Below are 57,114 nucleotides of genomic sequence, written 5' to 3'. Positions count from 1 at the left end.
GGCCAGCGTGCTGAACGTCGACTGGCCCTCCAAATCCGGCCTTCCGGTCGCAACGCAGAAGGCGGAGCTGCGCGCGCTCCTGGACCTGGCGGTGAAGCGCCGGCTCAATACGGTGCTGTTGCAGGTGCGCCCGACGGCCGACAGGATGTGGGCCTCGACCCTGGGCGAGCCGTGGTCGAAGTACCTCACCGGCACCCAGGGCAAGGACCCCGGATACGACCCGCTGGCCTATGCGGTGGCGGAAGCGCACAAGCGGGCGTTGAGCCTGCATGCCTGGATCAACCCGTACCGGGTCTCCATGGGCACTTCCCTGAACTCGCTGGTCGCGACACACCCGGCGCGGAAGAATCCGTCGTGGACCTTTGCCTACGGCGGCAAGCGCTACTACAACCCGGGGATCCCGGCCGTCCGCAACTACATCATCTCGGTCATCAAGGACCTGGTGAAGCGCTACGACGTGGACGGCATCCATTTCGACGACTACTTCTACCCCTACCCGGCGTCGGGGACGAGCATCCCGGATGCCGCTACCTACAAGACATACAAGGGGTCGTTCACCTCGGTGGCCGCCTGGCGGCGCAACAACGTCAACGTGTTCGTCCGGGACGTGCACAAGGCCATCCATGCGACCAAGCCCCGCGTCGTCTTCGGGATCTCGCCCTTTGGCATCTGGCGCAACAAGTCCTCCAGCTCCCTGGGCTCGGCAACCTCGGGGTTCGAGGCCTACACGTCGCTGTATGCGGATTCGCGGGCCTGGGTGAAGAACAACTGGGTCGACTACATGCTGCCCCAGCTTTACTGGAACCAGGGATTCGCGATCGCGGACTACAACGTCCTGGTGGATTGGTGGGCCAAGCAGGTTGCCGGGACCCCGGTGAAGCTCATGATCGGGGAAGCCAGCTACCGGGTTGGCGCCGGCGGAGCCTGGAACGACAAGAACGAACTGAGCGACCACCTGACCAAGACCCGGTCGGTGCCGGCGGTGCGCGGCCAGGCGTTCTACAACGCCACTTCGGTGCGCGCGAACTCCCTGAACGCCATGGGCACCCTCGCCGCAGCCCATTACGCCCGCCCGGCCTTGCCGTTGGCCTTGCCGAACCTGCAGGCAACGCGCCCGAAGACCCCGACGATCACCACCGCGGTCCGCACGGCATCCGGGGTGAAGCTCAGCTGGAAATCCTCGGGCTCGGGGGAGAGGATCCGCTACATCGCCATCTGGAGGTGGGAATCCACAGCCTCGACGTTGCCCAACATCCAGGCCACCGGCAGAAACCTGCGCAAGGTGGTTGCCCGCACGGCAACGGCCCAGAGCTGGACTGATACCGGGGTGGTGCGCGGCAAACTCTATTGTTATGTGATCCAAGCCATCAGCCAGACGGGGATGGATTCCGCCAAAGCCAGCGCCATCTTCGTCAAGGCCTGACCGGGCGACCTTGGGTAACCTGTAAGGGTCATCTTCCGTTGCCTGTGCAACCACTGCCCACAGAATCCAGAAGGACCCGTTCTTGGCCAAGCCGACGATGACCCGCGCGCAGCGCAAGGAAAGCGCCGAACTCCGCGAGGCACGGCGCTCCGCCGAACGGCTGCGCCGGCAGAAGGCTTCCCGCAGGAAGCGGGTCCGGCGGACCATGGGCGGCCGCATTGTTCTGCGGGTGCATTCCTGGTCTCGCGGCGCTCGCCGGGGGATCGTTGCTGCCTTTGTCGTGCTGGCAGCGGCAACGACCTGGTGGGCCGCCGATGACTCGGCCACCCACACGGCCTCGGAAACCCTGCTCGTGCGGACGATCCCGGCGCGCGAAGTACAGGTGGTCAAGCGCGGTTCCGACTGGTTCGCTCCCAAGAATGGTCCATGGGTCGACGTCGACATTGACGGGACGCCCGTTCGACTGAAACACGGGATGTTCAACGCCCGCGACCTTACGGTGGGAAACAACGTCACGGTTGTCGTGGATCCAAAGGACCGAAACCATGCTGTTGCCGTGGGTGAGCCCGGAGACTGGGACGACGCCACGAGCGACTGGATTGGTACGGCGGTCGCCGCCGGAGTGGCAGCGGCATTTTTCTCCTCGATGATCGCGGCGTTTTTCCTCGGACCCGAGATCGAAGCATGGGAAGAAAAGCGTCGCACGGCGCAGTGCAAAAAAACTGCTGCCGTATCGCAAGAAGCTTGCCGTCAATGACTGGATCCGACTCCGTGGCATCAAGCCACCACGACAAGGGCGGGTGCTGAAGATCGGTAGACACAGCGGAGAAGCGTTCCGTCCCGACAACAACAGCTCTGGCCCTTTTGGACGTGCACTTCTGGCGTTCCTGGCTTGGTGGTACGAACACCCGTTCGAACCGCTCGGGGATTTCTTTTCAGGTGCCGCAGACAGGATGGGGGGGATCAGGCGTTCGCGGCGCTGGCTCATCTGCGGGGCGTTGGGAGTCCTCACCCTCGTCGTCAGCGGCCTGGTTGTCGCAGCGACGGCGGGAGGCAACAAACGGGATTTCGCCATCGTCACCACCCAAGTCACCGACGAAGGCGTTCTCGTCGATGAAGACTATGCGGCCTGCCGGATGGAGATCGACCTGCACGGGCAGCGCGTGGGCGCGGAAACCTCGTGCAAGACCAGCTCTTCATTCCCGGCGGGAACGATGGTCTCCGTGGTCCGGGACCCGGAATACCCCGAACGATTACTGGTGGTTTCTCCCGGTCAGGACTGGCATGAGGCAACCTCGGAGGACATCTGGGTCGGTGCCATAGTCGGCGTGGTGATTTCGCTTCTGGTTTTTTGGCTGGGCCACCACATATTGCTGCATCCCGACAGGCCCGAGTCACCGCTGGACCAAAAGCCCGAAAGCAGGGCGGCAGGCCCGTGGGATGGCCACTCGACCCACGGAGTGTCCGCGGCGCTGGATCGCTTCGGGGAATCCTGGGAATCCAGGAAGGAGGCAGCGGGCAAGGGCCGGATCAACTTCGTCGACATGGACATACGCATCCGCGGAACGGTTCTCGGCGCGCTGGTCATCGCCGTGACAGGGGTGGTCATCGTCCTGGGAACCGGTTGGAATGAGGAACTGGCATACGACCGGGTGCTGGTCAGGACCCAACCCGTCGTGGACACTACGTTGCTCGATTTAGGCGGCAAGGGCATGAACCCGGTGGTTCGCTTCGGTACGGAGGCCGTTGAACTGGACCACGGGTTGCGCTGGGAACTGTTCCGCAACATTGGGGAGACAATCCCCGTGGTCGAAGACCCGGACTGGCCCGATCGGCTGATCCCCGTCGAGTTCGCCGATTCCCGGGGCTTCTGGGCAATCCTGTGGGACAACGCGCCGATGATCATGGGTTGGATTGCCGTTGTCGGATTCCTCGGGTGGATGTTCATTCCCCGGGAGCTTGCCGCTGCGGGGGAGGCGTTCGACGATTTATTGCGCAGGGGACGGCCCAGACCCCGCCACTGATGGCGACCTGCTGTTCCGTACGGGCACGTCATAAACCGCTTTCGGACACGCCGGTGTGTCGGTGGGAAACGTTGTGTTCGCCACACCTGCACCAAAGGGAATGTCGCCAACCCCGGAACCGTTCTAGGATGTAATCAATCCCCGCACCGGCGTGAAAGGTCCACCGTGACTGAGTTCAACCCCTTTGCCTTTGAAGGCCTCACCTACGACGATGTCTTGCTGCTTCCTGGCCCGACGGATGTGATTCCTTCCGAGGCGGATACGACCACGCGCCTGACCAAGCGAATCAACATCAACATTCCGTTGATTTCCGCGGCAATGGACACCGTCACCGAAGCCCCGATGGCCATCGCACTGGCCCGCCAGGGCGGCATCGGCATCATCCACCGCAACCTGTCCATCGAGGACCAGGTCAAGCACGTGGACCAGGTCAAGCGCAGCGAGTCGGGCATGATCACCGACCCGGTCACCGTGAACCCGGGTGCAACCCTCGCCGAGTGGGACGACCTGTGCGCCCACTACCGCGTTTCCGGCCTGCCGGTTGTCGATGAGAACCGCAAGCTGCTGGGCATCATCACCAACCGCGACACCCGCTTCGTGCCGCGCGAAAGCTACATGACCACCAAGGTCTACGAAGTGATGACCGCCATGCCGTTGATCACCGCCAATGTGGGCGTCAGCCGCGAGGAAGTCATCGCGCTGCTGGGCAAGCACCGCATCGAGAAGCTTCCGCTTGTCGACGGCAACGACGTGCTGCAGGGCCTGATCACGGTCAAGGACTTCGACAAGGCCGAGCAGTACCCGCTGGCCACCAAGGACGAAGACGGCCGCCTGCGCGTCGGCGCGGCCGTCGGCTTCTTCGGCGAGGGCTACGACCGCGCCATGGCACTGATCGATGCCGGCGTCGACGTGCTGGTCGTCGACACCGCCAACGGACACTCCCAGGGCGTGCTGGACATGATCGCCCGCCTGAAGAAGGACCCGGCGGCTGCACACGTTGACGTCATCGGCGGCCAGGCCGCAACCCGCGAGGGTGCACAGGCATTGATCGACGCAGGCGCCGACGCCATCAAGGTAGGCGTGGGCCCGGGCTCCATCTGCACCACCCGCATCGTCGCCGGCGTTGGCGTACCACAGGTCACCGCGATCTACGAGGCAGCCAAGGCAGCCATCCCGGCCGGCGTGCCGGTCATCGCCGACGGCGGCCTGCAGCACTCGGGCGACATCGGAAAGGCCCTGGTTGCGGGCGCCAACTCCGTCATGCTCGGCTCGCTGCTCGCCGGCACCGCCGAATCCCCGGGCGACCTGGTCTTCATGAACGGCAAGCAGTTCAAGGCCTACCGCGGCATGGGTTCGCTGGGCGCCATGGAAACCCGCGGCAAGAACACCTCCTACTCCAAGGACCGCTATTTCCAGTCGGACGTTCCGTCCAACGAGAAGCTCATCCCCGAGGGCATCGAAGGCCAGGTCCCGTACCGCGGCCCGCTGTCCGCAGTGGCACACCAGCTGGTCGGCGGCCTGCGCCAGACCATGTTCTACGTGGGTGGCCACAACATCGAAGAGCTGAAGAACCGCGGCAAGTTCGTTCGCATCACGGCCGCAGGCCTGAAGGAATCGCACCCGCACGACATCATGATGACCGTCGAGGCCCCGAACTACCGTTCGCGCTAAGACTCAGCCGTCAACAAAGGCCCCGTTTCTTCCCTTTCCGGGGGAGAAACGGGGCCTTTGGCCGTTTCCGGGCCGTGGGGAGGCCCCTTGCACGTCGGCCTGGATGCGGCCGCCCTGCCCGTCTCGGTGGTTTGGGTCAGCGCGACCGGTGACTGCATGCATGCCAAGGCCTATCATGGGGTCAACTGACGGGTTGACGTCGCCGTGCTTCCACGGGAACCGGGCCCGCCTGTCCAAGGAGTTGGCGATGAGCGACACCGAACAATCCATCAGTCGTTACACCACCGGGGACCTGCGCGAACGGCTCCACGCCGCGCTGAGGAGTTCCGGGATGGAACCGGCGGTACTGCAGCCGGCCGATCTGGGGGAAGCGGACCACTTCCACAGCGGAGGCAAGGCCGCCACCCTGGATGTCGCCCAGGCCGTGGGCATCGGGCTTGGCACCCGGGTGCTGGACGTGGGCAGCGGAATCGGCGGTCCCGCCAGGGCCTTCGCGACGCTCGGCGCCGTGGTGACGGGGGTCGATGTCACCAACGAGTTCGTGGTCCTGGCCCGGGAGCTGAACGCTGCGTGCGGCATGGCCGGCTCCATCACCATGGTCCAGGCGCCCGCACAGGACACGGGGCTTCCCAGCGGCAGCTTCGACGCGGCGACCATGATCCATGTCGGCATGAACATCGCCGACAAGGGCGCGGTGTTCGCCGAGGTACACCGGCTGCTGCGGCCCGGGGGAGTGTTCGGTATCTACGACCTCATGGGAACCAACAACCTCGATTACCCGATGCCCTGGGCCGACGCCGCGCAAAGTTCGTACGTGGAATCGGACGATGTCTACCGAAACCAGCTGCGCACGGCGGGGTTCATCGTCACGGAGGACAACGACCGCAGCGCACTGGCGCTGAAACTCATGGCCGAACAGGGCGCCGCCCAAGGCGGGAACCCGATGCCGCTCGGTGCCCCGATCCTGCTGGGCAGCGATCCCGCGGGCCGGATCGGCAACGCGGTCAAGGCCATGAAGTCCGGGGCGATTGCGCCCCGGCTGCTTGTCGCCGTGCGGCCGGTCTAGGGCCCGTCGCCCTGGCCGAGCCCCGCCCAACCCCGCCCAACCGCGGCCGGCAGCGCTGGCGCACGGCACCCCTGCCTGGTAGCGGGCCCGGGCGGAAACCTGCGGACAAGCATGATTTGAGGCGCCCACGTAGAATGTTTCAGTGGCGCTGCCCCCTGGCGTGCGGGAAAAACCCGCGCCCCGCGCACGCAAGAAGGACAACACCATGGCTCAGCCAAAAAACCTGAAGAAGCTCACCCGCGACCGCATGGACCGCACGGGTGAAAGCTACACCACAGCCCGCAAGCACATCCTCTCCGCCAAGCCCGGACGCATGGTCAACGCTGTCGAGGCCGCCGAGGCGGCCGCCGCGGCCGAGGAAGCCGAGCTTCCCGAGTACCCGGCCCCGGAAAACGTCACCCAGTACGACGCGGCCCTCTGGCACCGCGTGCTCACCCAGGCGGGGGTCACCCACCCGCTGACCAAAGAGCCGCTCTCCGAGGCGCTGCTGGCCGGCCTGGCCGGCGGCATCGGCTTCATGGCCTTCACCTTCCAATACGAGACGGTGACCACGGCAACGGTCGTCACCCGCGCCCACCCGGAGCCGTACACCGCAAACCTGCTGGCCCGCTGCGGAGTCAAGGCCAACGAGCGCACCACCGGCAGCGCCCGCCTGGCCGCCGACTACCTGGATGCCGGGCTGGACGCCGGACGCGCCGTCGTGGTGCGCGCCTCAGTCGCGGCGCTGCCCTGGATCGACGGCGACGCAGTCGAGGAATCGGACTCGATCGACCTGGTCGTCGTCGGCGAACACGGCGACGACCTGCTGGTCGATGACGGATCCGGCTCGCTGACCCCGATTTCGCCCGAGGACCTGGCCATCGCCCGCGCCAAGCGCAAGAAGGACAAACACTGGCAGGCCTGGATCCCCACCAGCGCCGGCCCGTCCGCCGAGCTGCTCGCCGCCAACGTGCGCGAGGCCATCGCACAGACCACCGGGCGCCTGCTGGGCACCCGCGAGCTGGAGGGAATCCCCGCGCACTTCTCCAAGAACTTCGGCGTCGCCGGCATGAACAACTGGGCCGACCGCCTGCGCGACACCGACACCAAGAAGGGCTGGACGCGGATCTTCGAGGACCCCGAGCGCCTCGAATCCGGCCTGAACCAGGTTCTCGGCTTCCTCACCGACACCCGCTTCGGCGGCGTGGGCGGCCTGCGCGGCCAGTACGCGGATTTCCTCACCGAGGCATCCACCCTGCCGGGCCTCGAGGCACTTGCCGCCCACGCGCCCGACTACGCGCACCTTGCCCAGGACTGGATCGTCTTCACCGACCTGATCGACCCGGACATCGACCCGGAGAAGCGTTCGGAGCACTTCGCCACGTTGGCCGACCAGCTCGAGGTCATCGCCCAGGCCGAGGAGACCGCCGCCACCGCGCTGGCGCAGACCCTGGCGGAGCTGGCATAGCGGGCTGTTGATGTGGGCTGCGGCGGGGGAGCCGTGTCATGACGAGAACCCGGAACCCCCGCCGCCCACCCGTACTGGTAGGCTGGTTCGGTGACTTATGAGATTGAAATCGGCCGCTCCAAGCGCGCAGCCCAGGCTTACTCCCTTGACGATGTGGCGATTGTTCCCAACCGTCGCACCCGTGACCCGCACGATGTCTCGGTGAAGTGGCAGATCGACGCCTACGCGTTCGAGACCCCCATCATCGGCGCACCCATGGACTCGGTCATGTCCCCGGCCACCGCCATTGCCCTGGGCAAGCTCGGCGGCCTCGGCGTGCTGAACCTCGAGGGCCTCTGGACCCGCTACGAGGATCCGACCAAGGTGCTCGAGGAAATCGCCGCGCTGGAATCGGCCGGCACCCACGGCCACTTCGACCCGGCCATCACCCGCCGCCTGCAGGAACTGTACTCGGCACCGATCCTGCCCGAGCTGATCACCGCACGCCTCGCGGAAATCCGCGACGCCGGTGTGACGGTTGCCGGATCGCTGACCCCGCAGCGCACCCAGGAACACTACAAGACCGTCGTCGCCGCCGGCGTTGACATCTTCGTTATCCGCGGCACCACGGTCTCGGCCGAGCACGTGTCCAAGAACCACGAGCCGCTGAACCTCAAGCAGTTCATCTACGAGCTCGACGTCCCGGTCATCGTGGGCGGCGCGGCCGGCTACACCCCGGCCCTGCACCTGATGCGCACCGGCGCTGCCGGTGTGCTGGTCGGCTTCGGCGGCGGCGCTTCCGGCACCACCCGCCGCGCGCTGGGCATCCACGCGCCGATGGCCACCGCGATCTCCAACGTCGCCGCGGCCCGCCGCGACTACCTGGACGAGTCCGGCGGACGCTACGTGCACGTGATCGCCGACGGCGGCCTGGGCACCAGCGGCGACATCGTCAAGGCCATCGCCATGGGCGCCGACGCCGTGATGCTGGGCACCGCCCTGGCCCGCGCCGAGGAAGCACCGGGCGCCGGCTGGCACTGGGGCATGGAGGCCACCCACGAGAACAACCCCCGCGGGGACCGGGTCAACGTCGGCACCGTCGCGCCGCTGGAGCAGTTGCTCTTCGGCCCGTCGCACCACACCAACGGAACCTCCAACCTGGTCGGCGCGCTGCGCCGCTCGATGGCCACCACCGGCTACTCGGACCTGAAGGAATTCCAGCGCGTCGACGTCGTCGTTTCACCCTACGAAGCCGACTAACGCAGGACCCTGCAACACCGGCAGGAAACACCGCCGATCAACATCGTCGAAGGCGACCGTGCAACATGTTCCCGCACCGCGGGCACGTGAAGCCGGTCGCCTTTGCGTTTCCCGCACGACGAAACGATGACGACACGACGACGACACCAGGTAGACACGCCTGCGGCCGCACCGGCGAAAAACCGGTGTCGCGACGCCCCGCCTCGTGTACGCTTCGACACATGTGCGGGCCGCGTCCGGCGCCCGAAAGGTCCCGCCTGCCGCACCCGTCCCCGCCCGCTTCCCCCTGAATCGATGCCCATGCCAACACCCCAGTCGCAGCACCCGGCGCCCGAGGCGCAGCCCGTCACCACCGCGGACCTGGTGGTCCTGGAACTGGATGCGCCCAGCCGCGAGGCAGCCGTGGCCGCCCTCGGCGCCCGGCTGTTCGAGGCCGGGCGCATCGCCGACCTCGACGGGTTCCTGGCCGAGGTCGATCGGCGCGAACACCAGCTGGCCACGGGCCTGCCCGGCGGGATCGGCATTGCGCACGCCCGCTCCGCCCACGCCGCCGACACCAGCATCGCCGTGGGCGTGGTGGCCTACGGCAAGGGGATCGACTTCGGTGCGCTGGACGGCGCCGCCCACGTGGTGCTGCTGCTTGCCACCCCCGCCTCGAGCTACTCGGCACACCTGAACATGCTCGCGGCGCTGGCCCGCTCGCTGTCCAAGGACTCCTTCCGCACCTCGCTGCGCCGGGCCAACGACGCCGAGGTCATCGCCGAACTGGTCAACTCCACGATCGACTTCTCAACGGTCTGACGGCCCGCGTGCCCGCGTCCGGGTTCGGTACCCGGCTGCTCTTCTTGCCCGTCGCTGGCGGGCGCACGGCAACCCCGTGCATGTGGCGCATCTCGCGCGAACGAACGGGCCGGGGGATTGGTTCCATTCGCGCTGGCACGCCCAACCGAAGTACGGTTGTATGGTGCTGAAAACTGCCTTCAAACCCCGCTGGATACTGTCCCTGGTCGGCGCCCTCCTGGTTGCCACGGGCTTTGTCCTGCTTAGCCAGTGGCAGTTCAACCGTTCCGCCACCGAGGCGCCGCCTCCGGTGACCACCACGGAGAAGCCGGTCCCGCTGACCTCCCACCTCAAGCCGACCGAGGTGCTGATGGCCTACCAGGCCGACCAGATGGTCACCGCCACCGGCCGCTTCCTGGACGGCAAGCAGATCCTGGTGGGCAACCGGCTGGAGGACGGCAAGCTGGGCTACTGGGTCGTCGCGGCCTTCAAGGTCGTCGGCGCGCCGGACGGCAACACCGTCCCCGTGGTCCGCGGCTGGCAGCCCGACGAAACGACCCCCGCCCCGGCGCCGTCCGGCGAGCTCTCGCTGACCGGGCGCCTGCTGCCCACCGAGGCGCCCGTCTCCCGCGACCAGCGGAAGGCCAGCTTCGATTCGCTCTCGGTGGCCGAGCTGATCAACGTGTGGGACGTGCCGTCCTACAGCGGCTTCCTGGTCGCCGGGCCCGTCACCGGTGCCGACGGCGCCGACCAGTCCGCAGCGGCCTCCGGCCTGGCCCAGGTCACCGTCGGACCGCAGCCGCAGGAGCGCCAGATCAACTGGCTGAACGTGTTCTACGGCATCGAATGGGTGGTCTTCGCCGGCTTCGCCGTCTTCCTCTGGTACCGGCTGGTGGCCGACGACTACCGCCGCGAGCAGGAGGACATCGCCGACGCCGCGGCCATCGCCGCCGGCCTTGACCCGGCCGCCGTCTACCGCGACGAAGTCAGGCTCAGCGCCTTGGCCGCCGAGTCGGACCACTCCGGCCACCCAGGCTCCTCCCGCGAGGCCCCCCGCGCAACGACCGAAATTCCGACCCACACCCAGAACCAGAACGAGGACCAGAAGTGACCGAGCAAACCTCCACCCCCAAAGTGCGCCGCTTTGCCGGCACCCCGGCCCAGATCCGCAGCGCCTCGAACTTCTACAAGGTGCTGGCCTACTCCACCGGCGTGATGTTGCTGCTGCTCTGCGCCGAGATGATCCTCAAGATGGCGTTCAAGGTCGAGCTCTTCGTCGGCGGCACCCTGCTCGACGGCAGCTCCAACGCCGTCGGCCTGGTCAACCGCGCCGACATCACCGACGGGATCAACATCTCCCTGGCGATCCTGATCGTCCACGGCTGGATGTACGTCGTGTACCTGCTGGCCGACTTCCGCCTCTGGTCGCTGATGCGCTGGCCGTTCAGCCGTTTCATCACGATCGCACTGGGCGGCGTCGTCCCGCTGCTGTCCTTCTACATGGAGAAGAAGGTCCACGGCGAGGTCGAGCGCGAACTCGCCTCGCACCCGCAGGCGGCCAAGCGCTACTGAACCCCTTCTCGGAACCCGTTGCGGCGGCCCCGGCCTGAATTCACCTCGGTGAGCGCAGGCCGGGGCCGCCGTTTGCTTATCCACTTCTCCCCACATTCGGTGTTTTTCGCTGCACGACGGGCCGCCGGGGGAGCACACTCTAGGTCATGAGCGCACAGCCCGTGGCCCGAACCTCGGGGCACACCAGCATCGAGGCCGTCAGCCGGCAACTCGCCGCCGCGGTGCTCTCGCTGCGCGCCGCCGCGGGTGAACTTGCCGGCCTCAACCTGGATGCGGCGGCCAGCGCCACCGTGCTCGGCTTGCTGGAACAGGCCCACCGAGCCATCGCCTTCGGCCAGCTCCACGCAACCTTCCAGGCCGATGCCTCGCAGGTCCACCGGCTCGATCCTGACACGGCCCTGCGGATCGACATGCTGGCCGCGCACCCCGAGGGGCTCGCCGACGGCACAGCGCACGTCCCCGCGGAGGTCCTGCGCCAGGGCATGGCCCCGCAGCGGAACACCCAGGCCTACCTCCAAGCACACCTGCACATCTCCAATGCCGAGGCCCGGAACCGGCTCGCCGGAGCGAGGCTGCTCATCGCCCCCGCGCCGCCCGACCCCGACGATCCCACGTCCCTTTCCGACGGCACCGCCGAGCCCAGCTACCCGATCCTGGCCGAAGCCGCGGCCGACGGCAGCGCCGATGTCGCAACACTGGCCCAACTCGCCGGCAGGCTCGACTCCATGACGCCGCGCATCACCCCGCGTCCCGACGCCCGGCAGGTGACCACGGCCATCGAGGAGTCGCTGGCCAACGAGGCCCGCACCGGCGATCCCAAGGCCTGCCACAAGGCGCTGCAAGACTGGAAGGAGTACCTTTCCGACCACGGATCGGCCATCACGGATGAGGAAATCCTGGCCCGGCGCGGCCTTTTCTACCGCGGCTTCCGCGACGGCTGCGACGAATTCCTGCTGCGCTGCGACCCCATCGACTCGGAGGTGATCCGCAGCTTCGGCGAGGCGTGGAGCAACCCCCGCTCCCAAAAATCCCCGCCCCGCTCGGCCTCCACGAAACGTCCATCGATGCCGGCACCGTCCATTTCGGGCGCCACCAAACCGCCCGCATCAGCCGAGCCCGGCACGATCTCGATTCCAGGTTCCACGGGCGTGCCGCTGGGAACCCCGATCCCCGAATGGGCCATCGCCCCGGGAACCCCGGCAGGGCTGATCCCGGTGAGCCAGCTCGAATGCGGTGCCCCGCCCCCGGCTTTTGCCACCAACCCGGCAGGCGATCTTCCCGACGCGGCCGAATCGCCGGCCGAATTCCCGGTCGACGGTCGCACCACCCCGCAATTGCTGCTCGACGCGTTGGTCGGCGCATGCGCCGGGGTGCTGGAGGGCAAGGGCCTCAGCCAATCCGGTGGCCTGCGCATACGCGTCGGGGTCACCATCGACTACCGCACGTTGCTCGGACAGCTCGAGGAAGCAGGCCTGACCGACCACGGCCGACCCGTATCTTCGCTCAGGATCCGCGCCATGGCCTGCAGCGGCGGCCTGCTGCCGGTGGTCCTGGGATCCGAGGGCGAGGTCCTGGACATGGGGCGCGAGGTGCGCGGCTTCACCACGGCCCAGCACAAGGCGCTCGCGATCCGCGACCGCGGCTGCGTCGTCCCGGGCTGCCAGCGCCCGGCGTCGACCGGCGAGGCCCACCACGTCCGGTCCTGGCTCGACGGGGGACCGACGGACGTCGGAAACGGCTGCATCATCTGCCAGTACCACCACCTCGCGGTCCACGCCGGGCTCATCACCCTGCGCATGATCGACGGCATCCCGTACGTCATCGCCCGCGCCGGCAAACCCCGCGGCGAGCCGGAGCGAAACCTGTTCTGGCATCCGGAACTCCGCACAGCCGGCTACACCGCCCCGCTGTTCACCTGAGGGCCCGCCGGCAAACGCATGTGGCTAGGCTTGATGTCATGAACATCGAATTGAGCCGCTTCCGGGTCCGCCCCGGCCAGATGCCCCTCGTCGAAGAATGGCTGGACTTCCTGAACCGGAACATGGACGCCGTCCTCCAGACCCTCGACGGGGAGAACATGCTGGTGGAAACCATCTTCAGCGAACACCGCGACGGGGCCGACTACCTCTACTGGTTCAGCATCCAGGGCGACAACGGGCTCGATGTGCGCGAATCCAGGCACTGGGTGGACCGGAAACATCTCGAGTACTGGCGGGCCTGCATCGACGACACCTACACGCACGTCGACCTCGCGCCAAGGGTCACAATGATCCCCGCACGCGTCATGGACACCTTCGCAGGCTGCGGGCAGCCGTCCGCCTGAGTAGCGTGCGTCACGCTTGGCCCGTTCGAGGTGCGAGTGGGCGCGTCGGGCGGCTAAGCTGGTGCACGTGACTAACACTCCCAGCACCCCAGAGCAAAAGCCGGTTCTGGTCGTCGATTACGGGGCCCAGTACGCACAGCTGATTGCTCGGCGTGTACGCGAAGCCAACGTGTATTCGGAGATCGTCCCGCATACCTTCACCACCGAACAGATTCTCGCCAAGAACCCGGCGGCAATCATCCTCTCCGGTGGCCCCTCGAGCGTTTACGCCGAAGGTGCCCCGAGTGTCGGTGCCGACCTTTTTGAAGCAGGTATCCCGGTACTGGGCATCTGCTATGGCTTCCAGGCCATGGCCAACGCCCTGGGCGGCGTTGTCTCCGAGACCGGCCTGCGCGAATACGGCGCAACCGATGCCACCGCCACCGGAGCCGCACGCTCCATCCTGGCCGGCATCCCGGAAAGCCAGAACGTATGGATGAGCCACGGCGACTCCGTCTCCGTCGCCCCCGAGGGCTTCGACGTGCTGGCCACCACCGCAGGCGCACCCGTTGCGGCATTCGCCAACGAGGCCAAGCGCCTCTACGGCGTGCAGTGGCACCCCGAGGTCAAGCACTCCACCCACGGCCAGGACGTTCTGAAGAACTTCCTGTACAACGGTGCGGGCCTGACCCCGACCTGGACCGCGTCGAACATCCTGGACGAGCAGGTCGACAAGATCCGCACCCAGGTCGGCAACGGCCGTGCCATCTGTGGCCTGTCCGGCGGCGTGGACTCCGCCGTGGCTGCCGCACTCGTGCAGCGCGCCATCGGCGACCAGCTCACCTGCGTCTTCGTCAACCACGGTCTGCTGCGCGAAGGCGAAGCCGAGCAGGTTGAAAAGGACTTCGTCGCCGCAACCGGGGCCAAGCTCTACGTTGCCGACGAGCGCGAGCGCTTCCTGACCGCCCTTGACGGCGTGACGGATCCGGAAACCAAGCGCAAGATCATCGGCCGCGAATTCATTCGCGCGTTCGAGGCAGCCGAGACCGCGATCCTCGCCGAGGCAGCCGATTCCGGCCAGCCGGTGAAGTTCCTGGTCCAGGGCACCCTGTACCCGGACGTCGTCGAATCCGGCGGCGGCGAAGGTGCTGCAAACATCAAGAGCCACCACAACGTGGGCGGCCTTCCCGAGGACCTGGACTTCGAACTGGTGGAGCCGCTGCGCGAGCTCTTCAAGGACGAGGTCCGCGCCGTGGGCAAGGAGCTTGGCCTGCCGGCCGAGATCGTCATGCGCCAGCCTTTCCCGGGCCCCGGCCTGGGCATCCGCATCATCGGTGCCGTCAACGAGGAACGCCTGACCCTGCTGCGCAAGGCCGACGCGATTGCCCGCGCCGAGCTCACCGCCGCAGGCCTGGACCAGGAAGTCTGGCAGATGCCGGTCGTCCTGCTCGCGGACGTTCGCTCCGTGGGTGTGCAGGGTGACGGCCGTACCTACGGCCACCCGATTGTGCTGCGCCCGGTGTCCTCCGAGGACGCCATGACCGCAGACTGGTCGCGCCTGCCTTACGACCTGCTCGCACGCATCTCCAACCGAATCACCAACGAGGTCGACGGAGTCAACCGCGTGGTCCTGGACGTCACGTCCAAGCCACCGGGAACCATCGAATGGGAGTAAGCGGCCGCCGTTCCGGCACGCCGTAAATAGTTCGGGGGGAAGTCGCGCATGCGGCTTCCCCCCGAACTATTTTTATGCCCGAGGTCCCATGCCCGATGCCGGCCGTTTCGACGCCCCCGGAGACGACGCGCGAAGTGCCCCCGTCCGATCCGCTGCGGGGCGCCGGCACGGCCCGCGCGGCAGGGAAACCCCGGTGTGCCCGACGCAATCAAACAAGCGGAACCGCAACGTGTTTTGGTTCGGCATCGGACGCCGCTTTTGCACTACGTTAGTAAGGGCTGAATGTACTCCTGTGGCAACGCCCGGTTCGGGTACGGCCGCATTCAGTTTGAGGGAAGGGACGGTAGCTTCGGTGGCAGAACACCAGCAGTATACGGATGAAATGGTCTCGACGTGGGTTGACTCCCTGGGACCCGGAGTCGGAACCGACACGCTGCTGCGGTATGCCCCCTCGGCGTCGAACAGCATCGACATCACCCACGCCCACCCCTCGGGCCTGGCCCAGTTCCTGGCCGGCCGGCGCACCCGGCTCTCCACGCTGCTGCGCGACTCGGACCAGTACGTTTCGGCCCGCCGCACCGCCGAGGCGCTGCGCGGGAAGATCCGCGAACTCTGGGACGAACGCGGCATCGACGTCGGCTACCTCTCCGCGGGCCTTGCCAACTGGCGCGCCGTGCACGAGGGCCGCAGCGAACAGTTCAACGCCCCGATCATGCTCGGGCGCATCGTGCTCACGGTCCGCGAGGACCAGGAGGACTACGAGATCCAGCTCATGGGCCGCGCCGAATTTTCCCCGGCCCTGCTGCGCTACTTCAAGCGCCAGTACCACCTGGACATCGACGTCCCGGCGATCAACGCCGCAGCCTACTCGATCGCCCGCTTCGACCCGACCCGCGGCATGGACGCGTTGCGCCTGCAGGTCGCGGACACCGGCGGCATCGTGATCGCCCACCAGCTGTTGATCTCCACCTTCGCCGACCTGGCCGATCCGGCCGACCCCGGCACCCTTGACCTGCAGCACCCGGTGCTTGCCACGCTGCTGGCCGCCGAGGAGGGCCGTGCCTCCGGCTCCGCAACGCCCCGGAAGCTACCCTCCCCGGAGGTCGCCGCCCGCACAAGTGACGACAGGGATCCCGCCGACGAGCTCCTGCTGCTCGACGCCGACGAATCCCAGCAGCGCGCGCTGGACCTCATCGAGGCCGGCGCCTCGGTGGCCATCAGCGCCCCGGCCGGCAGCGGCCAGACCCAGACGGCGATCAACGCGGCCGGCGTTCTCGCCGCCGCGGGCAAGCGTGTGCTGGTGGTGGCCGAGCGCCGTTCCAGCGCCGAGGAATTCGTGGCCCGCTTCGCCGAACTCGACCTGGCCGGCACTGCCCTGCTGCTTTCCCCGGAGGACGATCCGGCGGCCCTGCGTGAGCTGCTGACCCGGGCGATCCTGCGCAACGAGCGCGCCGCCGAACCGCAGCTGGGCAAGCTGCACGAAAAGCTGCGTGAGCACCGCCACGCCCTGCTTGACCACGTGCGATCGCTGCACAGCACCCGCGCCCGCTGGGGCTGCTCGCCGTACCGCGCCATGCAGGAACTGGCCCGCCTCTCCTCGCTGGACCCGGCCCCGGCCACCACGGTGCGGCTGAAGCGCTCGGTGCTGGATTCGATCACCGACCGCGCCGCGACCACCGTCCAGCTGGCGCGCGCCGCCCAGCTCGGCTCCTTCGTCAGCGCATCGGCCACCAGCCCCTGGTATGGGGCGCGCCTGCGTAACAAGCGCGACACCGACACGGCCCTGGAGCTGGTCACCGGGTTGCAGCGCGACCTGCCGATCCTGCGCGACCACATGCTCAAGGTTGCCGAGCACTCCGAAATCCGGCTGGCCGATTCCTACAACAAGTGGGGCGAACAGCTCGAGCTGCTGCTGGCGGTGCGCGGCTCGCTGGACAAGTTCGAATCCGACATCTTCGACCGCCCCGTCGAGGACCTGATCTCCGCCACCGCATCCTCCGCCTGGCGCCGGGAACGCGGCATCGAGATGAGCTCGATGACCCGTTCGCGGCTGCGCAAGGTCGCGAAGGACTATGTTCGCCCCGGCATGCACGTCGCGGACCTGCAGTCCGCGCTCGAGGCCGTCCAGGTCCAGCACCTGGCCTGGCGCCACCACGCGACCAGCCAGCGCCACCCGATGGTGCCGGCCGGCCTGCTCGACGTCAACGCCGGCTACCAGGACGCCGGCTCGCGCATCGACAAGCTTGCCTCGCTGCTGCCGGCGGCCGCCGGGGACAAGCTGCGCGACGAGCCGGTCGAGCGGCTGCTGGCCCGCATGGACTCGCTGCTGGCGAACAAGGGCGAGCTGGACCAGCTGCCGGAGCGCACGCTGATCATGGAGCAGCTCGCCGAGCAGGGCCTGGGCGAGCTCATGGCCGACTTCCGCGAGCGCAACCTCGGCGCCGACGCCGTCGGTTCCGAACTCGACCTGGCCTGGTGGCAGTCCGCGCTGGAGGCGATGATCTCCGGCGACGACTTCCTGGCGATGAACGACGGGGCCAAGATGCGCCGGCTCGAGGCCGAGTACCGCATCACCGACTGCGCCCACGTCGCCTCCGGCACCTCGCGCCTGCGCTGGTCCCTGGCCAAGGCGTGGAAGGCCGCGCTGGCCGACCACCGCGCCGCGTCGCGGGAGCTGCGCGCCATGCTCAAGGAGGAAGAGCCGAGCATCGCCGCGCTCTGCGCCCTGGGCGACGATCTGGTCAACTCGCTGTGCCCGGTCTGGGTCGGCTCGCCGCTGCTGGTCCCGGCGACGGTCCCTGCGTCGATGAAGTTCGACGCCGTCATCCTGCTCGAGGCCGACTCGCTGTCGCTGCGCTCGGTGCTCGGCTCGATCTCCCGGTCCACGCAGATCATCGCGTTCGGCGACACCATGATGGGCGCCCCGAACCCGTTCGAGGTCTCCGTCGACCCCACCGCGCACACCCGCGCCGAACGCACCCCCATCTCCGCGATGGAATCGCTGGAACGGATCCTGCCGCTGTGCCGGCTGGGCACCGTCTACCGCGGCATCGACGAGGGCCTCACCGAATCGCTCTCGCACGCGTTCTACGCGGATTCGCTCTCCAGGCTTCCCGCCGCACGCTCCCTGGGCTCCGGCTCCCCGGCACTGCGCGCCGAGTACGTCGTGGACGCCACGGGCTCCCTGAGCAATAACGGGGAATCGGTGGAAACCACGGTGGCCGAGGTGCAGCGCGTCGTCGACCTGGTCTTCGCGCACCTTGCGCAGCGCCCCGCGGAGACCCTCGCGGTGATCGCCGGAAACCGCAGCCATGCCGCGGCCATCGCGGAGGGCATCCGGGTCCAGCTGCCCAACCACCCGTGGGCCACCAAGCACTTCCGCGCTTCCAAGGAACGCTTCCTGGTCACGAGCCTGGACCGGCTGGCCGGCCTGCAGCGCGATGCGATCATCCTCGCACTGGGCTACGGGCGCACCACCCACGGCAAGACGGTGCACGACTTCGGCGCCCTCTCGCTGCCCGGCGGCGACGAGCTGTTCGTCAATGCCGTCACCCGCGCCCGCACCAGCATGACGCTGGTCTCCGCACTGCGCCCGCAGGACGTCGACCTCTCCCGCATGCGCTTCGGCGCCCGCCGCTTCCTGGAGCTGGTCGGCCGGGTGCTCGGCGGGGACTCGGGCATGATCGCCACCGCCGCGCCGCTGCAGGACGCACTGGTCACCGACCTGATGGGCCGCCTGGAGGAGCACGGTTCGCTGGTCACCCAGCACTACCGCGGGGTGCTCGACATCGCCGCGCACGCGGTGGACGTCACGGGAGCCGGCAGCACCGCCCCGTTGGCCGTCGTGTACGACGGCACGCAAAACTACCGCAGCCTCTCGGTGCGCGAACGCAGCCGCCTGCGTCCGCAGCTCTTCGAGGCCCTGGGCTGGCGCTATGTGCCGTTATGGACGATCGACGTGTTCTCCGACCCGGGAAAGGTCGCTAACACGCTGGCCGGCTACCTCGGGCTTGAACCCGCGGACAGCGAATCCCAGAGCGCCTCGGTCTAGCAGCGATGGATGAACAGCAGGCGCCGCGGCCCAAGAAGTCGCGGCGCTACACGGCACCCCCGCAGACGGTCAGCGACTCCGTGGTGCTTGGTGTCTTTGCGATGCCGCACGGTGCCGGGCGCCCCGACCCTTCGGCCCAGGCTTCGACAAACGCGGCCGAGGCAAACCCCGAAGGGCCAAACCCCGACGAGGCAACCGCCGCGGGGAACAAGCAAACCCGAGCTGCCGGCCAGCGTCGCGGTGCGGAGGCCGGGAAAACTGCCGGCTCCAAGGCCCCACGGAAAACCGGCAGCGGACAGGTCCTGCCGGAACGCGCCGCCGAGGACGACCCTCGCCGTTGGGGCGACACGGAGGACGACCTCGGCGAATGGATGAGGTCCCAGCGCCCGCCGCACTGGGACTGATGTCAAGGTAACCCGAACCCGCAACGCAATACCGAACTCCGCAAACCGGTTACCCGGCGTTTCTCGCAGGCACGGCCGGAGCTACGGATTGACCAGCACCACGGCGAGCTTGCCGCGCTGCGGCGCCGCGGAAAGCGACTCCGCGATACCGGATCCGGCGGCCACCACGATCAGTCCCGCCTCGTCGTCCGTGCCGGAAGTGCCCCACGGGCCCTGCTGCGCCGCATCGGGCCGGGCCCCGGTCCACAAGACCGCCAGGCCGCGCGCCAACACCCGTGAAGTCACCGCCGTCTCGAACCCGTTCCCCTCGGTCAGCACCACATCCACGCGTTGTCCGGCCCGGAGCAGCGTCGCGGTCTGGGCGTCGTTGAGCCGCAGCGGAACGGCAACGGTTCCCGGGGGAGTGCCGGCAAGCAAGCCGGGCCCGATCATCATCGTCCCAAGCAGCGGGCTGCCGGCCAGCAGCGGGATCGCGAGCCGCGAGCCGGCCACGGGCCCTGCCGTGGCGAATCCGCCCGCCGGCAGCAGCGACCGTGGAACCGGGGCAAGCGCGAGGTCGGAGTCCGTGAGCAGCGTACCCGCCGGAAGATCCCGGCCGGCCACCATCACCTGGACGCGTTCCTCGGTCTCCGGCGCCAGTGTGGCCAGGGACGTCGCGACGGCCAGCATGGCCACCGCCCCGGCCAGCAACCTGCGGTACTTGGCGAACAGTTCCCGTCCCGATCGCCCCGGTTCCTGTCTTCGTTGTTGAGCACGGGGCCCGCGCATGCCGGCGTCCGCGGGTCCCGTGCGGGAATCGCGCTGTCCACCGGTTTCGTTCGTGCGGCGAAGTGAAAACATGCGTTAAGCAAGCCATGGGTGGACACCCGTGACGGTGTCCACCCATGGTGGTGGTGCAAATCCTGTGTGCGCCGTGTCGCGGCAACGGCTGTGCGTGGAAGTCCCCGCAACGCCGCAAACCCCGCAGCCCCCGGAAGGCGCCTTTGGCGGCCGGCGGGGATGCCCTCGCTACGCGGAGGTGCTTGCGGCCGGCACGCTGGAGCTGCCGGAGGAACGCGAATCGTTGCGGTAGAAGCCCGTGCCCTTGAAGACGACGCCGACGCTGTTGAACTTCTTGCGCAGGGCGCCCTCGCACTCGGGGCAGACCGTCAGCGCTTCGTCGCTGAAGGACTGGACAACCTCCATCGCGTGGCCACAGTCTTTGCAGGCGTAAACATAGGTAGGCATCATGATCCTTTCGCAAGATGAAGCGTGCGGTTCCGCACGGAGCGCCCGGCACACAACGGCCTGGGGCGGATCCTGCGGGTTGGGTCGGCGGGGTTGGATACCTGCCACGGATTCAATTCTAACGCACGACGAACCGCTCACACGGTGAGGTTACGCACGCCGGATGCCGTCGCCACCGCGTCGACCCGCTGGTCGAAGGGGTCCACGGGGAATGAACCCGCGGCCATGAGCTCGTGCTCGAAGACCATGGCCAGCAGTTTCGGCACCCGGCCCAGGCCTGCCATCGAGGAGATGAACCTGTCGTAGTAGCCGCCGCCCTGGCCCAGCCTGTCGCCGCGATCGTCGACCGCCTGGGCGGGCACCAACACCACATCCACCCGGTCCATCAGGTCCGCGGAAAAGCGTTGGCCGACCGGCTCGTCGATCGGGGCCACGGAGCTGCGGGCCATCTCGACGCCGGGGAACCAGCGGACCCAGGAAAGCCGGCGTTCGGGTTCGCACACCGGGACGTAGACCGTGTACCCGGCCGCGTCCAGTTCATCGAGCAGCACACCGGTGGGCGGCTCGGCGCCATAGGACAGGAAACAGGTCAGCGTCTTGCGGGGGGCGTGCTCCGCAAGCCAGGGCAGCAGGTGCCCGCGCAGCGATCCCATCTGCGCATCGCGCTCCGCGTCGCCCAGCGCCCGGCGCTCGGCCCGGAGCCGCGTGCGGATCTCGTCCTTGGGGTCATTTTCATTCACGGTCCCCAGTCTAGGACCCTGCGGGCGGGGTCGATTGACTAGGATTGGGGCATGCCCGAATTCGACCGTCACTGGCCAGCCACCGTGGAGGGGCCAAACATTGTCCTTCGTCCCATGCGCCTGCGCGACAAGGGCGAATGGAGCGCCCTGCGCCGGGCCAACGCCAGCTGGCTGGCCCCCTGGGACGCGACGGTTCCGGACGGCAGCGGCTACCCGGCGAATTTCGCGGCAATGGTCTCGAGCCAGAACCGCGCCGCACGAAACGGCCAGTGCCTGCCGTGGGCGATCACGCTGCCCAACGACTACAGCAAGCGCGCGCCGATGGTCGGCCAACTGACAGTCTCCTCGATCATGTGGGGGGCGGCGCGCAGCGGCTCCATCGGCTATTGGGTCGATGCCGGCCACGCGGGACAGGGCATCGTGCCGGAGGCCGTCGCCATGGCCACCGACCACTGTTTCCGGGTCGTGGGCCTGCACCGGATCGAAATCAACATCCGGCCGGAGAACGGGCCGAGCCTGCGCGTCGTCGAGAAACTCGGCTTCCGCGACGAGGGGCTGCGCAAGAACTTCCTGCACATCGACGGTCAATGGGCCGATCACCGTACCTTCGCGCTGACCAGCGAGGAAGTCCCCGAGGGACTGCTCAACCGCTGGGCGGTGCACCGAACCAAACATTGAACCAAGCGCCAGGCCGGCCGCGCAATCGCCCCGCATGCCGCCCGGCAAGCGGGCAGGGTGCCCCCGCCGTCGGCGAAAACGTCGAATTCCCGATTTTGTATGCAGTATTGCCGGACACACCGCGTCCAATGCGGCGTCAGCCGCCCATACATGCTTAATGTTGGTTGACGTGGACGTTCCATATTGCACGACGTGGCCCGCACACCCGGAACCGGGTGTCGGACGCGCGCAGACAGGCAAAGACCACATGCGGAACAAATGCCGGCGGAGAGCCTGATCTCCACGGCATCCGCACAAGAAGCAGTCGTCCACCGACGGAGGAGCATCATGGCACCGGCAGCACCCAACGCTTCAGCCGCGTCTGGCACGCAGGGGCAGGCCCCCCTGCGGATCCACTATGACCGCGTGGCCATTGCGTTGCTCGGGTGCCTCTCGGTGATCACGGTCGTCATCGGCGGCATCCTGGCGATGGCCGGACTGTTTTCCGGGTTGGTTCCGATGGCCGGGCTGCTGCTGGGTGTTGCAAGTTTCGCCGCGTTGCGCTCCCTGGCCGTCCGCGACCGCCGCGCCAAGCTGCTGGCCCGCATGGAATCCACCCGCCGGCTGGCCATGGAGCCCAAGGCTGCGCCCGTGCAGCCGGCCGTGAAGAAGCAGCAGGCCGTTTTCGACGCCCAGCCGGATTCCAACAAGCGCCCGCCGCGGCTGACGGTGGAGGAACTGCGTGCCGAGGCCCTGCGCATCGCCAACAACGGTGCGGCCGTGCAGCGCCCCGAGGGCTGGAAGCCGACCGAGGTCCCGTTGCCGCAGTACGTCGTGGCAAACGCGGTCAAGCGGCCCGCACCCGAAGCGCTCGAGGCCGAGGCCGAAAAGAAGCCGTCGACCAAGACCAGCCTGCGTGCGCAGGAAGCCGGCCAACGCCTGGCGGAGGCCGCCGAAGCCGCCGAGAATCCGGTGGATGACAAGTCGGCCGCCTCGATCGACGCCGCCGCTGCCAAGGCCCGCCTCGAACGCGCTTCCCGCACCGGGGACCGCCTGAACCTCGACGATGTCATGCAGCGCCGCCGCGCCTAGGCGGCAGCCGCTACCAACCGATGACCACGGGCGACCCGCGGGACAACCGGGATGCCGCGGAGCTGGCAGCCCTGGCGCCGGCGATCCCGCGACTCATCGCATTGCTGGGCGGGACATTGGTGCCCGGGCCGTGGGACTTCAACGAACACCAGATCCGCCTGCAGCACCGGCCGGGAGCCGGAATCAGCGCCGTCTACCGCATGCCCGTGGGCACCGGGTTTGCCGAACTTGGCGTGAGCACGGAAAAAATCCACACACCCGGTGCGCCCGGCGTCGAGGTCCCCGACCCGTCCTCGGAGACCGGTTCGCCGGTCACCGTCACCGGCTGGATCCACCCGCACGACCCGATGCTTCCGGGGCTGGCCGCCGCCCTTGACGGGCCGGAACTGACGCGGCTCTGGGGCCGGGGCGAGCTCCTGGGAAGCCTCAGGACCGTGGCCTACCGGCCGCTGCGCCGCGCCGTGATCCGGGCGTCGTTCGTCACCCGCGGGCCGTTGCGCATCGAGCGGGCCGTGTACCTGAAGGTCGGGCGCGAACACGCGAGCGCCGCACTGCTGAAGCGCCACGCGCTGATGCAGGGATCGACCGTCCCGGTGCCACGCGTTCTCGAGCCGGTGGTCGCCGGGATACTGGCGCTGGAGGAGGGCGTCGGCGAAGGGCTGGCCGCGGCGATCCGCCGGGATGCAGGCAACGACCTGTCGCCGGAGGACTTCACCGCCCTGCTGGACGGATTGCCGCCGGAACTGATGGACCTGCCGTCCCGGCGGGCCTGGAGCGACGGCATCCTGCGCTACCGGCAGGCCGCCGTGCTGGCGCTTCCGGGGCAGCAGGAACGGATCGACCTCTTGGTCCGGCGCATCGAGCACCACTTGGCCCATTCCGATCGCGGCCCGCTGGTTCCCGTGCACGGCGATTTCTACGACGGCAACATCCTCATGCGCGGGGGCAGGATCTCGGCGATCCTGGACCTGGACTCGCTGGGCCCGGGCCACCGGGTCGATGACCTGGCCTGCTTCCTGGGGCACCTGGCCGTCCTGCCGAGCATCAGCGGGAAGAACCTTCCCGCGGCGGCCGCGCTGGAGCGGTTCGGTGGCGTCTTTGAACGCACCGTGGACCCCGTGGCCTTGTGGGCGCGCGCCGGTGCCGTGGCGCTGACCCTGGTGGCCGGAGCGCGCGTCGCGGGCTCCGGTGACTGGGTCCCGGCGGCCGAAGCCCGGCTGCGGGTGGCCGAGGAACTGCTGGACAGGGCCGACCGCAGCGGAGAGGCCTGAAAGGCGGACAGGGCAGTTCGGACGGACAAATTGGCTCGGGCGGCCCCGGAAGGGCACCTAGCCCAGCGGCTCCTCGGGCACCGGCCCGCCGTGCCCCTTGTGGTGGCCGAACACCAGGGTGGTTTCGGTGTGCCCCACGGATTCGTCGGTGGCCAGGTTGTCCAGCACCCAGTCGCGCAGCGCCTCGGTGGAACTGACGGCGATGTGCAGCAGGTAGTCGGTCGCCCCGGAGACGTGGAACATCGAGAGCACCTCGGGCTGCTGGGGCATCTTCTCGGTGAAACGGTCGATCTGCACGCGGTCGTGCACGCGCAGGCGCACCGAGATCAGCGCCTGGACGCTGCGGCCGACCGCCGGCAGGCTCACCTCCGCGTGGTAGCCGGTCAGTACCCCGCGCTCCACCAGGGAACGGGTGCGCAGCAGCGCCGTCGACGGGGCGATGCCCGTGCGCTGGGCCAGCATGGCGTTGCTGATGCGCGCGTCGTTGACCAATTCCTGAATGATCCGACGGTCAACCGCGTCAAGCTCGGCCGGAAGTTGCGGGGAAGAAGAGAAAGCCATGCAGATATTCCATCACAGTTGCGCTGCCTTTGGTGCTGCGGCAGGCAGGGCGGTCCGCCCCACGCCATAAACTGGTTTCATGACCAACCCTCCAAACGCCGGGCTTCGAGACTTCGAGACCCGGTTAGCCGCCTATTGTGTAGTGGTTCGCGACGAGAAAATCCTGCTGGCACTGTGGGACATGCGCGCCCGTCAGGCCGATTTCGTGCCGCGCTGGACGTTGCCCGGCGGGGGAGTGGAGCTCGGCGAGAGCATCGAGTCGGGTGCCGTGCGCGAGGTCGAGGAGGAAACCGGGTACACGGTGCGGATCGATGACCTGCTGGGCGTCGATTCCGGGCTGATCCCCGCCCACAAGCGCTTTGGCGACACCGACCTGCCGATGCAGACGGTTGCCGTCGTCTACACGGCCAGCGTCACGGACGGCGAGCTGCGTTTCGAGGCCGAGGGGACAACCAGCCAGGCCGCCTGGTTCCCGCTCGATGCCGTCGCCTCGTTGAACCGCACCGACCGGGTCGACGACGCGATCGCGCTCTACCGAGCCAACACCATGAAAGATCCCAAATGACACCGGCCGGAACCACGCCCGAACACCATCCCGGGTCCCGGCCCGGGCACCGAACGCTTTTGGCGGGCCTGGCGGGCCTGGCGGGCCTGGCCTGCGGCGCCCTGCTGCTGTGTGGCTGCACCTCCAAGCCGCAGGCGCAATCCTCGCAGCGCGCCACCGAACGCGAGCTGGTCTTCGCCCACGCCGCGGACGCCACGTCCACGACGCTGGCCAACGTCTACGTCGGGATGCTGGAAGCCGCAGGGGTCGATGCCAAGCTGGGCGAACCCGTGGCCGATCCCGTCGCGGAGGTCCTCGACGGCAAGGCCGACGCGGTCATCGCCGGTTCCGGCGACCTGCTGGCGGCCCTGGACAAGCGGGCACCCGCCGGTTCCGCCTCGACGACAGGGGCCGCAGCCCCGTCGACCCCGACCCCCGGCACCGTTCCGCCGCCCAACGCGGAACAGGCACTCAAGCGCCTGCACGGGATGGACCTCGGCGGGTTCGCGTTGCTGGATTCGGCCGATGCCGCACGCACCGGCACCCTGGCCGTCACCGCGGCGACAAGCGCCGGTAAGAACCTCACCACGCTGGCGCAGCTGCCGGCGCTGTGCCCGGAGCTGGACTTCGGCGTCCCCGGTTCGCTGTCCGCCGGCCTGCTGCCGGTGCTGGAAGGGAGCCGCTCGTGCAAGCCGCACCACGTGGTGCAGGTCGTTCCGCAGGACGAATCGACGGTGGGGCCGCTCATCACCGGCCAGGTGCAGGTCCTTGCGACGACGTCGGACAATGCGGGCATCCCCGACAACGGCCTGGTGGTCCTGCAGGATGCCCAGACCCTGTTCGAGCCGCAGACGCTGACCCCCTTGACCACCACCCGGCAGCTCGGGCAGGACGCCATCGACGCAATCAACAAGGCCAGCGCGGCGCTGAAGCAGGAAGACCTCATCGCCCTGAACCGTGCCGTCACGGGCCGCGGCGCGCTCTCCCCGGAGCAGGCCGCACGCGACTGGCTGCGGGAAAAGTCCCTGGTCGCCAAGCCCTGATTGCCGCGCCCGGATCGCAAACATTTCGCAACTGTGTCGCCCCGCCGGAGTTGGGTTGATCACATTCGCCAACTCGGTGCGGACCCTATGAGAAAGTAAGAGAATGCCAGAATTCAAGCAGTCAACGAAGCTCCACAACGTCCTCTACGACATTCGCGGACCGCTGCTCGAACACGCCCAGCGCATGGAGGCCGAGGGCCAGCGCATCCTCAAGCTGAATATCGGCAACCCGGCGCCGTTCGGCTTCGAGGCGCCGGACGCGATCCTCGTGGACATGATGCGCAACCTGCCGATGGCCCAGGGCTACTCGGACTCCCGCGGCATCTTCTCCGCCCGCACCGCGGTCTCGCAGTACTACCAGACCCGCGGCATCCAGACCATCGGCGTCGACGACGTCTACCTGGGCAACGGCGTCTCCGAGCTGATCACGCTGAGCCTGAACGCGCTGCTGAACAACGGCGACGAGGTGCTCATCCCGGCCCCGGACTACCCGCTGTGGACCGCCTCGGTGTCGCTGGCCGGCGGCACCCCGGTGCACTACCTGAACGTCGAGGAAGAGGGCTGGCTGCCGGACCTCGAGGACATGGAATCGAAGATCACCCCGCGCACCAAGGGCGTCGTGATCATCAACCCGAACAACCCCACCGGCGCGGTCTACCCGAAGGAAACCCTCGACGGCATCCTGGAGCTGGCGCGCAAGCACAACCTCGTGGTGTTCTCCGACGAGATCTACGAGAAGATCCTCTACGACGACGCCGTCCACATCAACACCGCTTCGCTGTGCGACGACGTGCTGATCCTGACGTTCTCCGGCCTCTCCAAGGCCTACCGGGTCTGCGGGTTCCGCGCCGGCTGGATGGCGATTTCCGGGCCCAAGCACCTGGCCGGCGACTACATCGAGGGCATCAACCTGCTCACGAACATGCGCCTGTGCGCCAACGTTCCGGCGCAGCATGCCATCCAGACCGCGCTGGGCGGATACCAGTCGATCAACGACCTGATCCTGCCGGGCGGACGCCTGAAGGAACAGCGCGACGCCGCCCACAAGCTGCTCAACGAGATTCCCGGGGTGTCCGTCCAGCAGGCCAAGGGTGCGCTCTACCTGTTCCCGAGGCTCGACCCCGAGGTCTACCCGATCCGCAGCGACGAGGCCTTCGCCTTGGAGCTGCTCAAGCAGCAAAAGATGCTGGTCTCCCACGGCACTGCGTTCAACTGGATCGCACCCGACCACTTCCGCCTGGTCACGCTGCCCGCGGTGCGGGATATCACCGACGCCGTCGGCCGCATCGCCGAGTTCCTGGAGACCCTGCGCGAGGGCAAGGTCTCGGTCTAGCGCAGGCCTTCACCAACTCCGGCCATCACAAACGCCGGGTGCCCCGCCGCGATCTTCCATCCGGCGGGGACACCCGGCGTTTGCATGCCACCCGCGGCTAGCTTCGTTCCGGCGGGGTAGGGTCTTCCGCGGCGGGGGCGCAGCACGCACACCCCGCATCCGCCTGGCTTTCCCGGCCGGCCGCCTCCGCGCCCGCCTCCGCGCCCGGCCGCGCGTCATCCCGGAGTGCGCCGGCATTCGGCGCGCAGCAGGCATCGCCCTTCCAGGCGTCGCGCCCCTCCTTGAGCGCCACGGCGGCGATCGCCAGGGCTGCCACCGGGTCGGCCCAGGCCCAGCCGAGCCAGGCGTTGAGCAGCAGCCCGACCAGCAGCACCGCGGAGAGGTATGTGCACAGCAGTGTCTGCTTGGAATCCGCCACGGCCGAGCGGGAGCCGAGCTCGCGCCCGGTGCGCCGCTGCAGGTGGGAGAGCACCGGCATGACCGCCAGCGAGAGCGCCGCCAGCACGATGCCCGGCATCGAATGATCGGCCTGCCCGCCGCCGAGCAGCGCCCGGACGGCATCGACGGCGACGAAGGCGGACAGCGCGAAGAACGACACGGCGATGATGCGCAGCGCGGTCTTCTCGCGGGCCTCCGGGTCCCCGGCGCTGAACTGCCACGCCACGGCCGCCGCGGATGCGACCTCGATGACCGAGTCCAGCCCGAACCCGACCAGCGCGCTGGAGGAGGCGATGTTCCCGGCGGTGAGCGCCACGACGGCCTCGACGACGTTGTAGAGAATCGTCGCGGCGACCAGGAACCTGATCCGCCGGTTCAGCACGATTCGGCGATCCCCTCCCAGGGGTCCGGCAACCACGCCCGGGGTGGCCATGTCAGCAGCACCCTTCGCACGCGGCGGCGCAGTGGCCGGGGTCGACGGCGAGCACCACGCCCATGAGCTCGGTAAGCGCGCGGGCAAGCACCGGGTCGGAAAGCTCGTACCGGGTGCGCCGGCCCTCGGGGATCGCGACGACCAGCCCGCAGCCGCGCAGGCAGGCCAGGTGGTTGGAGAGCTTCTGGCGCGAGACGCCGACCAGCTCCGCCAGATCGCTCGGGTAGGACGGGGCGCCCCGCAGTGCCAGCAGCACAGCCGTGCGGGTCGGATCCGAGAGTGCATGCCCGAAGCGGGTCAGCACGTCGGCGTGTGTCGTTGCTTCCATGCCTCGATGGTACAGCCAAATCTGTATCAACGGCCCGCCGGTGCCGGCTCCGCCCGCCGAGACATGGAATTCGCCGGACACCCCTGTCGCGGGGTCCGAAACGCAGCCGCCTGCCGTACGCTCGTTCCATCAACCCCGAACCCGAAAGCGGTGTGCATGAGCAAGAAACAGGAAGTACTGCCACGATCCGTTCCCCTCGACACCCCGGCGCACGAGCTGCTGCGGGCACCGAAGGACTTCACGCTGGGCGCCGTCGATCCCAAGTCGACCCCGGGCTACTCGGGCAACAAGATCAGCGGCGCCGATGACCTGAAGGAAACCGGCCAGGTGCTGGACGGGCTGCAGGAGCGGCTCTTCGCCGACTCGCGCTCCGGCGCCACCCCGAAGGTCCTGCTCATCCTGCAGGCCATGGACACTGCGGGCAAGGGCGGGATCGTGCGCCATGTGGTGGGCCTGGTCGACCCGCAGGGCGTCGAACACCACGCCTTCAAGGCGCCCACCGAGGAGGAGAAGGCCCACGACTTCCTCTGGCGCATCGAGAAGGAGCTGCCGGGCGCCGGCTACATCGGGGTCTTCGACCGATCGCACTACGAGGACGTGCTGATCCACAAGGTCCGCGGATATGCGGACGACGCCGAGCTGGAGCGCCGCTACGCAGCCATAAACGAGTTCGAGGCCCGGCTGGTCGCGGAGGACACCAAGGTCGTCAAGGTCATGATGCACATCTCCAAGGACGAGCAGCGCTCCCGGCTCGCGGAGCGCCTCGAGCGCCCGGACAAGCACTGGAAATTCAACCCGGGGGACATCGACGAGCGCCTGCTCTGGGACGACTACATGCACGCCTACGAGGTGGCCATCAACCGCACCAACACGGAGGCCGCCCCGTGGCACGTGATCCCCGCGAACAGGAAGTGGTACGCGCGCCTGGCCGTGGCGTCGCTGCTGCGCGAGGCGCTGGAGGACATCGACCCGCAGTGGCCGGTCGCCACGTTCGACGTCAAGAAAGAGCGGAAGCGCCTGCAAAAATCCTGAACCGGCAGCACGGAAACCCGCCCAAAAACCTGGCACCAAAAAACAGCGGCCCGCAGTGATCCATCATGATCGCTGCGGGCTGCTGCGGGCTGCTGCAGGCCGCTGCCGGTTGGTGCCGGTGGAGGGGCTATTCGCCGGAGTCCGGGGATTCCTGCTGCCCGCGGGCTGCGTCGAGGCGCGCGGAGGCACCCTGCAGCCAGGCCTCGCAGCGGGCGGCCAGCGCCTCGCCGCGCTCCCACAGTCCCAGGGACTGCTCAAGGGTTGCTGCCCCGGCCTCGAGCTGGGCCACCACGGCTACCAGCTCCTCGCGGGCCTGCTCGTAACTTAGCTGCGCAACATCCGGGTTCTTCGCTTCGGCGCTCATGCTGGGATTCCTTCTTCTGGTAACTGGCTGGTCGTGATGGTGGCGGTGAGCCGGCCGCGGGCCAGGCGCACCGAAACTTCGGTTCCCTCTGGGGCCTGGTCCGCCGCGCGGACCACCTGCCCGTCGGCAAGCTGGAGCACCGAGTACCCGCGGTCGAGTGTCTGCTGGGGGGAGAGTGCGCGGACCTGGGCACGCAGGTGCGCAATCGCGTCCTGCCCGCGGGCCAGCGAGCCGCGCATCGAGTAGGTGCTGCGTTGGGACAGCCGGGCCAGGTCCTCGAGGCGCAGCTGCACCATCGAGTGCGGGTTGGCCAGCACCGGGCGGGCCCGCAGCGAGGCGATGCGCTGGGATTCGCGCTCGAGATTCTGCCGCACGGCCCGGTCCAGCCGGTGTCGCGCCTGGGCGATCCCGTTCAGCTCCTCGAGAAGGTCCGGGACCACGCGCTTGGCCGCATCGGTCGGGGTGGAGGCGCGCAGGTCGGCCACGTCGTCGAGGATGGGCCGGTCGGCCTCGTGTCCGATCGCAGAAACCACCGGGGTGGTGCAGGCCGCGACGGCCCGCACGAGTTCCTCGGAGCTGAAGGGCAGCAGGTCCTCGAGCGCCCCGCCGCCGCGGGCGATGATGATCACGTCGATGTCCGGGTTCGCGTCCAGCTCGCGCAGCGCGGCCATGACCTCGCCGACGGCGTTCACGCCCTGCACCGCGGTGTTGCGGATGTCGAAGCGGACGGCCGGCCAGCGCAGCGACGCGTTGCGGATCACGTCCTTCTCGGCGTCCGAGTTGCGCCCGGTGATCAGCCCGATCCGGTTGGGCAGCAGCGGCAGCTTCTTCTTGCGCGAGGCGTCGAAGAGGCCCTCGTCGAAGAGCGCCCGGCGCAGCCGTTCAAGCCGGGCCAGCAGGTCGCCCAGACCCACCGGGCGCAGATCGTAGGCGTTCAGCGACAGCCGTCCGGTCTTGGCGTAGAAGCTGGGTTTCACCCGGGCCACCACGCGCGATCCGACCTCCGGGGCGTTGTCCAGCGAGCGCATCACCGAGGCCCACACCGTGACGGAGAACGAGTAGTCGACGTCTACGTCGCGCATCACCAGGTACGCGTGGCCGTTGCGGACATTGGCCTCCAGCAGCTGGCCCTCCACCCATGACTCGGGGGAGTTCTCGATGTGCGCCTTCAACTTCTCCGACAGGACCCGCAGGGGCCAGGGGTTCTCCGGGCTCGTTGCGGCAGCGGTGCGCGGCAGCGAACCTTGTGCTTCTTGTGCTTGCTCCACGTGGGGAAACGCCTTCCTAGGTGCCGGATTTCGAAACTACACCAAACTCATTGATACCAGTACCATGGGACAAATCCCGGATTGGCACCCCGCCGACCCCTACCGCTGGAGCACAGATGCCCGTCATCGTCCGCAAATCCGTCGCAGTCGTGTTGGCAATCCTCGCGGTCCTGGCCGCGGGACTGGGGCTCGGCGCCCGCACCGCCAACCTGGTCGTCAACACCCCCGAACCGCTCCAGCGCATCCTGGGCCCGCTGGCCACCAACGAGCAGCTGCGCGAGATCCTGCCGGCCGAGCTCGGCGCGCAGCTCACCACCCAGATCACCAACAGCGTGCCGGTCCCGCGGCCCCTGCAGGGAGTGCTGGAAACCGCGATCTCCACGAGCGGCGCCGCGCTGATCACCGATCCGGGATTCGCGACGGCCTGGAACGCCACCATCGAGAACACGCGCCGGGACTACGTGGCGAAGCTCAAGTCGGCCGCCGAAACCGGAACGCAAGAGGCGACGCTGGAACTGGACCTGGCGCCGCTGGTCACCTCCGCCTACGGCACGCTGCACGCCTCGCTGGACGGGTCGGCGCTGGGGCGGCTGTTGCCGCAGGCGATCGACGTGCCGCCGGTCGTGGTCGACACCAACTGGCCGCAGGCCGACACGCTGTCGGCCGGCGCGGCGAACCGCTGGCTCTCGCTTGCCGAGGGCTGGGGCTGGCTGCTGGCAACGGCGGCCGTGCTGCTGGCCGGCGCGCTGCTCCTGGCCCCGCGCGGCTTCCGCGGCAGGGTGTTCATTGTCACCGGTGGAGCGGCCCTGGTTCTCGCCGCGGTGCTCATCGTCTTCGGGTCGAACCTGTCCGGCATGCCGGTGCAGGGCTCCGAGCTCACCCAGCTGGTGGTTGCCCAGCTGGCCACGGGAGTGCAGGCCGAGCTGCAGGTCATCAGCAACACGCTGATCATCGGCGGGGTCCTGGCCCTGCTCGCGGCGCTCGGCACCTGGATCTGGCGGAAGGAAAACCCCGTCACGCTCGGCTAGCGGCTGAATCGGCCGGCGCGGGCCCCCGCCAATTTGCCCGCGAACGTAGACTTGTTACATGGCTACCAGTTCCACCGTTCCGGTCTCACTTCCGATGCCCACGCTTCCGCGCACCCGCCGCACCCCGGCGGAAATCGCCGCCGCAGCGCCTGTCGAGGGCGAACGCAAGGTCTTCCTTGCGGCCCCGCGCGGCTATTGCGCGGGCGTCGACCGCGCGGTCATCGCCGTCGAAAAGGCGCTGGAGCACTACGGCGCCCCGGTGTACGTGCGCAAGCAGATCGTGCACAACCTGCACGTGGTGTCCACCCTTGAGGCCCGCGGTGCCATTTTCGTGGAGGAAAACGAGGAAGTTCCCGAGGGCGCACTGGTGGTCTTCTCCGCCCACGGCGTGTCCCCGGCAGTGGTCAAGTCCGCAGCCGACCGCGGCCTGCGGACCATCGACGCCACCTGCCCGCTGGTGACCAAGGTGCACAAGGAAGCCGTGCGTTTCGCCCGGGAGGACTACGAGATCCTGCTGGTCGGCCACGAGGGCCACGAAGAGGTCGAGGGCACCTACGGCGAGGCACCCGAGGTGACCACCATCGTGAACAACCCCGAGGAAGCCGACACCGTCGTCGTCAAGAACCCGGACAAGCTGATCTGGCTTTCGCAGACCACGCTGAGCGTCGACGAGACCATGGAGACCGTGCGCCGGCTGCGCAAGCGCTTCCCGAACCTGCAGGATCCGCCCAGCGACGACATCTGCTATGCCACCACCAACCGCCAGGCCGCCATCAAGGCGATCGCCCCGCAGAGCGAGCTGGTCATCGTCGTGGGTTCCTCGAACTCCTCGAACTCGGTGCGCCTGGTCGAGGTGGCCCTCGAGTACGGTGCCAAGGCAGCCTACCGCGTGGACTACGCCTCCGAGGTCGACGAGTCCTGGTTCGAGGGCGTGAAGAGCGTCGGCGTGACCTCCGGAGCCTCCGTTCCCGAGGTCCTGGTGCGCGATGTGCTCAAGCTGCTGGCCGAGTACGGCTTCGCCGACGTGGAGGAAGTCACCACCGCGCAGGAGGACATCCTGTTCTCGCTGCCCAAGGAAATCCGCGCCAAGCTCAAGGAAGCCGGCGACGATTCGCGCGGCCTGGGCGGGCGCGTCGTGAAGTCGGACATCAGCAGCTGACGTTCCACCGGCGCAATGGCGCCGCACACAAGCCATGGCGTTGATCCACGAATGCGTGGATCGGCGCCATGGCTTTGCCGTTTCAGGGCCGCATTGCCGCGGGCCGGCTGCGGTGCAGGAAGCGCGGGCGGGATCTGGACGGTAGACTCTATTCCCGTGGCTCTTACAATCGGAATCGTCGGACTGCCCAACGTCGGCAAGTCAACAATGTTCAACGCGCTTACGCGCGCCCAGGTCCTCGCGGCCAACTACCCCTTCGCAACCATCGAACCCAACGTGGGTGTCGTGCCGTTGCCTGATGCACGCCTGAAGGTGCTCGCCGGGATCTTCGGCTCCGAGCGCATCCTTCCGGCAACGGTGTCCTTCGTGGACATCGCCGGCATCGTCAAGGGTGCCTCCGAGGGTGAAGGGCTGGGCAACAAGTTCCTGGCCAACATCCGCGAAGCCGAGGCCATCTGCCAGGTGACGCGCGCCTTCTCGGACCCCGACGTGATCCACGTCGACGGAAAGATCGATCCGGCCTCGGACATCGAGACGATCGCCACCGAGCTGATCCTCGCCGACCTGCAGACCATCGAAAACCAGCTGCCGCGCCTCGAGAAGGAGCTGCGGACCAAGAAGGTCGAAGCTTCCTTCATCGAGCTGGTCAAGGCCGCGCAGAAGGTGCTCGAAGAGGGCAACACCCTCTACGCTGCTGGCAAGACCGCCGGCATCGACATCGACGAGCTGGCCCCGCTGCAGCTGATGACCACCAAGCCGTTCATCTACGTGTTCAACACCGATGAAGAGGGCTTGGCCAACACCGCGATGCAGGAAGAGCTTTCCGCACTCGTGGCCCCGGCTGAGGCGATCTTCCTCGACGCTCAGTTCGAATCCGAACTCTCGGAGCTGACCGAAGAAGAAGCCGAAGAGATGCTCGAGGACGCGGGTTACACCGAGTCCGGCTTGGACAAGCTGGCACGCGTCGGCTTCGACACCCTGGGACTGCAGACCTACCTGACGGCTGGCCCGAAGGAAACCCGCGCCTGGACCATCCACAAGGGCTGGACCGCCCCGCAGGCTGCCGGTGTCATCCACACCGACTTCCAGCGCGGCTTCATCAAGGCCGAAGTTGTCGCCTTCGACGACCTGGTCGACGCCGGCTCCATGTCCGCGGCGAAGGCCGCCGGCAAGGCCCGCATCGAAGGCAAGGAATACATCATGAAGGACGGCGACGTCGTGGAGTTCCGCTTCAACGTCTAAGCGATCGCTTGGCAACAAGAGACGGTTGTAGACGAATTTTCACTCTCGTAAAGGCTTCTGAAGCTCTTTCCTGCGGCTCGCGGACGGGCCGTCGTGTGCACGACCGGCCCCGGCCTATGCTGTGAGTATGTTCATGGAGAGCGTGTGGACCGGGGTGAAGCGACTCGTGCCCGGGATAGGGGTGGCGGCGGCGTACGACCGCCGCTGGCTCTGGGCCGACCTGCGCGCAGGCGTGGTCCTCACTGCGGTCCTCATCCCCGTGGGTATGGGGTACGCGCAGGCCTCCGGCCTCCCTGCCCACACCGGTCTCTACGCCACGATCGTTCCGCTGCTGGTCTACGCGTTCGTCGGTCCGTCGCGGATTCTCGTGCTTGGCCCCGATTCAGCACTCGCCCCGATCCTCCTGGCCGCGATCGTGCCGCTGGCGGCCGGTGACGAGCAACGGGCCGTCGCCCTCGCCGGACTGCTGGCGGTCATGGTCGGGGTGCTGCTCGTATTCGGGGGCGCACTGCGGCTCGGTTTTGTTACGGATCTGCTGTCCGTTCCGATTCGCACGGGGTACCTCAATGCCCTTGCGCTCGTCGTGATGGTTTCCCAGCTGCCCGCACTGCTCGGAGTCGACGTCGACGCCGATGGACCACTGGGCCAGGTCACCGGGGTCGTGGCCGGGTTGGCCGGGGGAGAAGCGGTGCCCACGGCGGCCAGCTTGGGGTTGGGCTCCCTCGCAGTGATCCTGGCCTTCCGTTGCGTGCCACGTCGACGGTGGTCGGGCGCGAAAGTGACCGGAATCATCGTCGCCGTGGCGGCCGCCGTCGCCGTGACCGTGGTGTGGCAACTGCAGGACGAGGTGCCCGTCGTCGGGTCCATGCCGCGTGGACTCCCGGCGCCCGCCCTCGGCGGGCTGATGTGGGCCGACGTCGGCATCCTTGCCGGTCCAGCAGCGGCAGTGGCGCTGATCGCATTCGCGGACACGACCACGATTTCACGTGCCTTGTCCGCCCGGCGGGGCGAAGCCGTGGGCGGCAACCAGGAGATGGCAGGCTTGGGAATTGCAAACATCGCCGGGGGCCTGCTCGGTGGGTTCCCGGTGTCCGCCTCAGGATCCCGTACCCCGGTGGCCGAGCAGGCCGGGTCGAAGACCCAACTGACCGGAGTCGTCGGCGCGGCCATGATCGTGGTGTTTATGCTGGGGGCTCCCGGGGCCACCGAGTTTCTTCCAGAGGCCGTGCTGGCCGCCGTCGTCATCACGGCGGCGCTCGGCTTCCTAGACGTTGGGCATTATGTACGGCTGTGGCAGATGGACCGCACCGATGCGGTGCTGGCTACGGCAGCCTTTCTCGGGGTCTTCTTCGTGGGGGTGCTGGAGGGCGTCGGGTTGGCGATCGGGCTCGCCTTCGTGGCCTTTGCGGTGCGGGCCTGGCGGCCGTACCGCACCGAACTGGGGCTGATGCGCGGACGGCGCGGATATCACGACCGGCGCCGCCATCCCGACGCCGAACGGGTGCCGGGGATCCTGATCCTCCGATTCGACGCACCTCTGTTCTTCGTCAACGGCGGGCTATTCAACCAGTGGGTCCGCCAGGCGGTTCAGCGGGCCGTCCGTGAGAACCGGGGCAGCGATCGAGAGCCGCTGGGGACACTGGTGTTGGCCTCGGAGCCGATCACGGATCTGGACACCACTGCTGCCGAGGAGCTCGTCGATCTGGACGACTGGCTGGCTTCGCGCGGGATCACGCTGGTGTTCGCCGAACTCAAGGGACCGGTAAAGGACACGCTCGAGCGCTACGGGTTGAATGGCCGGTTCACGGACGAGCGTTTCGCGCCGACGGTGGGTGCCGCGGTGGATGCCATCACCGGTGAGTTGCGAAAGGACATCGAAGGCACGCCTGACGTCTAATCGCGGAGCGAGGTTGGGTTCGCGCGCGTGCGGCGTCCGGTCTCGGTGGTTGTTATTTTTCATGCGGCGGTACCCGGTCCGGGCGTGTGCTTTGGGAAAATTGGGCAAGTGATTCCCGGGATTCAGGAGTAGTCGATGACGTTAGGTCTGGTGCCGACGCAGGGCGATTTGCTGCGCTGCACGGTTAACTATTGCCATGGCCGGTGCTGGAGGACTCGATTTATGCGGTGTTGCATCGGGAGTGATTCAATCTGTTTCCCGATGTAATGTTCGCGGATCTATTTACCGATGGGGGTCTGCGGTCCGTGCCGCCGATGATCGTGGCGGTTGTGATGCTTCTGCAGTGGATCGAGGGCTGCTCGGATCGTTAGGCGGCGGACTGGTTCGCTTTTGATGCCAGATGAAAGTACGCCGCTGGCGGGCTGGATTTTGATTATCCGGGGTTCGTGCACACGGTGTGGGTGGATATGCGGGCGCCTAGCCTCCTCGGGTTCTCCGGAACGAATTTTCCAGTGCCGTACCGAGCAGGTAAGAACGGAAGCAGTTTAGTGGCTGACGAGTTGCTGTGCTCGCTGATGGGAGACGCCAAGAACCGTGCCGATGTCCCGAACGGTAACGCCTTGACGTCGGAGGACGAGTGCTGCTGCCCGACGTTCAAGGGCTGATTCAGCCTTAGGTTCTTCGGCCTTCGCCGCCAGAGCGGCTGTCTCGCGCAAGTGAGCGGTCACCTCCGGAGTGTCAAAGCTGATTTCGACGTCGAAATCAGACTCGGGTCGCTCGGTGAGCGTCGCCGCCAGGTCTTTGGCCATAATTGGGATCTCCGCGATGTTGAGGGCCTGGGTATAGAAATTTTCGATGTCATCGGACTTCAGGAACCAGAATCGTCCGTCTCTAGTGGCGGTCACATGTAGTTTCATTTTGTGTCCTTTCCTTCTGCCTGCTTGATGAGCTGCTTGGCGAGCATGTCACCGATTTCGTTGTGACGCGGAACTTGGGTGGTTTTCTCTCCCACCTCAACGCGAGTGTGGCGACCACCTTCAGTGACGGTGTAGTAAACTCCGAAATCCTTCGCGGTGCGCTTGAGTTAGTTCAGGAGATCCCGCCGCTTCATCATCAGAATCCTTGCCTATAGCCCTCTAGACTTTAATGCAAGAGCGGACTAGACAGCGGGTTGCCGCCACCTGATTTGCGCTGTCGCGGAGCGGAACGCGTTCACACCACACGCGTGGGGGAGTCGCACGTGGCACAGGGCGTCGTTTACGCCGCGTTGTGTTCCAAGATCTGAGTTCTCGAACGCTGATGCGGGGTCTTGTGCTCCCAGAACCCCGCTGACACGGGAACAGGATACCCAGCACCTTGCTTGTCGGCCACGGGCTGCCTTCCGGGACACTGCGCATCTCCAATTGCTCGTTGGTGGTGCGCTGCTGGTACTCCTCGGCTCGTTTCTCGTTTTTCGTTGCGCTCCAGCATGGGCTTGCAATGTGTGCCGGGGGAGCGCAAGTACGTCTGGCACATTCTGACTAGTCTCCTGGGTTCCTCCTGACAGGGCAACAGCTATCGCCCGGAACGAAGAGCCTCCAGTGAATGCCATATAGTTCTTCTCGACCGCCATGCAATGGCCTCGTCCTGGATGACATGGTCGTTTGTGGCGTAGTCAATTGGCCGCACGCCCTTGGGTGCCCGCCCCTGCTCGGAACGCTGGCGCTGGGCACGGGACTGGCACTCTCCTCTGACCACTATTTCGTGGTGGGCCATGGAGGACATGAAGCCAGCGACGAGCCTGCCGGCTGCGGCGGTTGCGTCGATTTCATTGTCCTTTACGAAGGCCAGTAGCACGCCGTTGCGCTGGCTAGTCCCGATGATCTGTGCGCCCTCGGAGCAGTTGCGCTCAAGACGAGGCTGCTCAGGGGCTGCGACCATGTCGATGAGACTCTGTTCGATGTCGGCGATGAGTTTCTGGAATCCAGAGCGTTTCTTGTGGTCGACACCTGAGATGTCGTTGTCCTCGAAGATTTCCGTGAACCGCTAGTCACGTCGCTTGATCATCTCCTGAGCATCCTGGAGGTGAAGGCTGGCTTCGAGGCGGGTGTTCTCGCTGTCCAAGGAGACGCGCAGGCATACGGTCGCGCGTGGGGGTTATGCAGTTATAAGCGCTACTCTTCACTTCAAAGGTTCATTCAGCGACGGAACGTGGGTGGAGTTCCGCTTCAACGTTTAGGTCCTGACCGACTTCAAACCTTTTGTGATGGCCGCCAATAACCCGTGTTCTTGGCGGCCATGCTCTTTTTTACGAGCGGTTGCCACCTCAATGCAGCCAGCCAGCATTTTGCTGTCTAACTAAAGAAAGACCAAACTTGTGGCCGCAATCAAAGTCGTTCAAGGAACTAAATGCACCGTTCTCGCCGGGCGTTGGATCCGCTCTGCGGGTGTGCGCAGAGGGCGACTCGTCGTGACACAGGCCGCGAAGCCAGCAGACGTAATTCCCTCAGAACAGCGGCCAGGGCACCGCAGGCATCTCACCGCTAGGAGCAGGAAAACGACCTGCTAGGCGCAACCGGGAGCAGCGCGCGGCAAGCGATGCGATTTCTTCGGCGCTGAGCAAGCCCGCCAGGTTTCGGCCCAGCTGACCGTGCAGTCCTTCATTGACACGGTCTATGCCTTCTTCTTCCTCGGCGGTCAGGGCTTCACCCTGCCATCCCCACAGCACCGTGCGCAGCTTATGGTCACGGTGAAAGGTGACCCCGTGATCCACACCGTGCCGGTGTCCGTCAGGCATGGCAAGAATGTGGTCGCCTTTGCGGTCGGCGTTGTTGACGATGACGTCGAATACCGCCATGCGTCTGAGCGCTGGCGAGTCTTCGTGAATGAGGGCGACTATCCCTCCGTTCTCATCTCGCCCCTCCAGGACGTGTTTCCAACCCGTCTCCGGCACGTGGTCAGCCGCGACGAGGTCCACGGCGTATTGGGCCGGATCTTGCTCCCGCCAGAGCTGCACCATTCCTTCACCCAACGGCCCATCGCGCAGCCAGGTGTGCGGTACAACGCCCCAGCCAAAGACCTGCGAGACCAGGTAGGCGGCCACCTCCCGGTGGGCCAGCGTTCCCTGGGGAAAATCCCACAGCGGACTTTCACCTGCTATCGGCTTATAGACGACCGCCACGTCGCCGATGCCGCCCAGAAATGTAGCGTTTGAAGCCGTCCTGATGCGGCCGGTGAGAGTCAGCTCGGCGGTCACTAGGTCAGGCACTGGCATCAAGCCTCGGGAAGGGTGCAGATGTGCCCGTCGGCGTCCATGGGGTACCCGCAGAGCGGGCACATCGGACGCCCGGCACCCACGATCTCGCGGGTGCGCTGGGCGAATGCTCTGGCGGAGCCGACCGGCATTCGCACCAGCAGCATTTCGGATTCGGTGGCCCCGTCCTCATCAAGAGATTCGTCGCTGTCATCAGCATCGAGATCGGTGATGGGGTGGGCCTCAATGACGACCTGGGCCGTGGTTGGGTCCCATCCTAAGCTCATGGCCCCGGCGCGAAACTGTTCGTGGACGGCCTCGAGCTGGTCATTGTCGACGAGTTCAAGGGGAGTGCCCGTGGGAACGCTGAAGGGGTTGCCCTCCAAAGCGATGAGTTGGTCAAGAATTTCGTCGATCATCTCAGCGAGCAGAGCCGACTGCTGCTTCTCCAAGGCAATACTGACGATCTGTGTCCCTGCACGCACCTGCAGGTAGAACGTGCGCACCCCCGGAAGACCAAGGGTGCCAATGACGACCCGATCCGGCCAGATAAATTCGTGAACACGTGTAGGCATATAAATATCTTAGGCTTCAGAGGTTCGTGGCGCTTCTAGCCCTGCCCCGCCGCCCACAGGTGCATCGCCAGAGTGGATGCTTTTCGACAGCCACGACAGATCACCCGCGTCGGTGTTGGTCGCGTGGACGGTCGGCCGATTAATACCGTAGTGCACGATCGATGCGGAGGCTGGGCTCACGTTGATTCGCTGGAACAGGTCAAGGTGCATGCCGAGCGCGTCGGCGAGGATTGACTTGATGATATCCCCGTGACTCACCGCCGCCCACACGGCCCCTGGCCCGTACTTGGATTCGAAGGCCGCGTCGTGGCGTCGAATGGCCGCCACCGACCTAGCCTGCATCGCTGCCATGGATTCACCGCCGGGAAAGACGACGGCGGACGGTTGCGTCTGCACCACCGGCCACAAATCCTCGGTGGCGAGATCGCCGAGCGTACGGCCCTGCCACTGGCCGTAATCGCACTCGGTGAGATCTGGATCGACCAGTTCGTGCGGGGTGCCGGCCTGACGATCGAGGATGAGCTGGGCGGTCAGCCTGCAACGTTCGAGGGGGCTGGACACCACCGCGACCAAGGGCACGGCCGCGAGCCGATCTCCGGTCAGGGCCGTCTGGTCGCGCCCGATCTGGTCCAGGCTGATACCGAGGGCCCGACCGGCCAGCACTCCAGCGGCATTGGCTGTGGTGCGGCCGTGCCGCACGAGAATTACTGTCGCCATCCACCCAGCCTAACCGCCCTGTCGATGGTGGTGTGAACCCTGCAAAGCCGCGCGTCAAAAAGGCAGATGAGACACGGATGGAACCCTTCGAGCACGCCGATGCATTCAAAGACGCCCAGACGGACTCGACACGCATCGAGAACAGATGGGCGAGGGTGGTCACGACACGGGTGTCCCCGTTTCGGCAGGGGGGCCAGGGCCTCCCCGGGTCCCAGCCGTGCCCGGTTGGCGCCGGTGGGGCCCGGGTCCGTGAATGTCTTGACGAAAAACACTGCCATCTCTCATTGACCAGCAAAGCCAAAAGCCGCGCTGCAGTTCACGTGTGGAAGGATTCACCGAGTTCGAGGGCCGGAACGCAAATTGCAGCGGGCCCTGACCTGGCCGGACCAGCGCAAACACTCCCAAGGCGAATTCGGCCCGAGGCGAGTTTCCCGAGACGAATCTGGCGTGTCGAGTTGGCAGCACAAATGTCCCGTCTTGGGGTCCGTCTTGGAAGAAGCAGAGGTTATTCAATAGCTGAATGTGGTGGAGTTGTGCTTCAACCCCTGGATCATGCTGATTTGTATTGGAAGCGCCCGTGATGCTTGCTGCGTCCCGGGCCCTCCCGTCTCTGGGCAAAGGCCCTGGGCAGGTTGTCGTAGCAGCTGGAAGGAGCCACGTTGTCGATGAAATCCAAGCGTGTCCAGACCCGGCAGGCTCGGATCCACGAATACAATCGCCAGAAGGTCCACAGCGGCATTGGCGGACTCCCGCCCAGCAACCGTGTTTACAATCTCCCGGAGAGATTCAACTAGCGAGGAGCAAGCGATGGCTGACATCGAGACGATCACGATGGAGGCGGATCTCGTCGACGAGGACGCAGCGTGTGACATTGCGAAGGCGGTCAGTGCTCGTCACTCGATCGCTCGCAAGTACGTCATGAGGATCCGCCGCAGGCATCCGGACGCAACCCCCGCTGAGGTGATCCAGATGCTCGAACGTCATTACGGCACTTCGATCACCACTGCTGGTGCCGTCATCACCGCTGGCGCGATCGCTGCGGATATCGGTATTGCGATGATTCCAGGGGTCGGGGCTGCGGCAGCCGGTGTCAAGAGCGCGAGTCAGCAGGCTGCCAAGAAGACCGGGAAGGAAGCCGCGAAACTTGCCGCTAAGCAAGCTGCGAAAGTTGCCGCGAAGAATGTAGCGCTGGGCGCCGCGAAGGGCGGCGCGTATCGAGCCGCCGCGCTTCTCCCTGCGGGTGATGAGCAGCTGCAGTTTGAACTCACCGCGATCTTCGGGCTCGCAATAGCCGACATTCACGGAATGGAGCTCGATCAGGACCAAGCTCACGCCCTCGTTTACGGGCTGTCTAACGAGCTCGTTAGTCAGCAGCAGATCGCGACGATGGCCACGGACCTCTCGATCGCGTCTTCCGAAGGTGTCGTCGGCGTCGGCAACAGGATCGCTGCTGGCCGCGAGGACTGGTCTCACTGGGCGAGTACGCTCGCGGACACACTCCCTGGCGGAGCAGCGCAGAGTTTGGTCCGGACCATGCAGACGGGTCAGCTGGACACCGTGCGCGAAAACTTGAGTGGAAAGCAGCAGGCAACGATCGAATACGGAGTTGGAGCGTTGGCGGGAGGGGTCGCACGCTTCGTGTTCGGCCGCGACGTCATCATCGCAGCCCGGGCCGCGTTCGCCGATGCCCCAGAAGTGTTCCCCGCACATCTGGCCGTCGATTCGAAGGCGAATCCCAACGCAGATGACAGCGAGGCCGAACCGAACCGGGCTCTCGCGGCGTTGGAGGACGCCGCGAAAGTGACGGGAAACTGGATCACGGGTACTGCCAGCACATTCGGAGGTGGCGTAGCGAACGGCGCCGTTGCAGTGGGCTCTGGCGTGGTAAGCGCAGCCGGCACTGTATCGCGCCAGTTCCGGAGTGTGGACATCGACGGGGACGGAATCCCGGATGAGCCGCAGGCACTCACTAAGGTCAAAGGCGTCGGCGGTGCCATCGCCGGCAAGGCTGGCTCGGTAGGAGGCAGCGTCGCTGGGCTGTTCAAGCCGAAGAAGCGCGGCGAACACATGGCCAGCGAGCCCAAGACGGACACCGAGGAAGCTGTCGAGAAGTAACCAGGCGCAGCAAGACCGTTCAGCTGCGTACCGTGGTCAAGTCTAGATTCAACGCCTAACTCCCATCCCGCGAGTGGCATGGCGGCACGTGGCCCCCGGCTCCATTTCTTGGAGCCGGGGGCTTTGTCGTACCCAGGCGGTCCGGCCTCAGCGTTGCCCCAAAGGGACGAAGAAGACCATGGATTGCGGGACTAACGGCCGGCAAGGCGCATCGTTCAGTAATTGCGACGAAATCGTTGGCGTTCCCGGATCCGGTATCCCGTCGATCGCTCTCGTACGCACCGGGACCCACAGTGTGAGGGCACAGTATGGGGCGTTCCTGCCAGGTTTGCTGGTGCTTGCCTGCCGCTGTGTTTTCTACTTACCTACGACCTTTTGTGCGACCGGATGTGGGCATGGAGACAGAGAGGAAGATCGGTCGCGAAAAAGGTTGTTTAAGGCCACCGATGGATGTTTCCTATAGTCAGATTCGGAAAGGATATCTGTCCGGATTTACGACCATTCAAACGAAGGAGTTCATATGGACACCGGAAGTGGTTTTATGGCGAATTTCGATTGGGCGGGAACGGTGCAAAAGGTCGTTTTTGCCCTGATCATCCTCTTAGTGACGTGGCTGCTGGCCAAGTTCATCAAGTGGGCCATTGGAAAGCTGGTGGGCAGGGTCAAGCTGTTGCAGCGCCAGGGGAACGACGGCGAACCGCTTGGCAATTCGCTCGGAACGATCGCGGCACTGATCGTCTGGCTCTTCGGCCTTGTCGCCATCTTGCAGGTGTTTGCCCTTTCCGAGGTGCTGGCGCCCGTACAGCAGTTGCTGGCAAACGTCATGGGGTTCATCCCCAACGTCATCGGGGCCGGCGTCGTCTTCTTCATCGGCTACATGATCGCCAAGATCGTTCGCCAGCTGGTCACCACGGCGCTGGGCACAGTCGATTTCAGTCGCCTGACAAACAAGCTCATGCGCAAGCATGAAGCGCCGGATCCCGTCGAATCGCGTGAACGGAACGTAAGAATTATTTCCGTCATCGGCAACATCCTCTTTGCGGTCATCATTATCGTGGTGGGCATCAGCGCGCTGCAGGTGCTTGGCATCGCGGCCATATCCGATCCCGCACAGCAAATGCTGGCCCTGATACTGAACGCAATTCCACTCATCATTGCGGCTCTGATCCTGCTGGGAATTGGCTATGCCATCGCGAAATTCGCCGGCAGCATTCTCCAGAGCACACTGCAGGGGGTCGGCGTCGATGAGACGGTGCGCAAATGGGGTATCGTCCGCGAGAGACAGAGTGCCTCGGCCATCATTGCCCTTCTGGTGAAAATCGCGATCATGCTGTTCTTCGGCATCATGGCCGCGCGATTGCTGAACTTCCCGGAAGTCACCGCCATCCTCAACCAGATCCTGGCCCTGGCCGGCAGTGTCCTGTTCGGCGGCTTGATCATTGCCGCCGGATTCCTCATCGCCAATGTTCTGGCCAAGATCATGGAGGAGGGCACTGCGGCAACCGTGATCCGCTATGCGACCATCGCGTTGTTCGTGGCCATGGGCCTGAACTACATGGGTCTGGCAGACTCCATCATCAACATGGCCTTTGGCGCAGTCGTCATCGGTGGAGCACTCGCAGCGGCCCTCGCCTACGGCCTGGGTGGACGCGACGCGGCAGCCCGGTCGCTGCAACGTCTGGAGCACAAGATGCCTCCGGCTACGCCGCCGACTGCCCCGCTCGGCTCTGTGGATCCGCTGGGCTAGGAGTATGAATGCCGCGTTGTCTGACCCGGCGCATGTCGAATGGGTGGTTTCGGGCCGAATGGTCCGGGGCCACCCATTGTTTCGGGGCCCGATGCTGGGTTTCACCCCTGACCCCGGAATATAGTGAGCAGCCGCTTCGAGGTGCTTGCCGTGTCCATGGCCCAGTCGTGCTTGGAATTTCCCATAAAAAATACGTGTGATTTACCGCTCGCGACTTTCGGATGAAAACCGCGGAATGACGGGGATGATTGACGGCAAGTTGGCGAATCGGTGTCGATTTTGTCTCGAAAATTGCCTCGTGCAACCGGGTGATGTTCGGCACGATTTCCGTCAGTTTTTCCAGAAGGACTAGAATAGTGAATTGGGTCAATCGTGGCCCCGAACCCCGAGACCCAAAATTCTCTAGAAGAAGTGAGCCTTTTCGCATGTCAGATTCCACTCTCATTCGTCGCGACGACCTGCGTAACGTAGCAATCGTTGCGCACGTTGACCACGGCAAGACCACTTTGGTCAACGCAATGCTCCAGCAGACTGGTGCATTCGACAGCCACGGTGAAACCGAAGATCGTGTGATGGACTCTGGCGAGCTCGAACGCGAAAAGGGCATCACCATCCTTGCGAAGAACACCACCGTGTTCTACAACGGCCCGGCCGCCGAAGGCAAGCAGATGACCATGAACATCATCGACACCCCGGGCCACGCCGACTTCGGTGGCGAGGTAGAGCGCGGCCTGTCCATGGTTGACGGCGTTGTCCTCCTCGTTGACGCATCCGAGGGCCCGCTGCCGCAGACCCGCTTCGTGCTCCGTAAGGCACTCGTTGCCAACCTGCCGGTCATCATCGTCGTGAACAAGACCGACCGCCCGGATGCCCGCATCGACGGCGTCATCTCCGACTCCATGGACCTGCTCCTGGGCCTGGCCTCGGACCTGGCCGACGAAGCGCCGGATCTGGACCTAGACAAGATCCTGAACGTCCCGATCGTCTTCGCCTCGGGCAAGGCCGGCTTCGCCTCGGCCAACCAGCCTGCCGACGGCACCATGCCGGACAACGAGGACCTCGAGCCGCTGTTCGAGACCATCATCAAGCACGTCCCGGCCCCGACCTACACCGAAGGCGAAGTCCTTCAGGCTCACGTCACGAACCTTGACGCATCGCCGTTCCTTGGTCGTCTGGCACTGCTGCGTATCTTCAACGGCACCCTGCGCAAGGGTCAGCAGGTTAACTGGGCGCGCCAGGATGGCACGATGAAGCAGGTCAAGATCACCGAACTGCTCGCTACCAAGGGCCTGACCCGTGTTCCGGCCGAAGAAGCCGGACCGGGCGAGATCGTTGCAGTTGCAGGCATCGAAGACATCATGATCGGTGAAACCCTCACCGACCTGGAAAACCCGAAGCCGCTGCCGCTGATCACCGTTGACCCGCCGGCCATCTCGATGACCATCGGTATCAACACCTCGCCGCTGGCCGGCAAGGTCAAGGGCGCCAAGGTCACCGCACGCCAGGTCAAGGACCGCCTCGACAAGGAACTGATCGGTAACGTTTCGCTGAACATCCTTCCGACCGAGCGTCCGGATGCCTGGGAAGTCCAGGGCCGTGGCGAATTGGCACTGGCCATCCTCGTTGAGCAGATGCGTCGCGAAGGCTTCGAGCTGACCGTCGGCAAGCCGCAGGTTGTTACCAAGAAGATCGACGGCAAGGTCCACGAGCCGATGGAACACATGACCATCGACGTACCCGAGGAATACCTCGGCGCCGTGACCCAGCTGATGGCTGCCCGCAAGGGCCGCATGACCAACATGGCCAACCACGGTACCGGCTGGTGCCGCATGGAATTCATCGTTCCGGCCCGTGGCCTGATCGGTTTCCGCACCCGCTTCCTGACCGACACCCGCGGTGCCGGCATCGCCTCCTCGCTGGCCGAGGGCTACGAGCCATGGTGCGGCCCGATCGAATACCGCATCAACGGTTCGATCGTTGCCGACCGCTCCGGCGTGGTCACTCCGTTCGCGATGATCAAGCTTCAGGAACGCATGGCCTTCTTCGTGCAGCCCACCTCCGAGGTCTACGAAGGCATGATCGTTGGCGAGAACTCACGCGCCGATGACATGGACGTGAACATCACCAAGGAAAAGCAGCTCACCAACATGCGTGCAGCTTCCTCGGACACCTTCGAGAACATGACGCCGCCGCGCAACCTGACCCTTGAAGAGTCCCTCGAATTCGCTCGCGAAGACGAGTGCGTAGAGGTCACCCCGGATGCGATCCGCATCCGCAAGGTTGTCCTGAACGCCAGCGAACGCGCCAAGGTCAACCGTGCACGAGCCAAGGCCTAACCAGCGCCAAGGGGCCTCCTTGGCCCCCATGCTGGGAAGCGTCCTGGCGGCCTTGGCCGCCGGGGCGCTTGCCGCCGTGGTGGGAACGATCCTGCATGCCTCTGTCGGCTATGCGGGGGACGCCCCGATTCCTTGGGGCGCCGCCCTGGCCCTGTTGCTCACAGCAGCCCTGTCCTACTGGACCGGAATGCTTCGCGGGAAACTTTGGGTCAGTGCGTTGACCGGATTGAGCACCTACGTCCTGGTGGCGTTGTTCTCGGCCGACGCGCACAACCAGATGATCGTCTCCGCACAGTACCTTGATGTCCTGCCCGGCCCTGCGCTGGCAGGGACCATCTGGGTCTACGGAATCATCGTCCCCGTTGTCGTTGCGGTGTTCATGGTCTCGCGCCACCTGCGCGCGCGGACACAGTCCAAGGTTTAGCCACAAAATACGGGAAATGCCCGGAAGGAAATCCTTCCGGGCATTTTGCGTACTCTGGCGGTTTTGCCGCCGCGGGCTCACCGCTAGTTCGAGTTCAAATCCAGGTGGTGGGCCATGAACAGGGAGGTGGCGACGCCGTCGGCATCGGGCTCCCGCATTGCATAGTCCTCGATGACCGCATGGATACGGGCCAGCATTTCCTTTTGGGTGGCCTCGCTGAGTTTCAGTCCGACCCGGAGAACCTGAATTTCCTCGGGGGCGAGGCCGTCAATTTCCTGAAGGAATGTGTCGACAAGCAACGGTGCCGCATCTGGCAGCTTGGTGCCCCAGGAGAGCTTGGTGCTCCGGTAGGGCACTTCCTTGGCTCCCCGGTTGCCGCGCCGGGTCTCCTCGGCCGCGAGGAACCCGTTGGAGAGCAGCGTGCGCACATGGTGCAGCGAAGTGGCCGGATTGATATCCAGCAGGTCCGCTATTTCCTTGTTGGTGCGGGATTCGTGCAAGCAGAGTCGCAAAATGCGTAGACGGAGCGGGGAGCTAAGCGCCCGCGCACGGGCCTGTAGCTCTTCATCTGTGGCCATGAGATCAGCATACGTGAAAATCTGCCACTGATTGAATCATTCAAATCACATGTGCGGCGACGTCGATTTTCCGTGCCGGACGGGCAATGGCGAGGCTTGCCAGGTCAGCTCCTGTACGCGGTACGCCTGCGTTCAGGGGGCGGGGGAACCAGCTTCGCATGGGTGATCGACCCGCGGTTGATGTGAATTTCCCCGGTGCGGGTCTGTACCGTTACCGACTTCTCGTTGATCTCCAACAGGTATCCCAGTGCGTCGCTCAGTCGTTCGCCTGCCGAGCCTTGTTCCCCGGGGGAGAGCCGGTAGCGGACCACCACTCGGGCGCCGGGGTCCAGGGATGCGAAAAAGTCCGTGCTCATGCACCAATCCTAGGGGCTGGCTGCAGCGGCTTCGTGGCGCGACGCATGACGTAAGAATTTCCCCCGCGGGGGACTCCAGCGGCTTCGCGGCGCGACGCATGACGTAAGAATTTCCCCCGCGGGGGACTCCAGCGGCTTCGCGGCGCGACGCATGACGTAAGAATTCCCCCGCCAAGGGCCGCAGCGACAACATTGCGCGACGCGGAACGTAAGAATTCGCCGGTTCGGGGGGGTGTTGACGCAAGCGATAGATGTGAGAAATACCTGTTCAACGTGCTGCTGCGGCAATCTAGTCGGGGCAGGACTAAGCTTGTCTCAAGCATGCTTAGCAGCATGCACACCCACCGAACATTTTCCGTAGTGAAGGAAGGCCCCGGGTACCGTGACCTACATCATCGCCCAGCCATGTGTCGACGTCAAAGACAAGGCATGCATCGAAGAGTGCCCCGTTGACTGTATCTACGAGGGCGAACGCTCGCTGTACATCCATCCCGACGAATGCGTCGACTGCGGTGCCTGCGAACCGGTCTGTCCCGTCGAGGCCATCTACTACGAGGACGACGTCCCCGACGAGTGGGCCGAGTACTACAAGGCAAACGTCGAATTCTTCGATGAGGTGGGTTCGCCCGGCGGAGCCGCGAAGCTCGGCAACATGGGCATCGACCACCCGATCATCTCCGTGCTCCCGCCGCAGAACCAGGAATAACCACCCCGCATGTTGAGTCTTCCCGAATACCCCTGGACAGCGCTGGCGCCCTACACGGCCAAGGCTTCCGAGCACCCCGACGGGGTAGTCAACCTGTCGATCGGCACCCCCGTAGACCCCACGCCCCAGGTTGTCATCGATGCGCTTCGCGCCGGCGCCGATGCGCCCGGCTACCCGACAACGCATGGAACCGTGGAACTGCGCGAGGCGATCGTCGAGTGGTACGCCCGCCGCCGCAACGTGCGCGGCCTGGGCGTCGATGACGTGATGCCGACCGTCGGGTCCAAGGAAATGGTGGCCTGGCTTCCGTTGCTGCTGGGGCTGGGCGCGGGGGACCTGGTGGTTCGTCCCGTGGTTGCCTACCCCACCTATGACATCGGTGCCACGCTCGCGGGAGCGGAGTCGATCGCCGCCGATTCGCTGGCAGAACTCTCCGCGGAGGACCGCGCCCGGGTTAAGCTCGTGTGGGTCAATTCCCCAGGCAACCCGACGGGCATCGTGCACGATGCCGCCACCCTCAAGGCTCTGGTCGACGACGCCCGCTCGCTCGGCGCCGTCGTGGCCTCCGACGAGTGCTACGCCGAATTGGGCTGGGGGGACTACGAATCCGGTGTCCCGAGCGTGCTCGACGAGGCCGTTTGTGGCGGAGATCACACGGACCTGATTTCCGTGTACTCATTGTCCAAGCAGTCGAACGTTGCCGGGTACCGCGCGGCGTTCATTGCCGGGGCGCCGAACCTGATGCCCGCACTGATCAACAGCCGCAAGCATGCCGGCATGATCGTGCCCGCCCCGGTGCAGGATGCCATGCGCGCGGCGCTTGCCGACGAGGCGCACGTCGCGGCCCAAAAAGCCCTGTATCGCGCGCGTCGCGAGGCCTTGATCCCCGCGCTTGAGGGCTTCGGCTTGCGCATCGAGGACTCCGTGGCGGGACTCTACCTGTGGTGCACCGCCGACGAGGATTGCTGGATCACGATGGGGCGCCTGGCGGAGCTCGGAATCATCGCCGGGCCCGGTGCGTTCTATGGCGACGCCGGAGTGAATTTTGTGCGCATAGCGCTCACCGCAAGCGACGAGCGGATTGCCAGCGCTGTTCAACGGCTGAATGCGGCCCGCCGAGTCTAAAACATGACCATCCGATTGGTGTCATGCGCCTACTAAACGGTAGCGTGGCACTGATTACTGACCATCGGATCCATCTGTATTCCGGTTAGGAGAGACAATGACGGAAAACAATTCTGCTCAGCTCAGCTTCGGCGGCAACAACATCGAACTCCCTGTTGTGCCCGCTGTAGAAGGCAACAATGGCTTTAACATCGCTCCGCTTTTGAAGGCAACGGGTGGCGTGACTTACGACCCGGGCTTCATGAACACCGCTGCGACCAAGTCCGCAATCACTTACATCGACGGCGACGCGGGCATCCTGCGCTACCGCGGTTACCCGATCGAGCAGCTGGCCGAGAAGTCCAGCTTCCTCGAGACCACTTACCTGCTGATCTACGGCAACCTTCCCTCGGCCACCGAGCTGGAGGAATTCGACCAGAAGATCCGCCGCCACACCCTGCTGCACGAAGAGCTCAAGGGCTTCTTCGGCGGCTTCCCGCGCGAAGCGCACCCGATGCCGGTGCTTTCTTCGGCCGTGACGGCGCTGTCGACCTGGTACCAGGATTCGCTCGATCCGTTCGACGAGGAACAGGTCGAACTTTCGACCATCCGCCTGCTGGCCAAGATGCCGGTTCTTGCCGCCTACGCGCACAAGAAGTCCATCGGCCAGGCACTGCTTTACCCGGACAACTCGATGAACCTCGTCGAGAACTTCATGCGTTTGAGCTTCGGCCTTGCCGCCGAGCCGTACGACATGGATCCGGACATCGTCAAGGCCCTGGATCAGCTGCTGATCCTGCACGCCGACCACGAACAGAACTGTTCCACCTCCACGGTGCGCCTGGTCGGTTCCTCGAACGCGAACATGTTCGCCTCGGTGTCCGCGGGCATCAACGCACTCTCCGGCCCCGCCCACGGCGGCGCCAACGAGGCGGTCCTGAAGATGCTGCGCCAGATCCAGTCGGAGGGCCTGAAGCCCGCGGACTTCATGGAGAAGGTCAAGAACAAGGAGGACGGCGTCCGCCTCATGGGCTTCGGACACCGTGTTTACAAGAACTACGATCCGCGCGCCAAGATCATCAAGGCGACGGCTCACGACATCCTCAACAAGCTCGGCGGCAACGACGAGCTGCTGGATATCGCCATGTCCCTGGAAGAGCGCGCCTTGAGCGATGATTACTTCATCTCGCGCAAGCTCTACCCGAACGTGGACTTCTACACCGGCCTGATCTACAAGGCCATGGGCTTCCCGGAGAAGATGTTCACCGTCCTCTTCGCCATCGGCCGCCTGCCAGGCTGGATTGCACAGTACCGCGAGATGTTGCAGGATCCGGAAATGAAGATCGGCCGCCCGCGCCAGCTGTACGTGGGCGAACCCGAGCGCAACTACCCGAACCGCTAAACGGATCGGTGCGGAGGGGCCTTCCCGCTCCGCAGCGCTCGGAATCTTGTGTTCCCAGGCCCGTCGGGCGTTGCTTCGAGAGAATCGAAGCGGCGCCTGCCGGGCCTTTTGGCGTTCAGCCGCGAAGTGGCGCGATTTTTTCGGCCCAACACTTGCATTCGGGGCTATTCTTGAAGTAGGCGTTGGTTTTTGATGGAAACGAGTGTGCCTCATGGTTCAAGAGTCTGGTCCCGGTTGGAAGGTCTCAGCTGATACCCACCGTGAGATGCTGCTGGCACTGTATATTCGGGATTTGGCGGCGATCGAACCGCTTGGAACCCCGTGCCTTGCACCGCTGTGCCCCCGGGTGAAGCCCGCCGCGGCGCGCGAGCTGGCCGAGGAGTCCACCGGTGAACTGCGCCAGGAATGGCAAAGCTGGTGGGAGCGTATCCTGCGCGGAGGCTATTCGCCGCCCGAGCTGACAGACGACCCCGACTTTGCGGAGTTCTCCGATTCCCCGAGCCTGCAGCACCTGTTGCGCGCCCACTACGGAAATGCGTTCACCTGGACGCAGAACCGGATGGGGGAGTACAAGGACTACTGCACGAAGAACACCGTCGAGCGCTTGGCGCTGGTTTCACAGCTGTTCTTCGAACGCGAACTCGGCGGCCAGGACGACGGGGAACTGCACCTGAAGATGGTGGAGCTGCCGCTGGCCGAACCCCGCGCCTGGTTTGTCGAGCCGGACACCGTCCTGTTGAGCCAGGACCTGATGCTGGACGCCGAGCTGTTCCGCAGCTATATGCAACCGATCATCGGGATGATGAAGTAGGTCCGTGCGCACGGTTCCGTGCGTTCACGGGCTACTGCGTGGCCGACTGGATGATGACGTAGCCGTCGGTGGTGGCGGCCGGAACCCATGCGCCCTGGGTGCGGTTCCACACCAGCCCGGCGTAGGAAACGGACTCGGTGTTCATGACCCCGGCGTTTGCAACCGCCCACTGGGCAACAGCCCAGCCCTGCGTGCCCTTCGCCGGGACCTTGAGGCGCGGCCCGTCGACCACCGCATTGCCGATGCCGGTTGCCTGGCGCAATGTCGTTTCGACCTTCGCGGGAGAACCCGCCGATTCCGCGGGGCGCAGCGTGCAATTAAGCGCCGAGACGGCGTTGCCGGTCAGCGGCGCGGAGAAGGCCTTGGCCAAGCCCTCGTGCTTGGCATAGGCCATCGGGTAGGCGCTGCGTTGCACCTTCTGGGCCGCGTCGGTCAACGCCATCGAGGCGTAGTCGAAGGTTTCCAGCTCCTGGAAGAACCTGCCGGCAGCATAGACCGGGTCCATTACCTGCGCCTCCGTGCCCCAGCCCATGCTGGGCCGCTGCTGGAAGAGGCCGCGGGAATCGGGGCCGGCGCTGTCGCCGTAATCGATGTTGGTGAGCTTGGATTCCTGCATCGAGGTGGCGATGGCAATGGTGGCCGCGCGTTCGGGCAGGCCGCGCTTGGTGGCCACCGCGGAGATCAGCGCGGCGTTCGAAGCCTGCTCGGGGGAGAGGCTGTAGCTGTTGGTTCCCACGACGGCCGCGCACTTTTCACGCACCATGTTTTGGTCCAGGCCGATGAAATTCATGGCGGCGTAGAGGCCGCCGCCGATCAAGCCGCAGGCGATAAGCAGTGCCAGCAATGCGCGGCCCCAGCTGCGGGGCCGCGCATGTCGGCCGTGTCGATGGGCTTCCCCGGTGTGGGAGCCCATCGACAGTACCCGTTGGTGTGCATCAGTTGGCATGCAGGATGCTGTTCAATTCCACGTGTTGGCCGGCGCGGGCCAGCGCCTCCACGGCGCCGGTGACGGAGTTGCGGCGGAAGAGCAGGTTCGGGACGCCCGAAAGCTCCACGGCCTTGACGGTCTGGCCATTGAGTTGCACGCGGGTGCCGGCGGTGACATAGAGCCCGGCCTCGACCACGGAATCGTCGCCGATGGAGATGCCGACGCCGGAGTTGGCGCCCAGCAGGACGCGCTCGCCAACGGTGATGCGCTCCTTGCCGCCGCCGGACAGGGTGCCCATGATGGAGGCGCCGCCGCCGACGTCCGAGCCGTTGCCGACCACGACGGAGGCGGAGATGCGCCCCTCGACCATGGAGGTGCCGAGCGTGCCGGCATTGAAGTTCACGAAGCCCTCGTGCATGACGGTGGTGCCCGGCGCCAGGTGGGCACCGAGGCGCACGCGGCCGGCATCGGCGACGCGCACGCCGGAGGGCACGACGTAGTCGAGCATGCGGGGGAACTTGTCGACGCCGAAGACCGTCAGGACCCCGCGGCGGCGCAGCTTCAGGCGCGTGGCCTCGAAGTCCGCGACGGCGCACGGGCCGAAGTTGGTCCAGACGACGTTGTTCAGCAGGCCGAAGGCGCCATCGAGGTTTACGTCGTTGGGCAGCACCAGGCGGTGGGAAAGCAGGTGCAGACGCAGCCACACGTCGGCCGTGTCGGCCGGAGCGACGTCAACGTCGATCTCCAGCGACACCACAGACTGGGTGGTGCCGCGCTCGGCGTCGGACTGCGCGGCGGCAGCGAGTTCGCCGGAGACCTTTGCCGCGTCTTCCAGGCTTCCCATGCGTGGATCCGGGAACCACACATCGAGTACCGAACCGTCCGAGGCGTAGGTGGCCAGGCCGTGGGCCGAGGCAATGCGCAGGGGTCGTGGGGAGTCAATATCGGGGCGGGTGTCTACCGGAGTCATGAATCAATCCTAACGTGGCACAAGGCACTAATCTGGAATTGTGCATAGCAACCCAAACCCCGAACTTCATCCCGCCGCCCCGATCGAACTGGACCTCGGCCAGGACGTCGCGCTGCTCACCGCGCAGCTGATGGACATCGAATCGGTCTCCGGCAACGAGAAGGCGCTGGCGGACGCCGTCGAGCACGCCCTTTCGAAATGCGCGCACCTGCAGGTGCACCGCGACGGCGACGCGATCGTTGCACGCACCACGTGGGGCCGCGCAGAACGCGTGATCCTGGCCGGCCACCTCGACACGGTGCCGCTGCCGACAACCCCCGGCGCACGCGGCACGGTTCCGGTGAGCTGGGAGGGCGAGACCCTCTACGGCCGCGGCGCCACCGACATGAAGGGCGGGGTCGCCGTGCAGCTCGCGCTTGCCGCCTCGCTGGCCGACGCCGCGCGCGACGTAACATTCATCTTCTACGACCACGAAGAGGTCGAGGGCTCCAAGTCCGGGCTGGGCAGGCTCTTCCGCAACTGCCCCGAACTGCTGGGCGGAGATTTCGCGATCCTGCTCGAACCCACCAACGGCACCGTCGAGGGCGGCTGCAACGGCACCAGCCGGTACCGGGTGCGCACCCGCGGGGTCGCCGCGCACTCGGCCCGCGCCTGGATGGGCGAGAACGCGATCCATGCAGCGGCCCCGATCCTGCAGGTCCTCGCCGACTACGAACCGCGCACCGTGGACGTCGACGGGCTGGACTACCGCGAGTCGCTGAACGCCGTGCGCATCGCCGGCGGCATCGCCGGCAACGTGATCCCGGACTTCTGCGAGGTGGAGGTGAACTACCGCTTCGCCCCGGACAAGGACGTGGCCCAGGCCGAGGAGCACGTCTTCGAGCTTTTCAAGGACTTCGAAATCGTCCGCACCGACGGCGCACCGGGTGCCCGCCCGGGCCTGAACCATCCGGCGGCCGCATCGTTCGTCGCAACGGTCGGGCAGACGCCGAAGCCCAAGTACGGCTGGACCGACGTCGCGCGATTCTCCGAGCTTGGCATTCCCGCCGTGAACTTCGGCCCCGGCGATGCCCTGCTGGCGCACTCGGACGACGAGCACGTCACCGCAGACGCGATCCGCGAATGCCTGGCCACGTTGCACAGCTGGCTCGGCGGGGAATAACTCCCTCCGCTGCGGGCAGCCTGGGCAGCCGCAAACGGGCGATGCCGCCGGATTCCCGCCCCTGGCGGGGGCGGGAATCCGGCGGCATCTTTTTGTTCGCTGCCCGGTGTCGTTGCCTCCGGCCCTAGACCTTCGGGTCGATCGGGGCCACCGGCGGCGCGATGGGCGCCTCGATGTCGGTGGCGGGGTTTCCCCCCGCCGCGGCGTTCGGCATCCGGCTGCTCAGGCGGCGGGAGACGATTTCCGCCAGCTTGCCCAGCGCGAAGTTGATGACGATGAAGATCGCCGCGGCCAGCAGCAGTGCCTGCAGCATGTTGCCGTTGGCTGCGGCGAAGGTCCGCGAGTAGAACAGCAACTCGGTGAAGCCGACGATGTAGCCCAGCGCCGAGTCCTTCAGGATGACCACGAACTGGCCGATCAAGGCCGGCAGCATCGCGACCAGGGCCTGCGGGATCTCGATCAGGCGCAGCGACTGGGTGCTCGTCAATCCGATCGCGATGCCGGCCTCGCGCTGCCCCTTGGGCAGGTTGCGCACCCCGGAGCGCACCAGCTCGGCGACCACCGAACCGTTGTAGAGCATCAGCGAGATGACGACCGCCCAGAAGGGCGCGTCGGTCCCGCTGACGATGCCGGTGCGGGC

General features: G+C 66.2%; 53 protein-coding genes (1 of these 53 only partly in view). 35 read left to right on the top strand and 18 right to left on the bottom strand.

The window, feature by feature from the left end; translation table 11 throughout:
• The 15 genes from ACIQLF_RS12200 to ACIQLF_RS12130 form a co-directional block, all read left to right on the top strand.
• Positions 1–1,423 carry the 3' portion of a glycoside hydrolase family 10 protein gene (locus ACIQLF_RS12200; RefSeq protein WP_400298596.1) on the top strand. Its footprint begins 239 nt before the window's first position, so 1,423 of the gene's 1,662 nt are visible here — the last part of the coding sequence; its start codon lies beyond the left edge, outside the window; it ends in the stop codon at positions 1,421–1,423.
• Positions 1,424–1,505: 82 nt separating this feature from the next.
• Positions 1,506–2,180: a hypothetical protein gene (locus ACIQLF_RS12195; RefSeq protein WP_400298594.1), complete on the top strand. Its 675-nt coding sequence runs from the start codon at positions 1,506–1,508 to the stop codon at positions 2,178–2,180.
• A 196-nt stretch (positions 2,181–2,376) separates the two neighbouring features.
• The gene (locus ACIQLF_RS12190; protein ID WP_400298591.1) at positions 2,377–3,447 is read left to right on the top strand and encodes a hypothetical protein; all 1,071 of its coding nucleotides are present in this window, start codon (positions 2,377–2,379) and stop codon (positions 3,445–3,447) included.
• A 165-nt stretch (positions 3,448–3,612) separates the two neighbouring features.
• Positions 3,613–5,118 (top strand): IMP dehydrogenase, encoded by a 1,506-nt coding sequence (guaB, locus tag ACIQLF_RS12185; protein ID WP_400298590.1) that lies wholly within the window; start codon positions 3,613–3,615, stop codon positions 5,116–5,118.
• A 247-nt stretch (positions 5,119–5,365) separates the two neighbouring features.
• Positions 5,366–6,184: a class I SAM-dependent methyltransferase gene (locus ACIQLF_RS12180; protein ID WP_400298585.1), complete on the top strand. Its 819-nt coding sequence runs from the start codon at positions 5,366–5,368 to the stop codon at positions 6,182–6,184.
• A 205-nt stretch (positions 6,185–6,389) separates the two neighbouring features.
• Entirely contained in the window at positions 6,390–7,631 is a 1,242-nt protein-coding gene (locus ACIQLF_RS12175; RefSeq protein WP_400298582.1) for a DUF4872 domain-containing protein, read from the top strand.
• Positions 7,632–7,721: 90 nt separating this feature from the next.
• Positions 7,722–8,870, top strand: a complete 1,149-nt coding sequence (locus ACIQLF_RS12170; protein WP_400298579.1) for a GuaB3 family IMP dehydrogenase-related protein — start codon at positions 7,722–7,724, stop codon at positions 8,868–8,870.
• 294 nt (positions 8,871–9,164) lie between these two features.
• On the top strand, positions 9,165–9,671 hold the full coding sequence (locus ACIQLF_RS12165; protein ID WP_400298577.1) for a PTS sugar transporter subunit IIA: 507 nt from the start codon (positions 9,165–9,167) through the stop codon (positions 9,669–9,671).
• 160 nt (positions 9,672–9,831) lie between these two features.
• Positions 9,832–10,761 carry an SURF1 family protein gene (locus tag ACIQLF_RS12160; protein WP_400298574.1) on the top strand — a complete coding sequence of 310 codons (930 nt, stop codon included), beginning with the start codon at positions 9,832–9,834 and terminating at the stop codon, positions 10,759–10,761.
• Complete coding sequence (locus ACIQLF_RS12155; RefSeq protein WP_400298572.1) at positions 10,758–11,222, top strand: DUF3817 domain-containing protein; 465 nt, start codon at positions 10,758–10,760, stop codon at positions 11,220–11,222. The genes ACIQLF_RS12160 and ACIQLF_RS12155 overlap by 4 nt, the downstream gene beginning before the upstream one ends.
• 146 nt (positions 11,223–11,368) lie before the next feature.
• Positions 11,369–13,141: a DUF222 domain-containing protein gene (locus ACIQLF_RS12150; protein ID WP_400298569.1), complete on the top strand. Its 1,773-nt coding sequence runs from the start codon at positions 11,369–11,371 to the stop codon at positions 13,139–13,141.
• A gap of 38 nt (positions 13,142–13,179) precedes the next feature.
• A complete protein-coding gene (locus ACIQLF_RS12145) occupies positions 13,180–13,545 on the top strand; it encodes a DUF6176 family protein (protein WP_400298568.1) in 366 nt (121 codons plus the stop codon).
• A gap of 61 nt (positions 13,546–13,606) precedes the next feature.
• Entirely contained in the window at positions 13,607–15,199 is a 1,593-nt protein-coding gene (guaA, locus tag ACIQLF_RS12140) for a glutamine-hydrolyzing GMP synthase (protein ID WP_400298566.1), read from the top strand.
• Between the two features lie 352 nt (positions 15,200–15,551).
• Complete coding sequence (locus tag ACIQLF_RS12135; protein WP_400298564.1) at positions 15,552–19,250, top strand: DNA helicase; 3,699 nt, start codon at positions 15,552–15,554, stop codon at positions 19,248–19,250.
• 5 nt (positions 19,251–19,255) lie between these two features.
• Complete coding sequence (locus tag ACIQLF_RS12130) at positions 19,256–19,654, top strand: hypothetical protein (RefSeq protein ID WP_400298561.1); 399 nt, start codon at positions 19,256–19,258, stop codon at positions 19,652–19,654.
• A gap of 81 nt (positions 19,655–19,735) precedes the next feature.
• Here ACIQLF_RS12130 and cpaB read toward each other — a convergent pair whose 3' ends face one another.
• The 3 genes from cpaB to ACIQLF_RS12115 form a co-directional block, all read right to left on the bottom strand.
• Positions 19,736–20,494 (bottom strand): Flp pilus assembly protein CpaB, encoded by a 759-nt coding sequence (gene cpaB / locus ACIQLF_RS12125; protein WP_400298559.1) that lies wholly within the window; start codon positions 20,492–20,494, stop codon positions 19,736–19,738.
• A gap of 168 nt (positions 20,495–20,662) precedes the next feature.
• A complete protein-coding gene (locus tag ACIQLF_RS12120) occupies positions 20,663–20,884 on the bottom strand; it encodes an FmdB family zinc ribbon protein (protein ID WP_400298558.1) in 222 nt (73 codons plus the stop codon).
• Between the two features lie 134 nt (positions 20,885–21,018).
• The gene (locus tag ACIQLF_RS12115) at positions 21,019–21,621 is read right to left on the bottom strand and encodes a 5-formyltetrahydrofolate cyclo-ligase (RefSeq protein ID WP_400298556.1); all 603 of its coding nucleotides are present in this window, start codon (positions 21,619–21,621) and stop codon (positions 21,019–21,021) included.
• A 51-nt stretch (positions 21,622–21,672) separates the two neighbouring features.
• Here ACIQLF_RS12115 and ACIQLF_RS12110 point away from each other — a divergent pair, with 51 nt between their 5' ends.
• From ACIQLF_RS12110 to ACIQLF_RS12100, 3 genes are all read left to right on the top strand, one after another.
• Positions 21,673–22,299 (top strand): GNAT family N-acetyltransferase, encoded by a 627-nt coding sequence (locus ACIQLF_RS12110; protein WP_400298554.1) that lies wholly within the window; start codon positions 21,673–21,675, stop codon positions 22,297–22,299.
• 327 nt (positions 22,300–22,626) lie between these two features.
• Positions 22,627–23,370 (top strand): hypothetical protein, encoded by a 744-nt coding sequence (locus tag ACIQLF_RS12105; protein ID WP_400298551.1) that lies wholly within the window; start codon positions 22,627–22,629, stop codon positions 23,368–23,370.
• Positions 23,371–23,390: 20 nt separating this feature from the next.
• Complete coding sequence (locus ACIQLF_RS12100; RefSeq protein WP_400298549.1) at positions 23,391–24,641, top strand: aminoglycoside phosphotransferase family protein; 1,251 nt, start codon at positions 23,391–23,393, stop codon at positions 24,639–24,641.
• Positions 24,642–24,698: 57 nt separating this feature from the next.
• Here the strand turns inward: ACIQLF_RS12100 and ACIQLF_RS12095 are convergent, their stop codons facing one another.
• Complete coding sequence (locus ACIQLF_RS12095; RefSeq protein WP_387526195.1) at positions 24,699–25,202, bottom strand: Lrp/AsnC family transcriptional regulator; 504 nt, start codon at positions 25,200–25,202, stop codon at positions 24,699–24,701.
• 79 nt (positions 25,203–25,281) lie between these two features.
• Here ACIQLF_RS12095 and ACIQLF_RS12090 point away from each other — a divergent pair, with 79 nt between their 5' ends.
• The 3 genes from ACIQLF_RS12090 (at position 25,282) to ACIQLF_RS12080 (ending at position 28,122) form a co-directional block, all read left to right on the top strand.
• Entirely contained in the window at positions 25,282–25,767 is a 486-nt protein-coding gene (locus tag ACIQLF_RS12090) for an NUDIX hydrolase (protein WP_400298546.1), read from the top strand.
• Complete coding sequence (locus ACIQLF_RS12085; protein WP_400298543.1) at positions 25,764–26,789, top strand: glycine betaine ABC transporter substrate-binding protein; 1,026 nt, start codon at positions 25,764–25,766, stop codon at positions 26,787–26,789. Before ACIQLF_RS12090 ends, ACIQLF_RS12085 begins: the two co-directional genes overlap by 4 nt.
• A gap of 103 nt (positions 26,790–26,892) precedes the next feature.
• The gene (locus ACIQLF_RS12080) at positions 26,893–28,122 is read left to right on the top strand and encodes a pyridoxal phosphate-dependent aminotransferase (RefSeq protein WP_400298540.1); all 1,230 of its coding nucleotides are present in this window, start codon (positions 26,893–26,895) and stop codon (positions 28,120–28,122) included.
• Positions 28,123–28,219: 97 nt separating this feature from the next.
• Here ACIQLF_RS12080 and ACIQLF_RS12075 read toward each other — a convergent pair whose 3' ends face one another.
• Positions 28,220–28,993 (bottom strand): cation transporter, encoded by a 774-nt coding sequence (locus ACIQLF_RS12075; protein WP_400298537.1) that lies wholly within the window; start codon positions 28,991–28,993, stop codon positions 28,220–28,222.
• Between the two features lies 1 nt (position 28,994).
• Positions 28,995–29,321 carry an ArsR/SmtB family transcription factor gene (locus ACIQLF_RS12070; protein WP_400298534.1) on the bottom strand — a complete coding sequence of 109 codons (327 nt, stop codon included), beginning with the start codon at positions 29,319–29,321 and terminating at the stop codon, positions 28,995–28,997.
• 156 nt (positions 29,322–29,477) lie between these two features.
• Here ACIQLF_RS12070 and ACIQLF_RS12065 point away from each other — a divergent pair, with 156 nt between their 5' ends.
• A complete protein-coding gene (locus tag ACIQLF_RS12065; RefSeq protein WP_400298532.1) occupies positions 29,478–30,353 on the top strand; it encodes a PPK2 family polyphosphate kinase in 876 nt (291 codons plus the stop codon).
• A gap of 127 nt (positions 30,354–30,480) precedes the next feature.
• On the opposite strand, the gene ACIQLF_RS12060 is transcribed toward ACIQLF_RS12065, so the two are convergent.
• The gene (locus ACIQLF_RS12060) at positions 30,481–30,717 is read right to left on the bottom strand and encodes an exodeoxyribonuclease VII small subunit (protein ID WP_400298529.1); all 237 of its coding nucleotides are present in this window, start codon (positions 30,715–30,717) and stop codon (positions 30,481–30,483) included.
• Positions 30,714–31,985, bottom strand: coding sequence for an exodeoxyribonuclease VII large subunit (gene xseA, locus ACIQLF_RS12055; RefSeq protein WP_400298526.1), 1,272 nt, complete (start codon positions 31,983–31,985; stop codon positions 30,714–30,716). The genes ACIQLF_RS12060 and xseA overlap by 4 nt, the downstream gene beginning before the upstream one ends.
• A 116-nt stretch (positions 31,986–32,101) precedes the next feature.
• Between xseA and ACIQLF_RS12050 the strand changes: the two genes are divergently transcribed.
• From ACIQLF_RS12050 to ACIQLF_RS12035, 4 genes are all read left to right on the top strand, one after another.
• Positions 32,102–33,013, top strand: coding sequence for a hypothetical protein (locus tag ACIQLF_RS12050; RefSeq protein ID WP_400298523.1), 912 nt, complete (start codon positions 32,102–32,104; stop codon positions 33,011–33,013).
• Positions 33,014–33,071: 58 nt separating this feature from the next.
• Entirely contained in the window at positions 33,072–34,172 is a 1,101-nt protein-coding gene (locus ACIQLF_RS12045; protein ID WP_400298521.1) for a 4-hydroxy-3-methylbut-2-enyl diphosphate reductase, read from the top strand.
• A gap of 156 nt (positions 34,173–34,328) precedes the next feature.
• Complete coding sequence (gene ychF / locus ACIQLF_RS12040; protein ID WP_400298518.1) at positions 34,329–35,414, top strand: redox-regulated ATPase YchF; 1,086 nt, start codon at positions 34,329–34,331, stop codon at positions 35,412–35,414.
• A 127-nt stretch (positions 35,415–35,541) separates the two neighbouring features.
• Positions 35,542–37,311: a SulP family inorganic anion transporter gene (locus ACIQLF_RS12035; protein ID WP_400298515.1), complete on the top strand. Its 1,770-nt coding sequence runs from the start codon at positions 35,542–35,544 to the stop codon at positions 37,309–37,311.
• 545 nt (positions 37,312–37,856) lie between these two features.
• Here the strand turns inward: ACIQLF_RS12035 and ACIQLF_RS12030 are convergent.
• The 5 genes from ACIQLF_RS12030 to ACIQLF_RS12010 all read right to left on the bottom strand — a co-directional run bounded on the left by ACIQLF_RS12030 (position 37,857) and on the right by ACIQLF_RS12010 (position 41,835).
• A complete protein-coding gene (locus ACIQLF_RS12030) occupies positions 37,857–38,228 on the bottom strand; it encodes a helix-turn-helix domain-containing protein (protein ID WP_400298512.1) in 372 nt (123 codons plus the stop codon).
• 637 nt (positions 38,229–38,865) lie between these two features.
• Positions 38,866–39,324: a recombinase family protein gene (locus ACIQLF_RS12025; protein ID WP_400299181.1), complete on the bottom strand. Its 459-nt coding sequence runs from the start codon at positions 39,322–39,324 to the stop codon at positions 38,866–38,868.
• Positions 39,325–39,796: 472 nt separating this feature from the next.
• A complete protein-coding gene (locus ACIQLF_RS12020; protein WP_400298510.1) occupies positions 39,797–40,564 on the bottom strand; it encodes an SCO1664 family protein in 768 nt (255 codons plus the stop codon).
• Positions 40,564–41,118 carry a DUF3090 domain-containing protein gene (locus tag ACIQLF_RS12015; protein WP_400298507.1) on the bottom strand — a complete coding sequence of 185 codons (555 nt, stop codon included), beginning with the start codon at positions 41,116–41,118 and terminating at the stop codon, positions 40,564–40,566. The genes ACIQLF_RS12020 and ACIQLF_RS12015 overlap by 1 nt, the downstream gene beginning before the upstream one ends.
• Before the next feature lie 9 nt (positions 41,119–41,127).
• Entirely contained in the window at positions 41,128–41,835 is a 708-nt protein-coding gene (locus ACIQLF_RS12010) for a histidine phosphatase family protein (protein WP_400298504.1), read from the bottom strand.
• Positions 41,836–42,642: 807 nt separating this feature from the next.
• Between ACIQLF_RS12010 and ACIQLF_RS12005 the strand changes: the two genes are divergently transcribed.
• The 4 genes from ACIQLF_RS12005 to ACIQLF_RS11990 all read left to right on the top strand — a co-directional run bounded on the left by ACIQLF_RS12005 (position 42,643) and on the right by ACIQLF_RS11990 (position 48,457).
• A complete protein-coding gene (locus tag ACIQLF_RS12005; RefSeq protein ID WP_400298501.1) occupies positions 42,643–43,950 on the top strand; it encodes a hypothetical protein in 1,308 nt (435 codons plus the stop codon).
• A gap of 520 nt (positions 43,951–44,470) precedes the next feature.
• Positions 44,471–45,697, top strand: coding sequence for a mechanosensitive ion channel (locus ACIQLF_RS12000; RefSeq protein ID WP_400298499.1), 1,227 nt, complete (start codon positions 44,471–44,473; stop codon positions 45,695–45,697).
• A gap of 425 nt (positions 45,698–46,122) precedes the next feature.
• Positions 46,123–48,033 (top strand): translational GTPase TypA, encoded by a 1,911-nt coding sequence (gene typA / locus ACIQLF_RS11995; protein WP_400298497.1) that lies wholly within the window; start codon positions 46,123–46,125, stop codon positions 48,031–48,033.
• A 28-nt stretch (positions 48,034–48,061) separates the two neighbouring features.
• Complete coding sequence (locus tag ACIQLF_RS11990) at positions 48,062–48,457, top strand: hypothetical protein (protein ID WP_400298495.1); 396 nt, start codon at positions 48,062–48,064, stop codon at positions 48,455–48,457.
• Positions 48,458–48,540: 83 nt separating this feature from the next.
• Here the strand turns inward: ACIQLF_RS11990 and ACIQLF_RS11985 are convergent, their stop codons facing one another.
• Both ACIQLF_RS11985 and ACIQLF_RS11980 read right to left on the bottom strand, forming a co-directional pair.
• Positions 48,541–49,035 (bottom strand): helix-turn-helix domain-containing protein, encoded by a 495-nt coding sequence (locus ACIQLF_RS11985; protein ID WP_400298493.1) that lies wholly within the window; start codon positions 49,033–49,035, stop codon positions 48,541–48,543.
• A 104-nt stretch (positions 49,036–49,139) separates the two neighbouring features.
• Positions 49,140–49,391, bottom strand: coding sequence for a hypothetical protein (locus tag ACIQLF_RS11980; protein ID WP_400298491.1), 252 nt, complete (start codon positions 49,389–49,391; stop codon positions 49,140–49,142).
• Between the two features lie 382 nt (positions 49,392–49,773).
• Between ACIQLF_RS11980 and fdxA the strand changes: the two genes are divergently transcribed.
• From fdxA to ACIQLF_RS11960, 4 genes are all read left to right on the top strand, one after another.
• Positions 49,774–50,097: a ferredoxin gene (gene fdxA, locus ACIQLF_RS11975; RefSeq protein ID WP_209997901.1), complete on the top strand. Its 324-nt coding sequence runs from the start codon at positions 49,774–49,776 to the stop codon at positions 50,095–50,097.
• A gap of 9 nt (positions 50,098–50,106) precedes the next feature.
• Positions 50,107–51,222: a succinyldiaminopimelate transaminase gene (gene dapC, locus ACIQLF_RS11970; protein ID WP_400298488.1), complete on the top strand. Its 1,116-nt coding sequence runs from the start codon at positions 50,107–50,109 to the stop codon at positions 51,220–51,222.
• Positions 51,223–51,319: 97 nt separating this feature from the next.
• A complete protein-coding gene (locus tag ACIQLF_RS11965; protein WP_400298486.1) occupies positions 51,320–52,603 on the top strand; it encodes a citrate synthase in 1,284 nt (427 codons plus the stop codon).
• A 211-nt stretch (positions 52,604–52,814) separates the two neighbouring features.
• A complete protein-coding gene (locus ACIQLF_RS11960; RefSeq protein ID WP_400298484.1) occupies positions 52,815–53,414 on the top strand; it encodes a hypothetical protein in 600 nt (199 codons plus the stop codon).
• A gap of 31 nt (positions 53,415–53,445) precedes the next feature.
• Here the strand turns inward: ACIQLF_RS11960 and ACIQLF_RS11955 are convergent, their stop codons facing one another.
• Both ACIQLF_RS11955 and dapD read right to left on the bottom strand, forming a co-directional pair.
• Positions 53,446–54,360 (bottom strand): hypothetical protein, encoded by a 915-nt coding sequence (locus ACIQLF_RS11955; RefSeq protein ID WP_400298481.1) that lies wholly within the window; start codon positions 54,358–54,360, stop codon positions 53,446–53,448.
• Entirely contained in the window at positions 54,350–55,312 is a 963-nt protein-coding gene (gene dapD, locus ACIQLF_RS11950) for a 2,3,4,5-tetrahydropyridine-2,6-dicarboxylate N-succinyltransferase (protein ID WP_400298479.1), read from the bottom strand. Before dapD ends, ACIQLF_RS11955 begins: the two co-directional genes overlap by 11 nt.
• Positions 55,313–55,352: 40 nt before the next feature.
• Between dapD and dapE the strand changes: the two genes are divergently transcribed.
• Positions 55,353–56,474 (top strand): succinyl-diaminopimelate desuccinylase, encoded by a 1,122-nt coding sequence (dapE, locus tag ACIQLF_RS11945; RefSeq protein WP_400298476.1) that lies wholly within the window; start codon positions 55,353–55,355, stop codon positions 56,472–56,474.
• 124 nt (positions 56,475–56,598) lie between these two features.
• Here the strand turns inward: dapE and ACIQLF_RS11940 are convergent.
• A partial coding sequence (locus ACIQLF_RS11940; protein WP_400298474.1) for an ABC transporter permease subunit occupies positions 56,599–57,114 on the bottom strand: 516 nt, incomplete at its 5' end.

It is taken from the genome of Paeniglutamicibacter sp. NPDC091659, assembly GCF_044756805.1.
Classification (GTDB): domain Bacteria; phylum Actinomycetota; class Actinomycetes; order Actinomycetales; family Micrococcaceae; genus Paeniglutamicibacter.
This window is presented reverse-complemented; position numbering and strand designations above follow the sequence as displayed.

Coding starts and splice junctions, on each gene's coding strand:
- ACIQLF_RS12190 (WP_400298591.1), top strand. CDS start 2,377: ATGGGGGGGATCAGGCGTTCGCGGCGCTGGCTCATCTGCGGGGCGTTG.
- ACIQLF_RS12180 (WP_400298585.1), top strand. CDS start 5,366: ATGAGCGACACCGAACAATCCATCAGTCGTTACACCACCGGGGACCTG.
- ACIQLF_RS12175 (WP_400298582.1), top strand. CDS start 6,390: ATGGCTCAGCCAAAAAACCTGAAGAAGCTCACCCGCGACCGCATGGAC.
- ACIQLF_RS12165 (WP_400298577.1), top strand. CDS start 9,165: ATGCCCATGCCAACACCCCAGTCGCAGCACCCGGCGCCCGAGGCGCAG.
- ACIQLF_RS12160 (WP_400298574.1), top strand. CDS start 9,832: ATGGTGCTGAAAACTGCCTTCAAACCCCGCTGGATACTGTCCCTGGTC.
- ACIQLF_RS12150 (WP_400298569.1), top strand. CDS start 11,369: ATGAGCGCACAGCCCGTGGCCCGAACCTCGGGGCACACCAGCATCGAG.
- ACIQLF_RS12145 (WP_400298568.1), top strand. CDS start 13,180: ATGAACATCGAATTGAGCCGCTTCCGGGTCCGCCCCGGCCAGATGCCC.
- ACIQLF_RS12130 (WP_400298561.1), top strand. CDS start 19,256: ATGGATGAACAGCAGGCGCCGCGGCCCAAGAAGTCGCGGCGCTACACG.
- cpaB (WP_400298559.1), bottom strand. CDS start 20,494: ATGTTTTCACTTCGCCGCACGAACGAAACCGGTGGACAGCGCGATTCC.
- ACIQLF_RS12120 (WP_400298558.1), bottom strand. CDS start 20,884: ATGATGCCTACCTATGTTTACGCCTGCAAAGACTGTGGCCACGCGATG.
- ACIQLF_RS12110 (WP_400298554.1), top strand. CDS start 21,673: ATGCCCGAATTCGACCGTCACTGGCCAGCCACCGTGGAGGGGCCAAAC.
- ACIQLF_RS12105 (WP_400298551.1), top strand. CDS start 22,627: ATGGCACCGGCAGCACCCAACGCTTCAGCCGCGTCTGGCACGCAGGGG.
- ACIQLF_RS12100 (WP_400298549.1), top strand. CDS start 23,391: ATGACCACGGGCGACCCGCGGGACAACCGGGATGCCGCGGAGCTGGCA.
- ACIQLF_RS12095 (WP_387526195.1), bottom strand. CDS start 25,202: ATGGCTTTCTCTTCTTCCCCGCAACTTCCGGCCGAGCTTGACGCGGTT.
- ACIQLF_RS12090 (WP_400298546.1), top strand. CDS start 25,282: ATGACCAACCCTCCAAACGCCGGGCTTCGAGACTTCGAGACCCGGTTA.
- ACIQLF_RS12085 (WP_400298543.1), top strand. CDS start 25,764: ATGACACCGGCCGGAACCACGCCCGAACACCATCCCGGGTCCCGGCCC.
- ACIQLF_RS12080 (WP_400298540.1), top strand. CDS start 26,893: ATGCCAGAATTCAAGCAGTCAACGAAGCTCCACAACGTCCTCTACGAC.
- ACIQLF_RS12075 (WP_400298537.1), bottom strand. CDS start 28,993: ATGGCCACCCCGGGCGTGGTTGCCGGACCCCTGGGAGGGGATCGCCGA.
- ACIQLF_RS12070 (WP_400298534.1), bottom strand. CDS start 29,321: ATGGAAGCAACGACACACGCCGACGTGCTGACCCGCTTCGGGCATGCA.
- ACIQLF_RS12065 (WP_400298532.1), top strand. CDS start 29,478: ATGAGCAAGAAACAGGAAGTACTGCCACGATCCGTTCCCCTCGACACC.
- ACIQLF_RS12060 (WP_400298529.1), bottom strand. CDS start 30,717: ATGAGCGCCGAAGCGAAGAACCCGGATGTTGCGCAGCTAAGTTACGAG.
- ACIQLF_RS12050 (WP_400298523.1), top strand. CDS start 32,102: ATGCCCGTCATCGTCCGCAAATCCGTCGCAGTCGTGTTGGCAATCCTC.
- ACIQLF_RS12045 (WP_400298521.1), top strand. CDS start 33,072: ATGGCTACCAGTTCCACCGTTCCGGTCTCACTTCCGATGCCCACGCTT.
- ACIQLF_RS12035 (WP_400298515.1), top strand. CDS start 35,542: ATGTTCATGGAGAGCGTGTGGACCGGGGTGAAGCGACTCGTGCCCGGG.
- ACIQLF_RS12030 (WP_400298512.1), bottom strand. CDS start 38,228: ATGAAACTACATGTGACCGCCACTAGAGACGGACGATTCTGGTTCCTG.
- ACIQLF_RS12020 (WP_400298510.1), bottom strand. CDS start 40,564: ATGCCAGTGCCTGACCTAGTGACCGCCGAGCTGACTCTCACCGGCCGC.
- ACIQLF_RS12015 (WP_400298507.1), bottom strand. CDS start 41,118: ATGCCTACACGTGTTCACGAATTTATCTGGCCGGATCGGGTCGTCATT.
- ACIQLF_RS12010 (WP_400298504.1), bottom strand. CDS start 41,835: ATGGCGACAGTAATTCTCGTGCGGCACGGCCGCACCACAGCCAATGCC.
- ACIQLF_RS12005 (WP_400298501.1), top strand. CDS start 42,643: ATGGCTGACATCGAGACGATCACGATGGAGGCGGATCTCGTCGACGAG.
- ACIQLF_RS12000 (WP_400298499.1), top strand. CDS start 44,471: ATGGACACCGGAAGTGGTTTTATGGCGAATTTCGATTGGGCGGGAACG.
- typA (WP_400298497.1), top strand. CDS start 46,123: ATGTCAGATTCCACTCTCATTCGTCGCGACGACCTGCGTAACGTAGCA.
- ACIQLF_RS11990 (WP_400298495.1), top strand. CDS start 48,062: ATGCTGGGAAGCGTCCTGGCGGCCTTGGCCGCCGGGGCGCTTGCCGCC.
- ACIQLF_RS11985 (WP_400298493.1), bottom strand. CDS start 49,035: ATGGCCACAGATGAAGAGCTACAGGCCCGTGCGCGGGCGCTTAGCTCC.
- ACIQLF_RS11980 (WP_400298491.1), bottom strand. CDS start 49,391: ATGAGCACGGACTTTTTCGCATCCCTGGACCCCGGCGCCCGAGTGGTG.
- dapC (WP_400298488.1), top strand. CDS start 50,107: ATGTTGAGTCTTCCCGAATACCCCTGGACAGCGCTGGCGCCCTACACG.
- ACIQLF_RS11965 (WP_400298486.1), top strand. CDS start 51,320: ATGACGGAAAACAATTCTGCTCAGCTCAGCTTCGGCGGCAACAACATC.
- ACIQLF_RS11960 (WP_400298484.1), top strand. CDS start 52,815: ATGGTTCAAGAGTCTGGTCCCGGTTGGAAGGTCTCAGCTGATACCCAC.
- ACIQLF_RS11955 (WP_400298481.1), bottom strand. CDS start 54,360: ATGCCAACTGATGCACACCAACGGGTACTGTCGATGGGCTCCCACACC.
- dapD (WP_400298479.1), bottom strand. CDS start 55,312: ATGACTCCGGTAGACACCCGCCCCGATATTGACTCCCCACGACCCCTG.